Here is a 56088-nt window from a genome sequence, read left to right on the forward strand (position 1 = left end):
CCAGGCGCCGGTGTTCGAGAAGATGCTGGTGGACGCAGGCATCCACGTGACCAAGTTCTGGTTCTCCGTGACCCGCCAGGAACAGCGGACACGTTTCGCGATCCGCCAGATCGACCCCGTCCGTCGCTGGAAACTCTCGCCCATGGACCTCGCGTCACTGGATCGTTGGGAAGACTACACAGAGGCCAAGGAAAAGACGTTCCTGCACACCGATTCCGACCATGCGCCCTGGATCACCGTCAAATCCAACGACAAGAAGCGCGCCCGCATCAACGCCATGCGCTTCTTCCTCAACCAGTTCGACTACGCGGATAAGGACACCTCGGTCGTTTACGACGCCGATCCGCTCATCCTCCGCCGCGGCCGGGACGCCGTAGGCGACTAAACAGGACCCGACGTCGGCACTCACCCGAGTGCCGACGTCGGGCGTTCCGCATTTTCCTGAAAGTTCCGTTACATTCTTCTCACTGCTGGACATTAACTGGTTATGAGGGTGCAGGCGGAGCAAGGAGATCGCGTGGAGATGGCCCGGGAGAAGCACTTCCTGGCAGTCCATGCTGCCAGCCACGACAAGGTGTACCGCTATCTCCGCAGGCGCTGTGAAGGGGCGTCGACGGCCGAAGATCTGTGTGCGGAAGTCTTCCGGATCGCTTGGGAAAGATCGCAGCAGGACCAGGATTTGTCTGTGCTGATGATGTTCGGGATCGCCCGGAACGTCCTTCGAAATCATCAGCGCTCCGCGATGCGCTCGCAGAACCTCGCCCAACGGTTGGAGGGAGAACGGCCGCGGCCGGTGGATTCCGACGACGGCGCGGTGCAGGAGGCTTTGGAGCAGCTTAAGCCGGACGAGCGCGAAGTCCTCCTGCTGACCTACTGGGACGGGTTCACCTCCGCCGAGATTGCGGCCCTGCTCAACCTTCCTGCGACAGCCGTCAGGATGCGCCTGCACAGGGCACGGAAACAACTGGGCGCATTGCTTGGAACAGATCGAGCCGCAGAGGATGTGCAGCGATGAGCAACAGGGAGATGTCACCCGGGGAACGCTTGGCCGCAACGGACCCGGCTCTGGCGGTCAGTGAAGAGGAGCTGGCACGGAGCCGGGAAAAAAGCCTGGCGGTCGTGGGTACTGAGCGCAGCCAACCTGCGGTGGGTGGTCCCATCGACGTATTCAACAGACGGCCCCGTAAACGGTCCCGGCCGGTGGCGGGGTTTGGCTTGGTGGGGGCGGTGGCCGCAATTGCTGTCGGCTTCTTCGTGGCAGGCTCAATGGGTTTCCCAATGCCGGAGCAGGCGACGCCGGCCATTTCGCAACCTGCAACTTTGGAGTCGGGCGCCCCGTTGCCTGAAATTACAGGGATGCGGATGCCGACGTTCGGCAACCACATCGTCACGGGCAGCAACGGTCACAAGGCCGCCGTGGCCAACGACCCGGAAGCAGACTTCCACATGGATGCGGCCAATGGGGGAAAGCTGGGCCTGAACGGCGCTGGGTGCATTGTCGGCACCTATCCCGACGGCAGCGAGGGTGCGCTCATCTTCCCCGCAGGAACACAGGTCACTGGGACGGGGGTGATCCTGCCCGACGGGACCACCATCACCATTGGACAGGACTTCGCCTTCGGCGGCGGCCTCTCGCCCACCGACGTGGACCCTGGCGAATGCGCCCCCAGAGGGTCGGCCTTCCTGGTTCAGAGTTGGAAGCCGGGTCCGTAAATTTTTCATACCTCCCGGACCGAGGCAACCCCCGACGTCGGCACTCAAGTTGAGTGCCGACGTCGTACTCCCTAGTCGGTGGCTTCTTCCTCCACGGGGTCCTTCAGCAGCAGTGCCGTGCCTTGGAACGGGCGGAGTTCGAGGAAGAAGCTGCAGAGGTCATCGACCTGGCTGATGTCCTCGCCGCTGAACAGGTCGTGGACAGCCGCGCCCGGAACAAGGTGTGAGGACTGAATGCTGCCCGCGATGTCCTGGTCCGAGAAGTTCAGGACCGTGACTTGCAGTGCATCGTCAGCGAGCTGGTTCACCAGGACCAGCAATCCCTTGTTCGACACGTCCGGCACGTCCAGGAGTGTGCTGGTGGCAATCCCCGACTCTTCCCGAACCGCGAGGATCTGCTGGAGCCGCCGCGCATAGGAGTTGGAGTCCTTCAGCTGCTCGGGAAGTGGACCGTAGAGGCTCCGGGCCCGAGGCATCCCCGCCAGCGAGGTTGTAGCGTCCGGGCTGGTGCCCATCAGGTCGTGGGCGCCACGGTTAATCCAACGGGTATCGCCCTGCGAGGTCAGCTCGCCCACTGTCTGGCGGTCCAGCGCCGTGACACCGGTGAGATCCCAGCCGGACAAAGCGAAAACGCCCGGTTGAAGTGCGTTGTACATGGACAGGAGCACGTGCGCGTCCAGCACCTGCGATTCCTGCTCGGGAGTGATGGCATCCGGGTCTTTGACGCCCAACGCCGCCATCAGGAAACTTACCGTGGTGCAGGCTATGCCGTTCGTGGTGAAGACGGCGTTGTAGGGCCCGTTCTCACCCGTGAGGCGTTCACGCATGGTTGTCTGGACCTTGTCGGCAACCTCCGCGCCCGTCAGCTCTTCGCCGCCGAGCTCGAAGATGTCGTCCCGGTGCCCGGCCGCGAAGTGAAGCAGCTCGTAGGTGAGTTCGTCGTGGTTCTGGAGTGCGTGGACCAATGAGGCCTGGTCCACGCCGATCTCCATAGCCAGCTTGAGCGTAAGGCGGAGGAACTCGGTGTCGCCGGTGACCAGCGCGTAGTGGTAGGCGGGCCTGGTGATGAAGTCGTAGGAGAGGTCCGGGCCGGACTCAGACTGGGACTTGATGTCATCAATGGTGAGGTTGAGCTCCTGGAAGGAGAACCCGCCCACCTTGCGGATCATCGAGCCGATCAGCTGGTTGGCTGCCTCCGACAACGGGTGTCCTTCGGACCAACCCGGCTCTTCCTCCGCGCTCTTCTCAACGCCAAGGAAGCCGTTGGCGTCAAGGCGCAGGGCACCGGTGCCGAGGTCCAGCAACGAGTGCAGGGCATCGCCCACCACCAGGCGCATGCCGGCGAAGGTGGGGTCCAGCCAGTTGATGGAGGGCTGGCCGGACTTGAAGTAGTGGAGGTAGACCCAGCGGCGCTTCTTGCCTGTGGTGTCAATGATCGGCTTGGTGGCACTCCAGTTGGTTTCCTTGACCCCGGGTTCGTAGAAAATCACGCGCTGGAGCCGGCCGATGATATAACCCGCCTCTTGGAGGGCCTTCTCCGCCTCGGGGCTGATGTTGACAGAGTCCTGGTTCTCCGGGACGTCCGGCAACAGGTGCCAGTCTTCTTCGGGGATATCCACCATGTGATAGATGCCGGGGTAGTCCCGGAAGTTCATCTCTGCCAGCCGGAAGTCGGCGCCCTTGCCTGTGTGGCCGGGAACGATGTCGTCAATGACCGTGCCGCCGTGGTCCACGGCGACCTCACACATCTGTCGGAACTCCTCCTCGGTGCCGAAAGCGGGATCGATCGCCATGGAGATCCGGTCAAAGTGCCCGTCAACACTGGGTGTTTGCGACCAGCCGCTGATGCCGCCGGCCAACTTCACAGGCCCTGTGTGCAGTCCGCGGATGCCGATTTCCCGGAAGGCATCCCACAGTTCCGGGTCACCGAGTGCCGACAGGAAGGACTGACCGTCCTTGGTGATGAAGGACAGCGGATACGCCGTGAACCAGACGGGCGCGCGCTCCACAGCTGCCCGGGGATTGGGCCTGGCATACGAGTTCTGCCACATGCTGGCCTGCCCGGAAAGCTGCCGTGCCATGGTGTTGGCGTCCCCCAGCATCGACTGGTTGCGCAGCCAATCCACATACGTTTTGTTAAGGCCGTCGAATTCCAGCGACGGACGGGCCGCGAAGAACTGCCGACGCCGGGCAATGGGCCTCAGCGCCTTGGGGCGGGCGGGGTAGAACTGCTCGTCGAAGGTGATCTCGGGCTCAGGTGATTCGGTAACCGCTTCCTGTACTTCTTCCTGCGTTCCGTTGTGATCAGAGCCGACTTCTGCCGCGCTCTCGTTGACTACAGGCTCCCGCACAGCATTCTCCTTTACGCGGTCGCCGCTCCAGCGCCGACCTTCCGAGGGGGTCATTCAAGAGGTCACGTACCCGGGCGTACCCGGCGTAATCATGCTAAGCATCCTTGGCAGCTGTTTGTCGACCTCGGGGAGAAGTGAGTCGTTCCGGTTGAGGCTCGACGGCGGACGGCGACCACAGGATCCAGCCCGGACTTTGGAGTTACTCCTGCAACCGTGGTTCACATTCGAACGGCCCACGCACCCTTCAATTTCCGGGATTGCTGGCGCATACTTTCGGGCATGGCTGACCCCCGCGTTGACAGCTACATCGAATCCCTGCCGGAATGGCAGCAGGCAATCTGCCAAGCAGTCAGGGAGTTGGTGCTCGCCGCAGATCCGGACGTCCAGGAAACCATCAAACGCACCGTCCAGCCGTATTTCGTCCTGGACGGCAATATCTGCGCCCTCCTCGCGGCCAAGGACCACGTCAACGTATTCCTTTATGACGGTGGCATTGTCCCGGACCCCCAAGGCATCATCACGGCCGGACACAACAACAAAACGGCCCGCACCGTCTCCTACCGCGAGGGTGAGGCAGTGAACGTCCAGGCACTTGGTGACATGTTCAGGGCCATCATCGCCAATAACCGTGCCGGTGGCTGGCGAAAGATCAAAGCCATCCGGCCGCCCGAAGCCACGCAATAGCGTCCGACTACGAACTGGATCGTGGCACGTTCAGTTCCTCCTGGGATCACCGACCCGAATCGTTCAAGCCGCCGCCCACATCACCCCGCTCCCGTCCCGTTGAACGTGAGGCCGAGCAACGCGTTTTCGGTGACTTCGGGCAGTGCGGGGTGGATCCAGTATTGCTTGGCGGCGAAATCGCGCACGTCGAGGTCGAAGGCCAGGACGGTGATCATCTGTTGGATGAGGGTGGACGCCTGGGGCCCCATGTAGTGGGCGCCGAGGAGTTTGCCGGTGTCGCGGTCGGCGATGAGTTTGCAGATCCCGATGGTGTCTTCCAAAGCCCACCCGTATGCGACGTCTCCGTAGTCCTGGATTTTGACGGTCACGTTGTAGCCGTTTTCGTGGGCTTGGGCTTCGGTCATGCCCACGGTGGCGATTTGCGGGTTGGTGAACGTGGCCGAGGGAACATGGTCGTGCGGCATTTTTCGGAGGTTGTCCGGGTTCAGTAGATTGTGGCGCACGGAGCGCATCTCAGCGTTGGCGACGTGCTTGAGCATGTACGGGGAGGAGACGTCACCAAGGGCCCAGACACCTGGCGCGGAGGTTGACCGGCCGTATTCGTCCACCTTGATGCGGCCATTCCCGGTCATCTCGATCCCGCCAGCGGCCAGGTTCAGTAGGTCCCCGTTGGGGATGCGCCCCGTGGCAACCAGCAGGACCTCCCCCGTCGCTGAGGTGCCGTCGTCGAGCCTGACTGTTATGCCGTGGTCTGTCTGCTCGGCACCTATGGTGGTCCGGCCAGGCCGGATGTCGAAGCGTTTGGCGGCCAGGGCGTTGAACCGGTCGTGGAGGTCGTGGTCCAGATGCCGCAGGAGCGTCGAGCGGGGAATGATGGTGACGTCGCTGCCGAGGGCGTCGAACACGTGGCCGAACTCCATGGCGATGTAGCCCCCGCCAATGATCACCAAGGACTTGGGCAACTCCGGCAGCCGCATGATGTCCTCGTTGGTGTAATACCGCACGCCTGAAGCCGCGATGGCATCGGGAATCATGGGCCTGGAGCCGGCGGCGATGACTATCTGGTCACCTGAGATGGTTTCTTGGTGGGCGCCGTCGCCTATACGCAGAGTACGTTCTCCGACGAAGACGGCGTGGTGGTCGTAGACGTCGATGTTGGGACTCCGCGGGCCACGGCGGTAATCCTCGCCTGAAGCGGCAATGGGGTCTATCCGCTTTTCAAAGATCCGGTTGACTATGCCCGGCCAATCCACGGAGTTGACCTGGGCGTCGAGGCCCAGTTGCTTGGAGTCAGCAATGTCCAGTGCGGTGTCGGCAGTGTGAACGTACATCTTCGACGGGATGCAGCCGACATTCAGGCAGGTGCCGCCGAACGTCCCTTCTTCGATGATCGCGATCGACCGGTCTTCGAACTCCGGTCCGGGAATCGAGTTCCCGGACCCGGTGCCGATGATGATCAGATCGTAGTGCCGGTCCACGGCGATGTCGCTGGCAGCGGTGTCCATTTGGTGATCCTCACTCTGGGCTTCTTTCCACCCTAGTGAACCGATGGCGAATGGACCGGGGGATCGCGCGCCAAGATCCGGTCACGTACAGTGAACACCCACGCCCCACCCAGCGCAGGAGAACCATGAAAATCGTCGTCATCGGTGGCAGTGGCCACATCGGCTCGTTCCTCGTTCCCAGGCTGGTGCGCGGGGGACACGAAGTGGTCAACGTCAGCCGCGGCACCAGTACGCCCTACACGGATTTCCCCGAGTGGCAGCACGTCCACCAGGTCACCGCGGACCGTGCGCAGGAGGACCGGGAGGGCACTTTTGGTGACCGGGTCGCGGACTTGAGTGCCGACGTCGTGGTTGACCTGCTGTGTTTCACGCTCGAATCCGCCACCGCCCTGGTGAACCGTCTTCGGGGCGAGGCGGGGCATCTGCTGCATTGCGGGTCCATTTGGCGTTACGGCGCGAGCCGGAAGCTGCCCATCTCAGAGGGCTCGCACTCCACCGCGGAGCCGCTGGATGAATACGGTATCCAAAAACGCGACATCGCACGGATGCTGAAGGAAGAAACGGCCGACGGCGGTTTGGTCACCACGTCCCTGCACCCCGGACATATCGTAGGGCCGGGCTGGCATCCGGTTGGCCCGCTGGGGAATTTCGATCCCTCGGTGTGGGAAAAGATCTCCGCCGGACAGCCCCTCCAGATTCCGGGTGGGGGCACGGAGCTGATGCACCATGTGCATGCAGACGACCTCGCCCAGGCGTTTGAAAAGGCCATCGACCGGCGTGAGGCGGCGGCCGGGGAGGACTTCAACATCGTTGCTCCATCCGCCCTGACTGTTCGCGGCTACCTGGAGATTGCGGCGTCGTGGTTCGGTCAGGAGCCACGCTCGGACATGGTCAGTTGGGACGACTTCCGGGGGACGACGACGCCGGAACACGCGGACACCAGCTGGGCCCACCTCTCCCGCAACCACTGCGTCAGCATCGAAAAGGCCAAGGCACTGCTGGGCTATGCGCCAAGTTATGAACCGGAACAGGCTGTCCGAGAGTCCGTGCAATGGCTCATCAGGAACAACAAGCTGCACGTTGAGAGCCCAATCATGGCCTAAACCCGCCCACGCCCATGTACAACCCGTGCCCCAACCCCGAAGCTTAAGTAGCAAAAGGGGGAGCTGCATGGCTAAGACACCACGCCTCAACGTGACCGACAGCTGGCTGGATCACGCGTTCTTCGTCCTGGGCGGTGCGGCGACTGTTTGGCTTGCTTTCCTGTTGGTGGGCGAAAGCTTCCAGCTGGGGTGGGGCCAGATCTGGTTCTACATCCTCTTCTGGGCGTTCCTTGCGTACTTGCTCTTGCCGCGGCTGCACCGCATCCTCACCACGATCTACGTTCCCGGCTATTTCATTGGGCGCGCCAGGACCAGCGACGGACTGCTGGGCGATCCCGTGAACGTAGCGTTATTGGGCGCCGAACCCCAGATCCACGCCATCATGCGGGCCGCCGGCTGGACGAAGGCGCACGACGTCACGCTGCAGAGCAGCCGCCGCATCATCAGTTCGACGATCTTCCGGCAGAGCTACACCGAAGCCCCGGTGAGCCCCCTCTACCTGTTCGACCGCCAGCAGGACTTCGCCTACCAGCAGGAAGTGGACAACAATCCGGGCAAACGTCACCACGTCCGGTTCTGGCGCTGCCCCGAAGGGTGGCTCCTCCCGGGAGGGCACAAAGTGGAATGGCTCGCCGCCGGAACCTACGACCGCAGCGTCGGCTTCTCGCTCTTCACGCTGCAGATCACGCACAAGATCGAGCAGAACACCGACGTGGAACGGGACCATATTGTCTCGACAGTTTCGGCTGCGTCGCCGGCCGTTGAGGTGCAGGTCATCGAGGACTTTTCCACGGGTTACCACTCGCGCAACGGCGGCGGCGATTCGATTTCCACGGACGGCGACCTTCCCATTGTCGACGCCCGCAACGTCCGGGCTCCCACCGATCAGCTGCCTCGTCAGACGGACAGCCGCGACAGGCGTCCTGCGCCAACCATGGTGGGCGCAGCATTGGTTGTAGCGAGGTCATTGTCAGCCTTCGTGCTGGCCTTCATCCTGCTGGCCTCGGGCGGTGACGTTGACGGCATCACTTTTGATGACGGTTCAACAGACCCACAAACCACGACGGCGGCACTGGTCACCGTGGCGGTTGTGGTGCTGCTCTTCGGACTCGGCGAAGTATTCCTTGCGTGGCGGATCTTCCTGGGCAGCAATGGTGCCCGTGTGATTGCGATGGGCCTGAGCTCGATCTCCATCCTGGCCCAAGCGGTCGACTACTCCACGGGGAGCGCCAACCTCACGCTCGAAGCCGGCCTGTCCGGTCTGGCAACGGACATCCTGGTGCTCCTGGCGTTATCCAGCCAACGGGCCCGCGTGTACGCCAAACGGCAGCGGGTTCCAGCGGTCCCGGCGTCCGTCGTTGGGCGGCGCGTGCCTTCCTGACGGTGAGTGCCGCCGTCGGACGTTGCTGCCCCGCTACGGCGTTGCTGGGCAACGACGGAAAAGCGGGGCAGCAACGAAGAAACGCTAAGCCGTACTTGGTGGCCGATTCGGTCACCAAGTAATGTCAATAGACTGGCTGGGCCCGCCATGTCCACCATGCCGGGTCCGAACACTGAATTGGGGACCCACGTTTTGACTGCAGAAAATCCGAAAATCACCGTTGTTGTGCCTACCTACAATGAGCGGGAGAACTTGCCCGTTCTTGTTGCCCAGCTCGATGCACTTGGGATCACGAATCTCAATGTCCTGGTGGTGGATGACAATTCTCCTGATGGCACCGGGGCAGTGGCTGACCAACTGGCATCGGATTCCACGGGCAGCGTGTCCGTCCTGCACCGTAAAGAAAAAGATGGGCTGGGCAGGGCTTATGTCGCGGGAATGACCAAGGCCTTGGCCGAGAACTCGGACATTGTCATCCAAATGGACGCAGACCTCTCCCACCCCGTCTCGGCCATCCCCACGATGCTTCACCGGATCCGCACCGCCGGCGCCGCGCTGGTCATCGGCTCGCGCTATGTCGCTGGCGGGTCTACGGCGGCGGAATGGCCGTGGCACCGCAAGGCACTCTCGGCTTGGGCCAACTTTTATGTGGGTGCGATCCTGGGCTTGAAGGTCAAGGACGCAACGGCGGGCTTCAAAGCCTGGACGGGTGATGCCTTGAGCCGGATTGACGTCGCAACCGTTCGCAGCGACGGCTACTCATTCCAGGTAGAGATGAACCACCGGGCCGTCCGTCAAGGACTGAAGATCGCCGAGGTACCTATCCACTTTGAAGAACGCGTGGAAGGTGCTTCCAAGATGAACCTCCGCGAGCAGTTGGAGTCCGCGCTCACGCCGTGGAAGCTTCGCTTTCAAAGGTAGGGCGGCCGGCGCTAAGGTGAGTGCCGCCGTCGGACGTTGCTGCCCCGCTGGTCCGTTGCTGGGCAACGACGGAACAGCGGGGCAGCGACGGAGAAGGGCTAGGCGGTGACGGCCAGGGCGTCGATCTCAACCAGCATGACCTCGTGCGGCAGGTCCACGAACACCGTGGTGCGGCTCGGCAGCTGGCCGGAGGGGACGTTCTCGCGGATGAACTCGCCGTAGACCTCGTTCATGGCGGCGAAATCGTCGCGGGTGGTGAGGTAGACGCGGAACATGAGGACGTCTTCAACGGAGGATCCGCCGGCTTCGAGGATGGCCTTGACGTTGTCCAGGGTGCGACGGGTCTGCACACGGACGTCCCCTTCGCCGATGTACTGGTTGGTGGCGGGGTCCATGGGGCCCTGGCCGGAAACCTGGAACATGCCGCCCTTCTTGATGCCCTGCGAGAATACGTGCGCCGGGGCGGGGGCGTTTTCGGTCAGTACTACGGTCTTTTCACTCATGCTGAGTTCCTTTCGTGGCTGATCCAGCCGAGGTCGTTGGAGATGGCCTCGGTGCTGGCTTTGAGGTCGGGCAGCAGCTCAAGCAGGCCTTCATAGCTGAGCATCACTACCGGTACCGAACAAGATGCTGCGGCTACGACGGCTCCGCTGGCATCGCGGATGGGGGCCGCGATGCAGTGCACGAACGCTTCGTGCTCGGCGTTGTCGTGGGCCCAGCCCTGTTCCTTGACCCGCTCGAGTTCGGCCAGCAAGGCCTCCGGCGAAGTCAAAGTGTTCTCGGTAACTTTGATGTAGTCCAGCCCTGCCGCGATCTTTTCCTGCCGGCTGCGCGGCATGTCGGCGAGGAGGACTTTGGACACGGCGGCCGAGTGCAGCGATGCAGTCAGGCCGATGCGCGAGTACATGCGGACGGGGTGGTGCGACTCGAACTTGTCGATGTACACCACCTCGCTCCCTTCGAAGGCGGCGAGGTGCACAGTGTGCCCCGTTTTTCCGTTGAGCTCGGCCAGGTGCGGGTGCGCTACCTGGCGGATGTCCCGTTGTTCCAGTGCCAGCGAGGACAGTTCGAACAGCTTGGAGCCGAGCATGAAGCGCTGGTCCTCGTCGCGGACCACGAAGCGCTTCTCTTCCATGGCGTGCAGGAGCCGCATCACGGTGGTTTTGTGCACGGCGGCCTTGGACGCGAGTTCGTCCAGGGTTGCGGGTTTGGCGGCGAGTTCGCCGAGCAGGTCGATGGCCCGCATGAGGCTCTGGCTCAAGGTGTCACGCTCCGTTTGCTGAATTGTCCGTCTTCAACATGGATAGCAGCCCAAGCGTCATCCGAAGAATCGAGGATGGCTGCGAGCTGGGCGGCGTCGGGGAGCGGGCCGCGGTCGCCGTGGACGGTCAGGGTGCAGGCGGCGGCAACGTGGCCCCTGCGCAGGCTCTCCTTTTGGCCGAGTCCGAACAGCATGCCGCTGAGGTATCCGGCGGCGAACGAGTCGCCGGCCCCTACGGGCTCGACGACGGCAACGGACAAGGCGGGCACCTCTTCCCGGGTGCCGCCTGGCTCAGTGTCCGAACGGGTGAGCGCGATGGCACTGATGGCCTCGTTCTTGATGACCAACACGTCCGGATCCGGCATCATGTGGCGGAGTTCGGCTTCGTCGGTGGTGCCGAAGGCATGCTCGGCCTCGTCCTTGCCCACGAGCACGACGTCGGCGAGGTTCGCCAGGCGCTGCAGGACGGAGTGGTCCTGGCCGGCCCACAGGGCGGAACGCCAGTTGACGTCGAAGCTGATGGTCCGCCCGTTCCGGGGTGCGGTCAGGACGGCTTCCAGCAGCGAGAGGCATTCGGGGGATAGGGCCGCGGTGATCCCGCTCAAATGAATAAGCGCTGCGTTCTCCAGCAGTGAGGACACGTCAGGGTTGGAGAGCGTGTCGCGTCCCATCGCTGAGGCCGCAGATCCTTGCCGGTAGTACAAAACCGAACTGCCGCCGTCGGACGCCGAGTCCTGGGCAGGCACTTTGACGTACAAGCCGGTGGGGCGCACGGGGTCAATCTCGACGCCGGAAACCCCGACGTAGTGGTCGCGGAGTTCGTCCAGGATGCGGGTGCCGAAGCCATCGTGGCCCACACGGCTGACCCAATGCGTGTCCAGGCCCATGGCTGCCAGGCCCATGGCGACGTTGGATTCGGCGCCACCAATCCCGAAGTGCAGTTCGCTTGCCAGGTGCAGCGGAACGGCATTGACAGGGGTAAGCATGGCCATGGTTTCGCCAACGCATACAGCTGAAAGCATCGTTCTCCCGCACTTGTTTGTGCCGCCAGGCGGCCTTGACTCTCGATCCGCCACCATGTTAGACATATCACCATCAGCTTTGCAACCAGCGTTGCAAAATACGCAACGCACGAACAAGCGGTCACCATCCCGCAGCCGCACTAACGCAGCACCGCGAAGGGAACGAAACGCGTGAACACCTCCGAAGCCATCTCGGCCTCCGCCGTGGCATCCTTGGCCGAACGCCGCCTCGACTGGCGCCACAAAGCCGTGCCGGCAAGCGAAAACGGGACCACCCACGCCGATTTCCTCGCCGCCAAGCACACACTGGCAGACCTCCAGACCCCGCTGCTGACACTCGATGCCGACGCGCTCACGGCCAACGCTGACCGCCTCGCGAACTGGTGCGCCGAAAAGGGCGTGCTGCTCGCCCCGCACGGAAAGACCACCATGGCCCCGCAGCTCTGGGCCGAGCAGCTGAACCGAGGCGCATGGGGCATCACACTGGCCAACTTCGCGCAGCTCCGCGTCGCCCGTGAGTTCGGTGTCCGGAACCTGCAACTCGCCAACAGCCTCACGGACCCACGGGCCATCGAGTGGGTCGCTGCCCAGGGCTCCACGATCTTGTCCTGGATCGACTCCCTGGGAACTGTCGACGTCATCAACCGGACCCTGGCCGGTAGCGATTCCGTGCTGGATGTCCTGGTGGAACTCGGCGCTCACGGCGGCAGGACCGGGGCCCGCGGTGTGGACGCTGCCATGGAGGTGGCCCGCGCCATTGCTGCCTCGCCCAACCTGCGCCTGGTGGGGGTCAGCGGCTACGAAGGCTCGCTCGCGCACACAGCGGACGACGCCGGACTGGCCGCCGTTCGCGGGTACCTCGCCCAGATGCGGCTGCTTCACGAGAACCTGCTCGCAGACGGGTTGTACGGCAGCGATTCCGTGATCCTCACGGCCGGCGGGAGCGCGTACTTCGACGACGTGGTGGCGGTCCTGTCCCCGTGCATCAGCGAGGGCTCGCCGTCCGCAGGCAAGCGCGTGGACCTCATGATCCGCAGCGGTGCCTACATCATCCACGACGACGGCTTCTACCGCGGAATCTCCCCGTTCTCCCGCGAAGGTGGTCAGCCGTTTACGGCCGGAATGCACGGTTGGGCGCGCGTCGTATCCCAGACAGAACCCGGCCTGGCCATCCTGGATGCCGGCAAGCGGGACCTCCCCTTCGATGAGGGCCTGCCCGAGCCGCAGCTCATCGGACCCGTGCTTGGCGGCGCCATGGAACCCCTGGTTGACGCAGAAATCACCTCGGTCAACGATCAGCACTCCTTCATGACCTTTGATCCCAAAACCACCACCGTGCGTCCCGGCGACGTGGTGTGCCTGGGCCTGTCCCACCCGTGCACCGCGTTCGACAAATGGACCATCATCCCGGTCCTCGCGGGCGCTGCATCCGCAGACAGCACAGGTGACCAAACCGTCGTCGACCTTATCCACACCTTCTTCTAGGACGCCATGAAGACCCTGATCAGCAATGCCACGTTGGTGGACGGCAGCGGAGCCGGCCGCCGCCCTGCCGACGTCTTGTTGGACGGTCCGGTGATTGCCAGGATCGCCGACGCCGGAAGCCTCACCGCAGCGGAAGCGGACCGTGTCATCGATGCCATGGGACTGGTCCTCAGCCCCGGTTTCATCGACATGCACGCGCACTCGGACCTGCAATTGCTGGTCAACAGGGAGCACTACGCCAAGCTCAGCCAAGGCGTCACCACGGAACTCCTCGGCCAGGACGGGTTGTCCTACGCGCCGGTGGACGACGCCACGCTGGCAGGTGTCCGGGAGAAGATCGCCGGTTGGAACGACAACCCGGCAGGCTTTGACTGGAACTGGCGAAGCGTGGGGGAGTACCTCGACCGGCTCGACGCAGAAGAAGACGGTGGCCGCATCGCCACCAACGCCGCCTACCTGGTACCTCAAGGAACCGTCCGGGCCATGGTGATGGGCTTCGCCGAGGGTGATCCCACGCCGGAGCAACAGCAGCAGATGCAGGACCTCATCCGCACGGCGATGCAGGAAGGTGCCGTGGGCATGAGCTCCGGGCTGACCTACACCCCGGGCATGTACGCGCAGACCGAAGAACTAGCCGGCCTGTGCCGGACAGTAGGTGAGCTGGGAGGCTTCTACGCACCGCACCACCGCTCCTATGGCAAAGGCGCCCTGGAAGCGTACGCCGAGATGATTGCCCTCAGCCGGGACACGGGCTGCGCACTCCACCTGTCCCACGCCACCATGAACTTCGCGGAGAACAAGGGCCGCGCCGGCGAACTGCTTGAACTGATCGATGAGGCCCTCGACCAAGGCGTGGACATCACCCTGGACACCTACCCGTACCTCCCGGGTGCCACCACACTGAGCGCCATCCTGCCCAGTTGGGCGTCCTCCGGCGGGACCGATGCCACCTTGGCCCGGCTGGCCGACCCGGAAACCCGTGCGCGTGTCCGGGAAGCCGTGGAGATCTACGGATCCGACGGCTGCCACGGCGTGGTTGCCGAGTGGGACACCCTGGAAATCAGCGGCGTCCAGAACCCGGCGCTCGCAGGCTTCGTGGGCCAGACCATCAGGGACATCGCAACGGCAACGGGGCAGGAGCCTTTCGACGTCTTCGTGCACATCCTCATGGAAGACCGCCTGGGCACCGGCATCCTGCAACATGTGGGCCACGAAGAAAACGTGCAGGCAATCATGAAGCATCGCACCCACACCGGCGGCAGCGACGGCCTCCTGGTCGGTGCCAAGCCGCATCCGCGTGCCTGGGGTACGTTCCCCCGCTACCTCGGCCATTACTCCCGCGACCTGGGGCTGCTGGGGCTCGAGGAAATGGTCCATCACCTCAGTGGCCGGCCTGCCGCACGACTCAAGCTCCACAACAGGGGACTTGTCCGCGAAGGCTACGCGGCCGACGTCGTGCTCTTTGACCCGGAAACAATCCGGGACGAAGCCACTTTCGAGAACCCCCGCCAAGCCGCCAGCGGCATCCAGTACGTCTTCGTGAACGGCGCGGCCGCGATCGACGGCGGCCAGCCTACCGGTGCCCGCGCCGGACGAGCCCTCCGCCGCCACAGCGACGGCCTCACCCGAGAAGGACAGCTATGACCCCCGAACAGTTCCTCCAGCAGCTTGAATCAGATCGCACCCTTGCCGTGGTTCGCGCACCCTCCATCACGGACGCTGCGGACCTCTGCAGGGCACTGGCCGACGGCGGCATCCGCAGTGTTGAGCTGACCTTCACCACCCCCGATGCGCTCAAGCATGTCAAGCGCGCGGCGGAAACCGCGGCGGATCACGGTGCCGCCGTCGGAATCGGAACGGTGATGACCGCCGACCAGGCCCGTGCAGCGATCGACGCCGGCGCGCAGTTCCTGGTGACGCCGGGCCTGAGGCCCGAGGTCGCCGCCGTCGCCGCGGCTGCGGGAATCCCGTTCAGCCTCGGCGCCATGACCCCCACCGAGGTGGCGCAGGCCCTGGATCTGGGTTCTGCCGCCGTCAAGATTTTCCCCGCCCGGCAGCTCGGACCGGCGTATTTGAAGGACTTGCAGGGCCCCTACCCCGGGATCCGCCTGCTGCCTTCGGGGGGCATCGATGCCTCCAACGCCAAGAGCTACCTCGACGCCGGTGCTGCCGCAGTCTGCTGCGGCACCAGCGTAGTCCCGCCCGCGGCAGTTGCCGCAGGCGACTGGGCAGACATCGCGGCACGTGCCGCCGCCTTCACCGGCACCCTCAAGTAGGACTCACCCAGAAAGATACGCCCATGAATGAATTCCTTGAATGGCTGCGGCACGACACCGCCGGCCTGCTGCTCCTGGCGGGCGCAGGCATCGCCCTTCTGCTGTTCCTGATCATCAAGGTCAAGCTCGAGCCGTTCATCGCCCTGGTGGGAACGGGTGTGATCGTGGCCTTGGTTGGCGGGATCTCCGTGGAGGCACTGGTCGGTTCGGCCACCAAGAGCAGTGACGCCCTGATTGAAAAGGGTTTCGCGGGCATCCTCGGCCACATCACAGTGATCATTGGCCTGGGTACCGTCCTTGGTGCCATCCTGGAACGGTCCGGCGGTGCAGAGGTGCTGCTGGCGAGGCTCGTGAAGATCTTCGGCGAAAAGGGCACCCCGCTGGCCATGGGCATCACCGGCTTCGTGTTGGGCATCCCGGTGTTCTTCGATATCGGCATCTTCGTCCTGGCGCCTCTGGTGTACGTCGCGGCTATCCGCGGCGGAAAGTCCTTGGCCCTGTACGCGCTGCCGTTGCTGGCAGGGTTGTCAGTGACGCACGCTTTCCTGCCCCCGCACCCCGGTCCTGTGGCCGCTGCCGGGTTGTTCCACGTTGACCTTGGTTGGATCATCCTCATGGGCCTGATCTGCGGTATCCCTGCCTGGTTCGCCTCCGGTATTTTGTGGGGCACCTACATCGGCAAGCGCGTCATGGTAAACGTGCCCGAGGACCGGATCGTTGCCGAATCGGACACCGCCAAGGGCGACGAACCGTCCATCGGCCTGGTCCTGCTTGCCATCGGCTTGCCCATGATCCTCATCCTCGGCGGCACGTTCGGCAACATCTTCGCTCCCGCCGGTGTTTTCCGGGACATCCTGCAGTTCTTCGGCAACCCGGCCATCGCTCTCACCGTCGCCGTGCTCCTGGCCATGTGGTTGTTGGGCATTCGCCGCGGCATGACCTCCGCCGAGCTCAGCGAAATTACGGGCTCGTCGCTGCGGCCCGTGGGCATGATCCTGCTGGTTGTTGGCGCCGGTGCGTTCTTCGGAGCGGTGCTGTCGGCCACCGGTGTGGGCAAGGCCGTGGCGGATTCGCTGTCCCAGGCCGGCCTGCCGATCATCCTCTCTGCCTTCGTGATCAGTGCAGGGATGCGTATCGCACAGGGTTCGGCAACGGTGGCGATCGTGACCACGGGCGGTATCCTGGCGCCCAGCCTGGCCACCGGCTACTCGCAGCCGCAGCTCGCGCTGATCGTGGTGGCCATCTCTTCCGGCTCCATCATCGCCAGCCACGTGAACGACGGCGGGTTCTGGATCATTTCCAAGTACTTCAACATGTCCGTCAAGGACACCTTGAAAACGTGGACCGTGCTGGAGACCGTGCTGTCCATTGTGGGCTTCGGGATGGCGGCATTGCTGTACACCTTCGTGAGGTGACCTTTCCTCACCCAAGGTGGGTGCCGGCGTCGTGCTCTTCATCCTGCGAGCCGCGCCGGCCCCACCAACTTTGAGACCAAAACGGCCCCGACACACCTGCTCAAGGGTGTGTCGGGGCCGTTTCTGCGTCAAAGAAGGCGGTGGCCGCACGGGCAGAAAACCCGGGTTTAAACAAAAGAGCTCCGGAGTGCGTTATTGGGGGATACGCACTCCGGAGCAGCCTTTGAGCAGGGGCTTTCACCGACCTGCAGTAATTACTCTACGTTGCCCGGGACCCCATTGCCACCACCTCGAATAACTACTTTCGCTTTAGTTTCAACGGCGCCCTTCCGGCCTCTTTTTCTGCGGCACGATCAGCACCGGGCGGCGCTGGTGGTGGCTGAGCCAAGCGGCCACAGAACCGTTGAGGGCCTCGGAAATGCGGTGCCCCAAACCAGGCTCCGGGGTGCCCACAATGATCATCGACGCTTTGATGTCCTCCGCGAGCCGACCAAGGGCACGGGCCGGATCACCGGCAAGAAGACGCAGGGTCCAGTCTGCGGTGCCACCGTCAAGCGCGTCGCCGATGACCTTGCCCAAGTCCCCGCGAACCGCCTCGACGTCGGCCTGGTCCTTCTCGGGGTGCAACGACATCCGGTGCGCGTCACGGGCCGGATCCCACTCGACGAGGTAGCTGGCCTCGTCCACGTACGCACAGACAAGCGGCACGCCGAGCTGTTCGGCCAAGGTCCGTGCCGTCTGGAGGACCTCCACATGCTGGTCCGGCAGCACTCCCACCACCAAGGGAATCGGTCCGCTGAAATCTTCCGCAGCCATACCCTCATTGTTGCGCCGCAGCGTGGCGTTGAACAGGTCACCCGGCCGCCGTTGGCTCTTGTAGACACTGTTTGCCCGGGCCTACGGTTAATTCTAGGAGGGTGGTCTGCGATGGAAATTTACATGTGGTGGCTTGATCTGCACCTGGACAGCAAGGAGTGGCTGCGCGAGAACCTGCGCGCCGACGAACTCCCCTTGCAGGTGCTGCAGCACATTGCCGAGGCGGGCGGCCCGCATCCGGACAAGGTGAGCGGAGTGCTCACCGACGCCGATTGGACGTTCATCCAGACGCAGTCGGAGTTCGTGGACTAGCCTTCCGGGCGCCATCCAAGTGCCGGGGCGAGCGTGCCTGCAATATCGGTGAGGATCTGGACATAGTCCTCGTGGTCGAAGCTGAATGGCAGGGCAAACGCGACTTCGTCGACTTCCTGGAAGCCGGCGTGCGCGTACAGCTGCTCGGCGATCTGCTCACTGGTGCCTATGAGGTCCTTCGCGAACAGCATGCCCTTGGGCCCTTGCGGCGCACTGGTGCGGGGTGTGCGCTCATCGACGTAGCGCTGGTATTTCTCCCGCTGCGTTGCGGATGCCGAATCGGTGGGGATCACCACCAGGCCCTGCGAGACCCGCGCCGGCTTGTGCCCCTGTGCCGCGGCGGCCTCACGGTAGGAGCGGATCTGCTTTTGCTGGACGCGGGCGAAGTCCGGCTCTTCATCGGGGGAGGGAAAGACCACGCTGCTGGAGAGCAAATTGAAGCCGTTTTCGCCGGCCCACAAGGCCGATTTCAGGCTGGCCGCTCCGTACCAAAGACGGTCCCGCAGCCCGGGGGAGTGCGGCTCCACCCGGTTGGAGAACTCCTCCACCACACCCTGCTTACCGGAGAACTCCCGGACCTTTTCCCCTGCGATCAGCCGGGCCAGCCGTTCGACGCGGGCATAGCTGAAGTCTTCGACGTCCGCAGAGTCGGGGTAGAGCTCATGCTTTACGGTGTCGTAGTTCATGGGTTCGCCCACGCTCAGCCCCGGATTGATGCGCCCGCCCGCCAGGATGTCCACAGTGGCCAGGTCTTCAGCGAGCCGCAACGGGTTCTCCCACCCCAGCGGAGTGACGGCGGTGCCGAGCTCAATCCTGGAAGTGCGCTGGCTGGCCGCAGCCATCACTGCGACGGGCGACGAGATGCCGAACTGCAGGTGGCGGTGCCGCAGCCAGGCACTGTCGAAGCCCAATTTCTCGCCCAGCTCGATGATGTCCAGCGTGGACTGGTGACCTGCAGCCGGGTCCGCTGGATCGAACAGTCCGATGGTGAGGAATCCCAGCTTTTTCAACGGGCGTTCAGGGGCGGGCATGGGGCTCTCCTTAGCTGTCGGTCAGCGGTTATTGCCCACCTTATGCGGTGGACAGTACGACGACGGCGGGAGGTTACCTTGTGTGATGCCGCAAGCTAGGGGCAGTTCACCGCTGCTTGGGGGACCGGAATGACCAGGTGGGTGCCAGTGTCGGATGTCAGCGGTGATCGCTGCTCCGGAACCTCCACGCGGGCAGGCTGTTGCGCTGCCCGCAGGCGGTGCAGTGCCACCGCTGAGATGAGGAACCACGCCACGTTGGTGGCTACCGACGGCCAGGCTCCGTGCAGCGTGCCATTGATGATGAAAGCGCATGATCCGAAGAGGTTCGCGGTCTGGAAGCTGATGCCCGGCTTCAACCAACCCATGGACACCGACAGGTACGAACCGAGCATCGCGGCAGCGCCAGCCCAACCGGTCATTTCCCACAGCAGTTCCATCGGATTCCTTTCAGGATGAAGCGCCCGGCTGGGGTTGCCGGTGGCGTAATTTCTAGGATTTGGGGCTGCCCTGGTTCATCCTTCGTTGGACTGAACAGCAGCTCTGAGATAGATATTGCTGGAGATTCTTCTTTAGATCAATTGCATTCCGCTGAATCCCGTATTTAGGATTTCTTAACATGGAAATGGACCCGCGTCGGCTGCTTGTCCTCCTTGCTGTTGCGCGCACTGGAGGCGTTCTTGCCGCTGCCGATGAACTGCGGATCACGCCGTCCGCAGTGTCCCAGCAACTCAGCAAACTTGAGAGCGAAGCAGGGCAGGCATTGGTCATGCGAACCCCCAAAGGCTCGGTCCTGACTCCAGCTGGACTGGCGGTGGCAGAAGCCGGCGAAGAGATCGAACGCGCGCTCAATGTTGCCCGGGCACGGATGCAAGGGGAAGCCCAGGTGGCGGGCGTGGTGCGCATCGGCGGATTCACCAGTTTCATGCGCACTGTGGTGATTCCACGCTTGCCCGAGTGGCGCAGCCAGTACCCCGAATTGCAGATCAGGATCGTGGAAGACAGTTTTCCAGCCCTCATGCGCCTGTTCAGGCAACGGCAGCTCGACGCGGTGGTCATCGAGCAGGATTCGGCGGCCGCCGTCCAGCACCCGCTTGCTGCCGGAATGGTCGAGGAGCCGTTGCTCGATGAGCCGTGGAAGTTGGTGGTGCCGGCCGGATCCTTGCTGGCCACGGACAGCATCGACCTCAGCCGGCTGCATCTGCCGTGGCTTGGGGTGGAGCCGTCCGCAGCCAACGATGCCGTGCTGGGGCGTCTTCGCCACACCACCGGGGCGCGTATTGAGACGGTCCATCAGTACCAGGACACACTCACCGCATTCGCACTGGTGGCCGCCGGCGAGGGTGTCGCGATTGTTCCCACTTTGGCACTGACCGGCGTGGTCCAGGACAACGTGGACATCCTGGATGTCCCTGGTTTGGGTACCCGGCACATTGCCTTGCGCAGGTTCGACCGGCGAAGGGCAACGAGTTTGCCCCTGGACACCGTTGCTCGACTTCTCCGGGAATCAGCGGCCGCTTTCGATACCCGGGCCGGCTCATAAAAGCGGGTCCCGCCGCGAGGTGATGCGGCGGGACCCGGTTGTTGCTTTTGCTGCTGCGGTTAGTTCAAGGCAGGAGTGTCAGCAGGGATGACTCCCGATCCGTAGAGGTCAGTGGCCAGGTCCTGGAGAGCGCGCAAGGCGACGCGTTGCGTGAACGGGCCGTAGGAGACGCGGGCAACGCCGAGCTCCTGCAATTCGTTCGCCGGAAGGGCTCCCGGTGCGCCAATCACGGAGAGCTTTCCGTGTCCCAGGCCTTCAACCAGGGGCTCGATGGTTTCACGGTTCAGTGCGCCCGGCACGAAAACCAAAGCAGCACCGGCGTCGAGGAACGCCCGGCCGCGCGCGATGGCGTCGTCGAGGCTGTCCTTGATGGGGCGGTCGCCGCCGCGGACGATCGCGTCAGTGCGTGCGTTCAGCTGGAAGGCGATGCCCTCCTCCTCGGCGGCCTTGATGATCGCCTGAACCCGGGCAACGGCGTCGTCGAAGGGGCGCAGCCGGTCCTCGACGTTCGCGCCGACAACACCAATGGCGATGGCCCGGCGGATGGTCTCGGCAGGGTCCTCGTATCCGTCGTCCAGGTCAGCTGTGACGGGAAGGTCCACGGCTTTGACGATCCGCTCCACCCCGCTGAGCGCCACATCCAGCGGCATGGTCCCATCGGCGTAGCCGTAGGCGGCGGCAATGGAATGGCCGGCCGTCGCGATGGCTTTGGTCTCCGGAAGGGCTGCAACTGTGGAGGCACTGATGGCATCCCACACATTGACAACACTGAGGATTTCCGGAGCCTCGTGCAGGGCCTTCAACTGCTGCGCACGTGAGTTGGTGGTTGGTTCTGTCATGGGTTTCCTCCGTCGTGGGCTGGGAATCTTGCCACGTTCAGCCTAGGCCTATGGCGTGGCGGTTTCTCCTTGGCCGGCTTTTCCGGCGTTACGATGTGCTTGCTGGGAAACACGAGTCGAGTAAACGGCCGTCGATTTGCATCATGGGTCTCGCATATCCATTCCATGATCAATCCCTTACGACGGCGGCTTACCCGACTTTTCTTTTGAGGGCGCAGTTGCAGGAGCGATCCGGAACGGGAACCCGCTCATGCCGCTGCTCGCCCTCAGCGTCAGGAGGTCCTTGATGAACAGCACCCCAAACCCCTTTGTCCGCTGCACTGTCATAGCGTCCCTAAGCCTGTGTCTTGTGGCAACGGGCTGTAACGCCGGCTCCAGCCCGTCCCCGCAAGCTTCTTCACCATCTCAAGCAACCAGCCAGGAAGTCCCCACCCCTTCCCCGAGCACGCCAAGCCCAAACGAAAGCGCTGCTGCCGACACCGGCACCAGTAAGTCTCCTGAGCCGAGTACTTGGCCTGACGTGGTTGCCCAAGTGCAGTCGGGCGTGGGGCAGTTGACCGTCACTACGTGCGACGCCGGTTACACGGGTACGGGGTTCCTTGTGGGCCCGGACCTGGTGGTCACAGCAGCCCACGTTGTCCGTGACGCATCCGCGATCAGCATCGCCTTCGGCCGGAGCTCCGTAGATGCCACGGTTCTCGGCAAGAACGACGTGGCGGACATCGCCGTCGTCAAAACGCGGACCCCTGTGGAAGGCCACCAGTTTCAACTCCGAAGCAGCGAGCCCCCAGTTGGGAGCGATGTGGCGGCACTCGGATTTCCCCTGGGTCATCCGTTCACCTTGACCAGGGGAACGGTGAGCGCGCTCGACGTCGAGCAACACATCGGTGACCGCACTCTCCCGAACCTTATCCAGACAGACGCGGCCATCAATCATGGCAACAGTGGAGGGCCGCTCATCACCCAGGACGGGGAGGTTTCCGGTGTAGTGGTCACCATTGAGCCCGAAGGCTACGGCAGGGCAGAAGGAATCGCCTATGCAGTAACAGCGCCCCGTGTTTCCGCAGCGGTCAACGAATGGAAATCCCGGTCCACACCAGTGGCCTTCGACGAATGCGGAAATGCGCCGGCACCGGGTTCCGGGTTCTTCCCCTTCACTGTCTCGGCGAATCACGATCAGGCCCGCAGCGTAGGGCAGAGCTTGATTCTTCACGGGCAAGGCATTAACCAAGGTGCTTACGCCGCGGCCTTCAAGATTCTCACCCCCGAACTCCAGGCCACCTTTGGAGACTCGGTCAAGTGGAGCGAAGGGCTGGGTTCGTCCTACTGGACCAAGGCCGAGCTTTACAACGTCACCAATACACAGTCCCCGGATGACCTGACCGCCAACGTAGTCCTTCAGACCATCCAGGACACGGCCCATGGCAGGAACGCCCAGACCTGCTCGAATTGGCGGATCCAGTACGCGATGCATTGGGACGGCTCCCTCTGGCGCATAGCCGGAACCTCACTGCCGTTCGGGGAGCCGGCTGCCTGCTAGGGCGGCGAGCGGCGCGCATCCATGGGTGCGTCCTGCTCACCAGAGCCGATGCCTACGGTGTTGCCTTGTCCTCCGCCGATCTAGCGTCCAAAGGATCGGCTCCCACTACCCGGTTCCTGCCTTGGGCTTTGGCGCTGTACAGGGCGGCGTCCGCCACGTTGATCATGAACGCCAGGTCCGGAGCGCCCGCTCCCGTGGAGGTAACGCCGTAGCTGACCGTCGGGAAGGGCAGGCCATCAGTGCCGTCCATCCCGGCCAGGCGCTCGCTGATATCCGAGGCGATGGCCTCGGCCCGTTGTTGCGAGGCTCCAGGCAGGAAAAGGATGAACTCCTCCCCGCCGTAGCGTCCAATGAGGTCCGTTGACCTGACGGCGGCTGAGCTGGCCTTGGCGAAGGCGCGGAGGGCGGCGTCCCCCGCCGAATGTCCATATTCGTCGTTGACGGCCTTGAAGTTGTCCAGGTCGGCCAGGATGAGGGCGGCGCCGCGGTCCTGTGAAGAGCGCGCAAGTTCCCGGGCAGCTAAATCCAGGAAGGCACCCCTGTTGAGCAGTCCCGTCAAATGGTCCCGTTCCGCGCGCTCGCGTAGGCGCCGGATGAGTTGTCTGTTGCTCAGGGTATTCATGGTGGATGACACCGCGACCAGCAGCATTAGGTGCACCAAGGCTGCAGGAGCGTAACCGAAATATGTCTGGAACAGCCAGCTTTCAGCACCGTACAAAATGTAAGTAAGGGTGCGCAGCAGGTAATAGGCGGCCGTCAGCCCAGCCATGATGGACAGAAACCTGGTGATTCTGGACCGGGCTGATTTTGTGAACCACAGTTCAATTGCGGCAAAAGCGATTCCGGCGGTGGTCATCGCCAGGTAAGCCATCCCGCCGGACCACACGCTTGAAGCTGGGTCATCCAGAATGGAGGCCGCTCCCGCCAGCAGGGGTCCCGGCAGCAGCTGCCATAATGCGGCCTTTCGGTCGCGGAGGGTGCGCGCTCCCGCCCAGACGCAGAAGGCGCCCGCCACCACCAGGAACTTACCCGCAGGGCTGGCCCACCACTGGAAAGGCGTGCCGTTCAACAGGAAAGCGCCGTTTCCCACGAAAAACAGGAAGAGGGCCGCCCGCCACCAGTCGGCGTAGGGGGTGCGTTTCCGTTGCGACGTAAGGCACGAGATGACAATCAGTGCCAAAGTCACCAAACCAAGGACGATTCGGACGGCGAAGGGGTCCAGGACGATGGTTCCCTCTTGCAATGCAAGCGAATTCATAAACGCCGTCCCGCTACCGGTCAGTAACCAAGGAGCTCCCAGTCGGAATTCTCATTGGCCGCCATATCCGTGATTCATCTAATCCCCCAAGATTGTTGCTGCGACCGAATTCGGCCGCAAAGACATTAGTCAAGCATGTTTTTCCCCAACAGTGAATAGCCCGGCGTGCCTCTCTGTAGTTCCGCTGCCTGGAGAGGCACCCTCCCTTCAAAAAACCATTGCCCTCCCCATCCAGCGGATGGTTGCATGGGTTCATGGCTACCCCAGAGAGTTACCTCTTAGCGATCGGGACCAAGAAGGGCCTGTGGCTGGCAACCAGCACGGACCGCAAGGAATGGTCCCTTTCCGGTCCACATTTCCTGATGAGTGAGATACCAAGCATCGGAATTGACACCCGGGACGGCAAAACACGGATCATGGTGGGGGTGCGCTCCGAACATTGGGGTCCCACCGTTGTCCATTCCGACGACCTTGGCGCCACATGGACCGAGCCCGAACAAGGTGCCATCAAATTCCCCGAAGATACTGATGCGGCCCTGGAACGCATTTGGCAGATCCACCCCGACGCCGACTCCCGGCCAGGCGTTGTGTGGGCCGGTTGCGAGCCGATTTCGCTGTGGAAATCGACCGACGGCGGCCAGCACTTCGAACTGAACCGCGGACTGTGGGAACACCCCCACCGCAGTGAGTGGGGCGCAGGCTACGGTGGCGCGGCGGCACACTCGATCGTGGTGGACCCGAGCGGCGAGAAGGTCCACGTAGCCATGAGCACGGGTGGCGTTTACAGATCGCTCGACGGCGGTGCGTCCTGGGAGCCCCGGAACAAGGGGATATCGGCCTACTTCATGCCCGACCCCAACCCCGAGTTCGGCCAGTGCGTCCACAAGATCGCTGCGGACGCCGCCGTCGACGGTCGTCTTTACGCGCAGAATCATCACGGCGTGTACCGCACTGATGATGACGGCGAAAACTGGAATTCCATTGCCGAAGGCCTGCCCGCGGACTTCGGGTTCGTGATGCTGACGCATCCCCGGCGTGAGGGTACGGCGTGGGTGATTCCCCTCAAAGCCGACGGCGAACGGATTCCACCGGACAGCAAGCTCAGCGTGCACAGGACGGACGACGCGGGCGATACGTGGACAGAACTCCACACCGGACTCCCGGACCACGAGTACAACGCCGTGCTCCGCGACGCCGCAGCAGTCGACACGGCTGAGCCCGTTGGCGTGTATTTCGGCACCCGCGGCGGCACCGTCTACGCCAGTGCCGACGAGGGCGAAACCTTTACTGAAGTGGCCGCTCACCTGCCGGACGTGCTCAGCGTGCGTGCCGCCGTCGTGGTTGGAAACCCGTCAGGGACGGAAGCCCCGCTGGCTGCCGCGGAAGCAACAGTGCTGGCGGAGGCCGCAGTCATTGTGGATGCGGCCGCCGAGACGGCTGTGTCTCCCGAAGACCAACCCGACGCCCCGGTACCTGGTTAGGTCGGCTGTGGCTGACTTTACGGTCCTGTTGCCTGGCGTCCTGCAGCCGCTCGTCGGCGGACAGTCCTATCTGACTGCGTCCGCCGACGGGGCTGTGACCGTGGGACAGTTGCTGGACTCAGTCACCGGAGAGTATCCGGTGCTGGCCAGGCGATTGCGTGATGAGACGGGGGCGCTTCGCCGTTTCGTGAATATTTACGTGAACGGGGATGAAGTCCGGCGTCTGAAGGGGCTTGATACGGAGGTTGCGGCTGGCCAGGAGGTCTTGATTATCCAGTCCGTGGCCGGCGGCTGAGGAGCGTTGGGGTCCAGCCCTGTTCAGGCGACGCGCCAAACGCTGCATTCATCGGTATTGATTGCTTTTCTCATGCCTGAAGCGTGATCCATGATCCAAACGACACCGATTCCCGGTGCTGTTTCCTGGACCCGTCCGCGGCGGATGACCACGTCATCGTAGGCGGGGCCGACCGACAGGCGGGCTTCGATCTCGTCTCCGCGGTGGAGCTGGCTGATCGCGCGTATACGTGTTGTGTGAGTTGGGACTTCCTTCAGCATGGTGTCCTCCTGGCTGGAGCTGGGCGCCTGCACTTGCCGGCTATTCCAGTCTGGCGCGGCAATGTTGCCACCGTATTTCCGCGTGGTTAGGGTCCGGTTAGCTTTCCGGGGTGGTTGCGTTTCGCGCGCTTCGAGCTCTGTGGTTTCTGGCGGGCAGCTCGTCGACCGCGAGGCGATCTGTGGGGGGCGGCAGCGTAAGGGCGGCGTTCAGGCGCGAGCCCCTGTGTTCAGGCACGTGCCCCGGTGCTGCCCTGGCCGGTTCCGGGTGCGAGGGGGATCCGGATGCAGAAACACGCCCCGCTCCCCGGGATCGTTGGTTCCACGTTAATGCGCAGTCCCATGCGTTCGGCGAGGCGGGCAGCGATCGAGAGGCCAAGTCCGCTACCGGTGGGGCGCTGCCCGCGGTAGCGGCTGGAGAGGATGCCGCGTTCGAAAGCAACGGCAGCGTCATCCGTTGTCAGGCCCGGCCCGCTGTCTTGTACCTCGATTGCAATTGTCCCCGGCCCCTTGAACGGAAGCGGCGTTGTCCCGGCCGGGCTGGTTGGCTCGATTCTTGCGCGGAGGCTGATGGGGCCGCCGGGCGGGCTGACGCGCAGCGCGTTGCCCAGGAGACCGTCGATGATTTGGCGAAGCCGTTCGGGGTCGGCGGTGGCCACGAGCGGTCCGGCGGCGTCCTTCTCGGGGAGCTCGACGGCTATTTCCACCCCGCTCTGGGCTGCCGCCGCCTGCCAGGTTCGCTGCACCTGGTGCAGGAGCGCGCCGATGTCGACAGGGTGGACGTCCATGGTGAAGTCGTCCGCCTCAAGCCTGGCCAGGGCGAGGAGGTCGCGGACGAATCGGTCCAGCCGGTCCGTCTCGGTGGTGAGCGTCCGTCCGATCCCTGAAATTTCCTCAGGTTTGATAAGTCCGTCTTCGAGGGCTTCGGCGTATCCGCGTAAAGCGGTCAGCGGAGTTCGGATCTCGTGGGAGATGGACAGCAGGAACTCACGCTGCCTGGCTTCACTGGCGAGGAGGGCCCGGTCCAGGGTGTTAATCGCTTCGCCGACGTCATGGACTTCAGTCACTCCGTCAGGGTCCAGGGGCACAGTCCGCTCACCGGCTGCTATCCGCCGTGCTGCAGCAGCGGTCTTGGCCAGCGGATTGGCGATCCGGCGGGCCAACAACGTTCCGGCGAGCACCGCGATCACCACCCCAGCGGCCAGTGCCAGGAGCGTTCGCTGGAGAAGCTGGGCTGATGCGGCGTTGATCTCATCCAGGGACCGTGACAAAACGATGCCCCCGCCTCGTGAAAGCGGACGTGCCTCGACGAGGAACTGGACACCGCCCTTGGAGACCATGCGGGATACCTTCTGCCCGGTCAGGACGGGCCGGATGTCTGTGGCATCCAGCAGCTCACTGGCTGGCCCGTTGATGGTCCCGACGCTGGTGATAGCCGATAACTCGTAGCTGTCCGGCCCCAGGAGGTGCCGCTCGCGCAAGTCCAACGCCTGGGACGCAACGGGTGCTGCGGCGAAAGCGTCGGCCTGTCGGGTCAGCTGTTGTTTGGCCTGGTCGACGGCCGCGGATCGGATCAACGGAAACGCGATGCTGGCCGTCACGAGCACCGCCAGCACGGCGACGGCGGTGGTGACGATGGTGATGCGACCTGCCAGTGACAGCAGCCACGGTGCTGCCCGGCCCGCGGGTGTCTGTACCTCCGTGGAGGTCTGGTTGCGGTTGCTCATGGGCGTTCGACGGCGGAGTATCCCACGCCGCGCAGAGTCCGGATCGGGTTCCGGTCACCGAGTTTGGAGCGCAGCTGGGCGATGTGTACGTCTACCGTGCGACCACCGGTGTAGCTTGCCTGGCCCCAGACGGAGGAGAGCAGTTGTTCACGACTGAACACCCGGCCAGGGCTGGCCATGAGGAAGGCCAGGACGTCGAATTCCTTGGCTGTCAGCTCCACTGCGGAACCGTCCACGCTGATAGTGCGATGTTCCGGGTCAAGGGTTACCGCACCTACGCGCAGGATCCTGGCGTACTGGGGGCCGGTGCTGCGTCGTAGGACTGTTTTGATGCGGGTGACCAATTCGCGGGGAGAAAAAGGCTTGGTGAGGTAGTCATCAGCGCCCAGCTCCAGCCCAAGGAGCATGTCCACTTCTTCATCCCGGGCGGTGACGAAAATGATAGGTGTCCAGTCGTTTCGGGCTCGCAGGCGGCGGCACACCTCAATACCGTCGATTCCGGGCAGCCCTACATCGAGAACGACGGCGACAGGACGCAGGTCCCGGACGCGGTCCAGGCCGGCTTCACCAGTGGTTTCTACATGCACACCGAAACCTGCCCGACTTAGATACAGTCGCTGCACATCGGCGATGGCCCGTTCGTCTTCGACGATCAGCACCAAGCCGCGGGAAGGCCCCTGATCCGAGGCCACTGGTTGTTCCATGCTTCCATTGAAACGCGCCGAAGGCCCGGTAAGGGGGTACCCCGGGCAGACTTTACCGTGCGCTTACATTCCCTGAACCCCGACCGGACATGGACCGACCAGAGTGGAGACGTCAGCAACGGACAGTGGCACCCACGGACTGTGCCCGGCACCCAAGGAGAAATACATGAACAGCATGCCAGCACCAAATGGCCGGTCAGGCCGGACGAAGATGATCCGCGGAGCCGCCGCAGCCGGAGCGGTCCTTCTGGGAGGACTTGCCATAGGAACGACCACCGCGGCGGCGGCCACGCCGTCCCCGGCTCCCACGGCCAGCGCACCGGCCACCGCAGGAGCCCAGGGCACAGCACCTGGCGCCCACAAATTTGGCCGAGCGCTGAGAACCGAGCTTCGGGTCGGTATCAAGGCCGAGACCGGGTTCGGGGACAAAGCGCACGAAGTGGCGTACATCCTGATCCACCACGACAAGGCATTCAGCAAACTGCCCGAAACGCTTCAGTCCGACCTGAAGACGCTCGAGGCCGCCCCGGCTGCCGAACGTGACAGCGACGCGCAAAAGATCAAGGACACAGCGCTGAACGGCGGCTACGGCGACAAGGTCCAAAAGATCGCCAAGGCCATACAAACAAAGCTGACAGCTCCTAAGTCGTGAGACCTTCTCCTCGCCCGGGCTGGCGCTGCGCGGAATTCGGACTAGATTTTCGTCCATGAATACGCAGGTCACCCTTTTCGTGATCGTGAAGGCCGGTGCGCTGTGATGCGGTGGCGATCGTGAGCGGAGACCGTTAACGGCTGGAGCGCAATTCGCGCGGCCGGCCGTCCCGGCAACGGACTACTGGTTCGTGCGGCTTCGCAGAAGGCACTGCCGGTAGTCAACGTGTTTGAAGAGGCGGCTTACTGGACAGCGAGCAGGGATCTCGCGGGGGAACGCCTCAGCGGCGAGCGTGTTTATCGTCTTCATTTCCCGGCGGGCCAGCTTCCCCCGAATGATGCCTTCTGGTCGCTTACTGCGACAGACACCGTGGGGTATCAGGTCAACACCACTACCGGGCGGGCAAGCGTAAACGGCCACTCTGGCCTGCTGGCGAACGCGGACGGCTCAATCGACATTCTGCTCCAATCAAATCCACCACCGTCAGCGGGGCTGAACTGGGTGGCGACACCTCGCGGTCTGTTTCGGCTCATGCTCCGCGTCTATTCACCCGGAGCCGCTATCGTTAGCGGTCGATACGAGCCTCCCCCGGTTTTGCGGGTGCCGTCCACGCCGGTGCCGTCATGAATCGCCTCATCCTGAAGTACGGCGCTGGCCGCGGATCACAGTCAGCGGGTTCAAACGAATAATTGTCCGGCGAGGGCTGGGCGGCGGACCGATCCCGGTGAACACGCTGTACGCCGTCCCTGAGAGAGCATCTGAGTCCGCCTTGGCAGGGAGCGTCAACGCTACCGGCACAGATGAACTCCTTTACTTTGGTGGCTGGTTGGATGTCAGTGCCGGACCACAAGTGCTGCACGTGCCCGAGATGAGGCAGCGCTATTACAGTGTCCAGTTCACGGACGCGGCCAGTGGCTCGAACTTTGCCTACGTGGGCAAACGCACTACCGGAACGGCCACCGGCGACTTCTTACTCTGCGCAGCCAAATGGCCCGGCGATACCCACCAGGCATGACCCGGATCGACCTGCCCCACAACTCGGCGCTGCTCATCGGCCGGGTCTTCGCAGCCAACGACGAGGACCGCAACACAGCCTACGAACTCGCGAAACAGATCCGGCTCACACCGGCAAATAGGCCTTGAGCCGCCATACCCCATCCCGCGGGCCCCACGCGGGTCCAAGGATTGTCCCGGATCTCCCCCACCGGAGACCCTCAAAGCCCCCCACCCGAAGCTACAAAGACTCGCCGACGTTACGCGCGCATGTGCGCAGGGTACTGTCGAGCCGCCTGTAACCTGACTGTGGTTCTTGAGACTCACAGGAACCACAGGCTCCGTTCCCCAGGAGATTCAATGGGAGTTTTGCGGCGATCCATCGCGTTGTCCACAGGTCTAATGGTTTTTGCCACTGGTCTGTTTTTCGTTCAGGCTCCGGCCACGGCCGTGCCGGTTCCGGGGCCGGACAATCCGAATGTCCGGTTCGTGGAGGGGACGCCACACTCGGACCATACTTTCGAAGGACCCGACGCTTCGCCGTCGGACACCGCGCCGGACAACACGGTGGCGGCCACCGGGCCCAGCGGCGACATCCGAGTGCGGTTGGTGACGGCAAAGCTTGCAGACAACGGCAACCCCGTTTCCATGGCCGGTGCCGAGAATGCCGTGGTGTCCACCAGTAATTACTGGAAGGCCATGACGAACAACAAGCTCTCCATGACCGTCAACAGCAGGGTGGAGGGCTTCCAGTCGAAGGCCCGCTCAGCGGACAGCTACGGCACCATCATTTCCACGATCACCAGCGAGCTTCAATGGTCGGCCAGTCCGTACACCGCCCTGGTCATCTTCATCCCCACGTCCACGCTGTCCGGCAACGCGTTGGGGGCCGGGTACAGCAGCGGAGCCTACAGTGGTCGGGTTCTCATGCCGCAGCTCAGCAACTTCTCGAACAACGTGATGAGCCACGAGTTCGGTCATGTCATCGGCCTGATGCACGCAGACGCACTGCAGTGCGGCAGCGGCGCATCCGACGTCGGCGTTAACAGCGACGGACGTTTTACGGACCCCTCCTGCTACATCCGCGAGTACGGCGACACCACCGACCTCATGGGCGCAGCGCAGTACGCCCAACCCGTAGTCAGTTCAACGTTTTGGGATTATGCGCGGCTGGGACGCGGCGACGAAATCCGTGACGTCGGAGTGGCCACAGGCGTCAAGAGCTACACGCTGAAGCCCTGGGGCGGCACCGACGCGCAGCGTGCCATCAAGTTCACCGACCCCATCAGCAAAGAGGTCTATTACCTGGAGTTGAGGGAACCAGCCGGCTACGACAGCTATTTGGGCGACGCCGGCAGGCCGCAGGGCAACATGGGCGTAAAGGTTGTCCAGCGGGGCGGTGCCACCATTGCCTCGTCGCTGATCCTGATGCCGTCAACGGTGCCCTTTACCGAGCCTTACTACGCCAAGAACCACGCATGGCAGGCGGGCAGCACGTTCACGACATACACCGGGACCCAGGTGACCATTAATGCGGTCAGTAAGACATCGGCGTCGGTGACCATCAACGCTGACGTCAACTTGAAAACGCGCATCAGCTTCTCTGCTGGCGATTTTGACGGCGACAAGCTGGCCGACGTCGTTTCCCGCGAAGCGGACGGGTCACTGGTCCTCTTCGCGGGCCTCCCCGGCAACCGCCTTGAGGATCCAGTGCGGATCGGCACCGGCTGGGACATTTTCAACTCGGTGTTCGGCACTTCCGATTTCAACGGTGACGGTTTCGCGGACATCATGGCGCGCGCCAGCGATGGCACGCTTTGGCTTTATCCGGGCAACGGAAAGGGTGGCTTCCTGCCGCGGGCGCAGATCGGTGTCGGCTGGCAGGGCTTCACGAAGTTGGTTGCTCCGGGCGATTTCAATGGTGACGGCTGGAGCGACGTCATCGCCGCCGACAGCGAAGGCCTGCTCTGGCTATATCCAGGCAACGGCTCGGGTGGTTTCCTTCCGCCCATTCGGATCGGTCAAGGGTGGGACGTCTTCACCAGCCTCGCCCCGGCCGGTACCTTCGGCGGCGGTTCGGCAGGGCTCCTCGCCCGCTCCGCTGATGGAACGCTCTTTTCCTACCCGGGGGATGGCAAGGGCGCTTTCCTGCCGCGTTCCGCCGTCGGGAGCGGTTGGAACCTGGCAGGCGACATCATGGGCGGGCAGGACTTTACGGGTGACAGGATCGCAGATGTCCTCGGCAATGGTTCCGCGATGACCCTCTATCCAGGCGACGGCTCCGGCTTCGCCGACCGCCTGACCATCGGCACCGGTTGGAACCAATTCAGCCAGGTGTGGGAGGCAGGCGACTTCGACGGCGATGGGGTTGCGGACATTCTTGCCCGCGCCACCAATGGTGTGTTGTGGCTGTATCCCGGGAACGGTTCGGGTGGCTTCCTGCCGCGCGTGCAGGTGGGATCCGGCTGGAACGTCTTCACTTCCGTGGTCAGTGCAGGAGATTTCGACGGCGATGCCCACCCTGATCTTGTTGCACGGGCGTCGGACGGTTCACTGTGGCTGTATCCGACCGACGGCAAAGCCCAGTTCCTGGCCCGGAGGCAGATCGGCGAGGGCTGGCAAGGGTTCACGCAGTTGCTGGCACCTGGGGACTTCACGGGTGATGGCCGCGCGGACATTGTGGGGCAGACTGCCGACGGCGTTTTGTGGGTGTACCCCGGGAACGGTGCCGGCGGATTCCTTGCCCGCAAGCAGATCGGCACGGGCTGGGACATGTTCAACCTGGTCTTGCAGGCCGGCGACTTCAACGGCGACGGCAAGGAAGACCTCCTTGGACGTGCCCCGGATGGTGGACTGTGGCTTTATCCGGGCAATGGCTCGGGCGGGTTCCTCGCGCGTTCGTACCTGGGATCCGGATGGAACATGTTCTCCAACATCGCGGCCTTGGGCAACGGATTCACAGGCACTGGGGACCCGTCCGTGGTGGGCGTAGCCAGCGACGGGACCTTGCTGCTCTACTCCGGTACCGGTGCGGGCCAGTTCAAGCCGGTCTCGCTGAACCCGCGGTAGTTCCCTGTGGGTGTCCCGGGGTTGCGCTCCTTCCCGGTTACCGTTCTCGCCGCCAGTGTTCGGACAGCAAAATGCCCGGAATGTCGAGGGACATTCCGGGCACTTCGTGGGCTGGTGGCCACTAAGTGGGCAGGAACGTTGCGAGCTACTTGCGCAGCCCGAGTTCCGCGGTGGGAACCTTGGCTGATTCGCGGGCCGTCATCGCGGAGACTGCTGCGATGGCACAAATCACTGCGGTGAAGATGGAGATCTGGACCCATCCGCCGGGCTTGGTCCCGCCAAGTGCAGTCACGATCGCCGGAGCGAATCCTGCCATGAGGAAGCCGAGCTGGGTGCCGATGGCCAGGCCCGAGAAGCGGACCTTCGTGCTGAACATTTCCCCGTAGAAGGAAGGCCATACGGCGTTCGCTGCTGCGTATCCGAAGGCGAAGTAGACCACGGAGACCAGGAACATGAGTGGAACATTGCCGCCTTCGAGGGTCAGCAGGAACACCGGGGTCATGATGGCGCTGGCGATGGCTCCGTAGATGAAGACGGGCTTCCGGCCGATCTTGTCCGCGAGCTTACCGAACAATGGTTGGGTTCCGAGGGCTACGACGTTGGCCGCAACAACCAACCACAGCGTGATGGTGCTGTTGACGTGCGCCACATCCTGGGCGTACTTGATGGCGAGGGTGCCGAACACGGTGCTGACGGCGGCGATGAAGGCGCAGCAAACGACCCGGAGGACATCGCGCCAGTGCAGGCGAAGGAGGTCGGCGACGGGAAGCTTGGAGATCTGGTTGTTCTTCTTGGCCTCCGCGAATGCCGGCGGCTCGTGAAGGGTGCGGCGGATGAAGAAGGCCACAATGACCACCACGGCGCTGAGCCAGAAGGGGATGCGCCAGCCGATGCCGTACTTGATCTCGTCCGGCAATGCCACCACGGGAATGAAGACGAGGGCCGCAAGGATCTGGCCGCCCTGCGTACCGGTCAGGGTCCACGACGTGAAGAACGCGCGGCGGTTGTCCGGAGCGTGCTCAAGGGTCATCGATGATGCGCCGGCCTGCTCACCTGCGGCCGAAAGACCCTGGGCAAGGCGGGCGAGGACCAGCAGCACGGGTGCCCACCAGCCGATGGTCTTGAAGTCCGGGAGGCAGCCGATGACGAACGTTGCCGCACCCATGAGCACCAGGGTGAACATGAGGACTTTTTGGCGGCCGATCCTGTCGCCGAAGTGGCCAAGGATGATGGCGCCGATGGGGCGGGCGACGTAGGCGAAGCCAAAGGTCGCGAAGGACATGATGGATGCGTTGGCATCAGCGTCCGGGAAGAAGACGTGCGGGAAAATCAGTGCTGCCGCCGAGCCGAAGATGAAGAAATCGTAGTATTCGACGGCGCTGCCCAGGAAGCTGGCGAGGGCTGCTTTGCGGGGTGTTCCGGTGATGGTTTCAGTGCCTGGCGTCGCTGACGGCATTGTTTGGCTCATTGGGTGTTCCTTCTGTGACGACGATGTCGCGGATCTAGCGTCTGTGGGAGACCAGAGCGAGGTGCGGCCAGATCATCCCTCAAAGTAACCACATGGTGAGAGCTACTTGTGCAATACAGCAATAGTGGCTGTGAGTGCGGTCACTTGTCAACAGATGTCCCCACCATCTAGAAATAGCTCTCACCATGTGAGAGCATCGAACCATGAGTGTGAAAGACGACACAAAGACCGACATGGTCGGCAAGGCCCTGAGCCTGTTGGTATTGCTTGGCGAAGAACCACGTGGGGCCAGTGCAGCGGACTTGGCGAGGAGTGCGGGCCTCCCGTTCAGCACTACCTACCGCCTGCTGGGATCCCTGACCCGCGACGGTTTCGTCGATTACGAACCCGACGGAAGGCGGTATCACCTGGGCCTGCGGGTATTCCAGCTGGGCCAGCGGGTATCGAACCACCACGGCTTCGCGGCCACAGCCTTGCCGGTCCTCCAGCGGGTCACCGAGCGCACCCATGAGGCCACCATCCTGTCCGTCCGGGATGGAAACCATCACCTGACGGTGAACAAGGTGGACGGACCCAAGACGTTCCGCGTCACCAGCGACCCCGGCCACCTGGGAGCGTTGCATACAACCTCAGTGGGCAAGGCGATTGTGGCTTTCGAGGAGGAAATCGAGCGCAAGCGACTCCTGGAGGAGCTTCCGTTGGAGGCGCTCACGGAGCACTCCATCACAGATCGTGACGCATTCCGCGCTGAGATCGAGCAGGTGCGCCGCCAGGGCTACGCAGTGATGGACGAGGAAAACGAAATCGGCATGCGCGCCGTCGCCGTTCCCGTCCTCAATTCCCAGGGCCACGCTTTCGCGTCCTTGGCCACGGCCGTGCCGGTCTTCCGGCTCACCATGGAGGAGCTCATCGCGCACGTCCCCACATTGCAAGAGGCCGCGGCCGAACTCGCGGCCCGCCTGCCGAGGCGCTGATCCCTCGTTGTGAGGCCAGCTTTGCGCGCTAAATCCCAGGAATACCACGCAGAGCGGGCCCCACAACGCGAACCGTAACTAGTGTTTGTTCGCGATAAGAACAAGCGTGCGGAATATGAACATCTGTAGTAACGTAAATAACACCCGGCACGCGGCGCCCAGAAAACGCCACTTGTCCGCGGTGCTGAAGTTAGAAGGAGCTTGAGGATGAGCAACCGAGCCGAATCCGTTCTGGTGGGCCTGATAGGCGAAGGCGTCATGCCCTCGCTCACTCCGCCCATGCATGAACGCGAAGCCGATGTGCAGGGCCTTCGCTTGCTGTACCGCCCCGTCGACCTGCTTGAACTCGCATTGCCGGCCACCGCCGTCGGGGATCTCCTGACCGCCGCCCAGCGCATGGGCTTCAACGGCTTGAACATCACGCACCCCTGCAAGCAGCTGGTGATGAAGCACCTCGACGAAATTTCCGACGACGCCGCGCGCCTGGGTGCCGTCAATACGGTCCTGGTTCAGGACGGCCGGTTCATCGGACACAACACGGACTTCTCCGGCTTTGGCTCGGCGCTCGCCGACGGACTTCCGGACGCGAAACTCAACCGCGTCGTCCAGTTGGGCGCTGGCGGCGCCGGGTCCGCCGTCGCCTACGCACTGCTTACGGCAGGCGTCAAGGAACTGGACCTGGTGGACATGGATGCGGACCGGGCGGCTGAGCGCGCCGCGGAACTCGGCGAGCTCTTTCCGGAAGCGAGCGTCACGCCGCGCACGCCGGACGAACTCCCACAGCTCATGCCCAGCGCTGACGGCTTGGTTCACTGCACGCCCATTGGCATGGCCGCCCACCCGGGCCTGCCGTTGGACATCGAACTCCTGGAGCCGCGGCACTGGGTTGCGGACATCGTGTATCGCCCCATCGAAACGCAGCTGGTCCGCGAGGCCCGGGCCAAGGGCTGCGCCGTCCTCGACGGCGGTCGCATGGCGGTCGGTCAGGCCGCAGACGCCTTCCAACTCATCACGGGACGCGTTGCGGACCGTGAGCGGATGCGGGCCCACTTCCTGGAGCTGATCGCCTTGGAAGACACCGCTGCCACCCTCAACGTGGGCACCCTGGCAAAGGCTTCCCGCTGATGCGCACCGGAATCGCCACCGTCTGCCTGTCCGGCACGCTGAAAGAGAAGATGCAGGCCTGCGCCATTGCGGGCTTTGACGGCATCGAGATCTTCGAGCAGGACCTGGTCACCTCATCCCTCAGCCCGGAGGAAGTCCGGAAGATGGCCGCCGATCTCGGCTTGGGCCTTGACCTCTACCAGCCGTTCCGGGATTTCGACGGCGTCACTCCGGACCTGCTGAAGGCCAACCTCAAGCGTGCAGAGGCAAAGTTCAACCTGATGGAACGCCTTGGCATGGACACCATCCTGGTGTGCTCCAACGTGGCCACGGCAACCATTGACGACGACCAGCTGCGGGCTGAACAGCTCGCCGAACTCGCGGCGCTGGCCGGGGACCACGGCGTGAAGGTTGCCTACGAAGCCTTGGCCTGGGGCAAGTACGTCAACGACTACGAGCACGCTTACCGCCTGGTTGAGATGGTGGACCACCCCAACCTCGGCACCTGCCTGGACTCGTTCCACATCCTTTCCCGCGACTGGGACACCGCGCCCATCGAGGACATCGATGCGGAAAAAATCTTCTTCGTCCAGGTGGCCGATGCCCCCAAGCTCTCCATGGATGTCCTCTCCTGGAGCCGGCACTACCGGGTTTTCCCCGGGGAGGGACAGTTCGAGCTCGCCAAGTTCATGGGCCACGTTGTCCGGGCAGGCTACACGGGCCCGGTTTCCCTTGAAGTGTTCAACGACGTGTTCCGCCAGTCCGACGTTGAGCGGACCGCAGTGGATGCCATGCGCTCGCTGATCTGGCTGGAGGAGCAGAGCGCCAAGTGGCTCGCGAGCACCCCAACAGCAGCGGCACCGGAAGGCAAAGCCGCCACCCGCCGTCGTTATCCCATGGAACTTGCCACGCTGCCCAAGGTGAACGAACCCGCCGGCTTCAACTTCGCCGAGGTCAAGGCTGACGACACCGCGCAGCTCGAGAAGCTCCTGGGCCAACTCGGATTCGAGTTCGAGGGCCGCCACCGCACCAAGGACGTCCAGCTCTGGACCATGGGCCAGGCGCGCGTGATCATCAACGAACAAGCACCGCACCATGCGGAACCGGCTATCGCCGCTTTGGGGTTCGACGTCGATTCGCCAGTGCTTGCCTCCGCTCGCGCCCAGCAACTCAAGGCCCCTGTGGTGGCCCGCAAGGTCCAGGCCGACGAAGAGGTGTTCCAGGGCATCTCAGCGCCGGACTCCACCGAGATCTTCCTCTGCCAAGGCAGCCCGGACGGGACCGCCGCATGGACGCACGAATTTGGTGAGGGGCTGGAGCACGCCGGCGCCGGCCAAACAGCGGTCATCGACCACGTGAACCTGGCCCAGCCGTGGCAGCACTTCGATGAGGCTGTCCTCTTCTACACCAGTGCGTTGGCCTTGGAACCGCAGCCCTTCGCCGAGGTTCCGAGCCCCAGCGGCCTGGTCCGCTCCCAAGTCATGCAGACTGGCAACAAAGCCGTGCGGCTGGTGCTGAACCTCGCGCCGGCGCAGCAGGCCGAAAAGGCACGCAAAACGTACCAGGAACACATCGCCTTCGCCGTGGACGACCTCGTGGCAACAGCCCGGTCCGCCCGCGATCGGGGGTTGGAGTTCCTGCAGATTCCGGCCAACTACTACGAGGACCTGGATGCCCGGTTCGATCTTGAACCCGGATTCCTGGCCACCCTCAAGGAACTGAACCTCCTGTATGACCGGGACGCCAGCGGCGAATTCCTCCACTTCTACACCGCCACAGTGGGCAGTGTGTTCTTCGAAATGGTGGAGCGGCGCGGCAACTACGACGGCTACGGTGCGCCCAACGCCCCGGTGCGCCACGCCGTCCAATACGACTCGCTCCACCGGGCATAGCCGCCCGGACTAAACCGAAACCACAAATGAAAGGAGCCGGCTGTGCCGCAAGACCACACCGCACAAGCTCTCGAAACCGAGGAACTCGTGCCGCCAGCTGAGCCACACGCCGCGCACGACACCAAGAAGGTGGAAACCCAGGCAGATCTCAGTGCTGAGATCCAGGCCATCGGCAACCGCTACGCCCAGGCCGTCAAGGACGGCAAGGGGCCCGAAACCATGCCCCGGCTGGACTACGCCCCGTACCGCAGCAGCATCCTGCGCCACCCCACCAAGAGCCTGCACCACGCGGACCCGGAGACCATCGAGCTCTACTCGCCGGCGTTCGGCCACCAAGATGTTCACGCGCTGGAATCGGACCTGACCATCCAGCACAACGGCGAGCCCCAGGGTGAGCGCATCATCGTTGCCGGCCGTGTCCTCGATGGCGACGGACGCCCGGTTGCCGGGCAACTCGTGGAAATCTGGCAGGCCAACGCCTCAGGCCGCTACATCCACAAGCGCGACCAGCACCCCGCCCCGCTGGACCCGAACTTCACCGGCGTCGGGCGTTGCATCACGGGGGCGGACGGTTCCTACAGCTTCACCACCATCAAGCCCGGCGCGTACCCGTGGAAGAACCACCTGAACGCCTGGCGCCCGGCCCACATCCACTTCTCCATGTTCGGATCGGAGTTCACCCAGCGCATCGTCACCCAGATGTACTTCCCGGGTGACCAGCTCTTTCCGTTGGACCCCATCTACCAGTCGATCGTGGACCAGGACGCCCGCGACCGCCTCGTCGCCCAGTACGACCATGAGCTGACCAGCCCCGAGTGGGCCCTCGGCTACAAGTGGGACATCATCCTGACCGGGTCCAAGCGGACCTGGACGGAAAACGAAGCATACGGCGACGCCGGGGACGAGGAGTAAGCGCATGAGCAAGCTGGCACCCACACCGGGCCAAACCGTAGGCCCGTTCTACGGCTACGCCCTTCCCTTTAATAAGGACAACGAACTCCTGGCACCTGGCAGCCCGGGCAGCATCCGGCTTCAAGGAACTGTCTATGACGGCGCCGGCAACACCATCCCGGACGCCATCCTGGAAATCTGGCAGCCCGACTCCGAGGGCAACATCGTCCAGCGCACCGGCTCCCTGGTCCGCGACGGCTACACGTTCACCGGCTGGGGCCGCGGGGCCGTGGGCAACTCCGGCGTGTACACGTTCACCACGGTCAACCCCGGGCCGCTTAAGGCTGGAGCTGCACCGTTCATCTCCGTGGCGGTCTTTGCCCGCGGCCTCATGAACCGGCTCTTCACCCGCGTGTACCTGCCGGAAAATGAGGAAGCGCTGGCCAACGATCCGCTGCTGAGCTCCCTCGATCCCGAACGCCGCAAGACCCTGATCGCGCGCCGCGACCCCGACGGCGGCCTCACCTGGGACATCCGCCTGCAGGGCGGCGACGAAACCGTGTTCCTGGACTTCCAGCAGGACGGCTCGCTGGATCTGGCTTCCGGGGATCAGGCAACCCCATGACCGACGGCGACTTCGGCCTCCTCAGCCCCGTTTCGGCGTCGTCCGCTGTCACGGCCTTGACGGGTGACCGTGCCGTGATCGCGGCAATCCTCGACGTCGAAGCGGCTTGGACGGCTGTCCTCGAGGACGCCGGGCTGGCCCCGCAAGGGTCCGCCGCTGTGGTGGCCGAAGCCGCCGACGCCAGTCACTTCGACCTCGCCCTCATCGCCCAACGCGCGCAGGGTGGTGGAAACCCGGTCATTCCATTACTCGGAGAACTCCGTGCCCGCGTCAAAGCCCTGGACATCACGGGTGGTGGCGCCGCCAAAGCCGTCCACACCTCGCTGACCAGCCAGGACGTCCTGGACACCGCCCTCATGGTGCTCGCCAGCCGCACCGTCTCTGCGTTGCTGGCTGATGTCAGAGCAACGACGACGGCGCTGGCCACCTTGGCAGAACAGCATGCGGACACGCTGTGCGTCGGGAGGAGCCTGACGCAGCATGCCCTCCCGTACACGTTCGGGCTCAAGGCAGCACAGTGGTTCCAAGGGGTTGCCGCAGCTTCACGGCGACTGGAATCGTTGGAGTTGCCGGTCCAGTTCGGCGGTGCCGGCGGAACACTTGCCTCCGGGGCAAAGCTGACAGCGGGTTCCGGCACAACGGCGTTCGCTCTCGCGGATGCGCTGGCTGCCCGGCTCGGTCTGGCACCTGCTCCGGCTCCTTGGCACACCAACCGCCTGCCTATCACGTCGTTGGGAGACGGGCTCGCCGCCCTGATCGACTCCTTCGGCAAGATCGCCGCGGACCTGTTGTTCCTCAGCCGCCCCGAAGTAGCCGAACTCGGCGAACCTTTGGCTGCCGGGCGCGGCGTTTCCTCGGCCATGCCGCAGAAGCAGAACCCTGTGCTGTCGGTGCTGGTACGCAGTGCGGCGTTGCAGGCCCCCGGCCTCGCGTCGCAGCTGCACCTCGCAGCGGCCACCTTCAACGACGAACGCCCGGACGGCGCCTGGCATAGTGAATGGCCGGCCTTGCGCCAGTTGTTGGCACTGGCTGCCGGTGCGGCCGGCCACGTCCGCGAACTCACGGAAGGCCTGCGCGTTTTCCCTGACGCCATGCGCCGGAACTTGGGGATTTCGGGTCCGCTGCTGCTCAGCGAAGGTGTGGCGGCCGCCGTCGCCCCTCTCCTGGGCGAGGACGGGAAGCAAAAGCTGCAGGCCGTCGTCGACGAAACCCTCACCGTACCTGCCGCAGAGCAGGCGGACACCTACCGCAAGCTGCTTCGTGAGGCCGTACCGTCGGACAAGCTCTCCGACGCTGAGCTGGAGGCGCTCCTGGACCCCGCGAGCTACCTCGGCGAGGCACGCGAGATCAGCCGCCGGATCCTCGCCGCCTACTCCCATGACACTTCCACGAAAGGAGCCACCCGTGGCTAAGCCGACAGTCAAGGCAGTGCTGCTGTCTCCGCAGCGGGAACTCGGAGCCAAGCCGCTCCTGGTGGTTGGCCCGTCGCTGGGCACGTCCACCGTGCTCTGGACGGAAACCGCAGCCCTTCTCGGCGATGAGTACGACGTCATCGGCTGGGACCTCCCCGGCCACGGCATCTCGCCGACCACCAGCGAAGGGTTTGATGTCGCGGAACTCGCGGACGCCGTCGTCGATCTTGTCGATTCGGTGGCCCCGGGCGCGAGGTTCCATTACGCTGGCGTCTCGCTGGGTGGGGCCACCGGGCTGCAGCTCGGCATCAAGCACGGCCACCGGCTCCGCAGCCTGTCCGTCCAGTGCTCCGGACCCAAGCTCGGCACGCCCGAGGGGTGGCTGGAACGCGCGGAAACTGTCCGCAAGCTGGGCACGCCGGTGATGATCCAGGGTTCTGCTGAGCGTTGGTTCGGCCCAGGATTCATGGACCGCCAGCCGGAGATCAGCAGCCGGCTCCTGCACGCCCTCCGCGATGCCGACCGCTTCAGCTACTCATTCTGTTGCGAAGCCCTGGCTGCTTTCGATGTCCGCGAGCAGCTCGGGAGCATCACGGTCCCCACGCAGGCGATCGCCGGCGTCGAGGATACTGTGGCGCCGCCGTCCATGGCGGAAGAGACCGTTGCCGGGATCCGGGCGGGTGGCGGTTTCGCCGTTGGGGAAGCGCTCGACGGCGTGGGGCACCTTGCGCCAGCGGAGGCACCGGCCGTGGTGGCCGGGCTGATGCGGACCTTCATGAAGGAGAACGGACTGTGAATTCTGTAAACCCCGAGGGCGTCGGCGCAGCGCGGAACGGTGCCGTCCAACCGGATGCCACCGCCCAGGACATTTACGACGCCGGCATGGTTGTCCGGCGCGAAGTGCTGGGCGATACGCACGTGGACCGGGCGAACGCCAACAAGGACTCCTTCACCGAGGACTACCAGGACATGATCACCAGGATCGCGTGGGGTGGCATCTGGACGCGGCCCGGCCTGAGCCGGCAGATGCGTTCCGCGGTCACCCTCACGGCCCTGGTGGCGCACGGTCACTGGGAGGAGCTCGCCATGCATGTCCGGGCGGCCCTCAACAACGGACTCAGCAGGGACGAGATCAAGGAAATCCTGCTGCAGACGGCGATTTATTGCAGTGTGCCGTCGGCCAATTCAGCGTTCAAGACGGCCCAAAAGGTGTTCGCCGAGATCGACGCCGCCAACTAGCCCGACAACCCAGCCACGGGACGAGCTCATGTCCCGCTGATGCCTCATAACGAGGCTGACCGTCCCCGAGTTGGGGAGATAGAGAGAGAAACCCATGAACCAGGCATTTGTGTACGACGCCGTGCGCACGCCCTTCGGCAAGTTCGGCTCCGGCCTTGCCGCTGTCCGTCCCGACGACCTGGCCGCCCATGTGGTCCGCGAGTCCGTGAAGCGGGCGCCGGGGCTGGATGTTGAGCGGATCGACGAGGTGGTGTTCGGCAACGCCAACGGTGCCGGCGAGGAAAACCGCAATGTGGCCCGCATGGCCACGCTGCTCGCTGGCCTGCCGGTCTCAATTCCCGGGACCACCGTCAACCGCCTGTGTGGTTCGTCGTTGGACGCGGCAATCATTGCGTCCCGGCAGATCAACGCAGGCGACGCCGAGCTGATGCTGGTGGGCGGCGCCGAATCCATGTCCCGCGCGCCGTGGGTGCTGCCCAAGACCTCCAAGCCCTACCCCGCCGGCGACATGACCCTGGCTTCGACCACGCTGGGATGGCGACTGGTGAACCCTGCCATGAACAAGGACTGGACCATCTCCCTGGGCGAGGCCACCGAACGGCTGCGCGAGAAGTACGGGATCACCCGGGAGCGCCAGGATGCTTTTGCGGCGGACTCGCACAACCTGGCTGATGCTGCATGGAACGAAGGGTTCTACGACAACCTTGTGTCTGCCGTTCCGGGCACGGATCTTGTACGCGACGAAGGCATCCGCGCAGGTTCCTCCGCGGAGAAGCTGGCCGGCTTGAAGACAGTATTCCGGCCTGAGTCTGACGGGCCCGACGGCGGCACGGTCACCGCCGGGAACGCCTCGCCTTTGTCGGACGGTGCGTCGGCGGCGTGGATCGGTTCCGAGGCTGCCTCCTCGATCCTCGGCCTGGAACCGTTGGCCCGCATCGCAGGCCGCGGTGCGCACGGCAACGATCCCCAGTTCTTCGGGTACGCCCCGGTGGAGGCAGCCAACAAGGCGCTCGCGAAGGCGGGCATCGGCTGGGACCAGGTTGGCGCCGTCGAACTTAACGAAGCGTTTGCCGCGCAGTCGCTGGCGTGCGTTGATGCGTGGGGGATCGACCCCTCAATCGTGAACCGGCATGGTGGTGCGATCGCCATGGGCCACCCGCTCGGTGCTTCCGGCACTCGCATCCTGGGCACGCTGGCCCGGTCCTTGCAGGCTTCCGGGCAGCGCTGGGGTGTGGCGGCGATCTGCATCGGTGTGGGTCAAGGCCTGGCCGTGGTGCTGGAAAACGTAACCTCTGGTGTTTCGGAAGGAGTCTAAGGGCCATGTTGAATTTCATTGACACTGTTGGCGAGGCCGTGGCCGGGATCAAGGACGGTTCCACGGTGATGATCGGCGGGTTCGGCAATGCCGGGCAGCCGTTCGAGCTGATCGATGCGCTCATGGATTGTGGCGCGAAGGACCTGACCGTGGTGAACAACAACGCCGGCCAGGGTGACCAAGGCCTGGCGCTGCTGATCAAGGAAGGGCGGGTCCGGAAAATGATTTGCTCGTTCCCGCGGCAGTCCGATTCCTGGCACTTCGACGCGAAATACCACGCCGGGGAGATTGAGCTGGAGCTTGTTCCGCAGGGCAACCTGGCCGAACGCATCCGTGCTGCCGGGGCCGGTATCGGCGGCTTCTTCACCCCCACCGGGTACGGCACCACGCTGGCAGAGGGCAAGGAAACCCGGTTCCTCGACGGGAAATGGCAGGTATTCGAGACGCCCATCCATGCTGACGTCGCACTGATCAAGGCACTCAAGGCAGACGGCAAGGGCAACCTCGTGTACCGCAAGACCGCCCGGAACTTCGGGCCCATCATGGCCGCCGCCGCAAAGCACACGATTGTTCAGGTTTCGGAGATCGTGCCCACGGGTTCCTTGGATCCGGAGAACGTAGTGACCCCGGGGATTTACGTGAATTCGGTTGTTCGCGTTGGTGCCGTTTCTGAAGGAAAGGTGGCCTGAGCATGGGCACGCAGACAAGCATCCAGACGTCCGAGAAGCCCTTGGGACGCGATGAACTCGCCCAGCTGGTTGCCCGTGACATCGCCCCGGGTTCCTTCGTGAACCTGGGCATCGGCCAGCCAACCCTGGTGTCGAACTACCTCACCGAGGAACAGAACATCACCCTCCACACGGAGAACGGGATGCTCGGAATGGGCCCGGCTGCTGAGGGGGACGAGATCGACGGTGACCTGATCAACGCCGGCAAGATCCCCGTCACCGAACTCCCCGGCGCCTCTTACTTCCACCACGCTGACTCGTTCGCGATCATGCGCGGCGGTCACCTGGACATCTGTGTCCTCGGCGCCTTCCAGGTCTCGGCCACGGGAGATCTCGCGAACTGGCACACCGGCGCCCCGGACGCGATCCCCGCCGTCGGAGGTGCCATGGACCTGGCCACCGGAGCCAAGGACGTCTTCGTGATGATGACCTTGCTGACGCGCGAAGGCGTGTCCAAGCTCGTGGAACAGTGCACCTACCCGCTGACCGGCGTCGGCTGCGTGACCCGCGTGTACACGGACAAAGCGGTGTTCCTCACTGGCCCCGAAGGCGTCACAGTCCGTGAAACATTTGGCTGCACGTTCGAGGAAATCCAGGAACTGGTTCCCCTGCCGCTGAAGGCTGCATAGTAGGCCCCGCAAGTCGCACCGCTCCCGTTGCGGGGCCCGCTCTGCAGGGTATTTCGCGCGTGAACCCCGCAGAGCAGGCCCCGCAACGCACCCTAGGATTGGTAACCATGACCGATTCCGCAGTAACCCCGCAGGCCAGCGACCAGTATGTCCAGTCATTGGCCCGCGGGCTCGCCGTGATCCGGGCCTTTGACGCGAACAACCCGGTGATGACGCTGAGCGAAGTCGCTGCCCGGACGGACCTGACCCGTGCAACGGCCCGCAGGTTCCTGCACACCCTGGTTGAACTGGGCTACGTCCGCACCGACGGCAAGACCTTCGCGCTCACGGCCAAGGTGCTGCAGCTGGGCTACTCGTACTTGTCGGCCCTGTCGCTGCCGCAACTCGTCCAGCCGCACCTTGAGGAACTGAGCCTGAAGCTGGGGGAGTCCACCTCGGCCGCGGTTCTGGACGGTCCGGATATCTTCTATGTGGCCCGCGTTGCTACGCGCCGGATCATGAACGTCGGGATCACGGTCGGCACCCGCTTCCCCGCCTACGCCACATCCATGGGTCGCGTCCTGCTCGCCGGATTGCCGCAAGCCAAGCTTGAGGCCTACCTTTCGACGGCGGAACTCACCCCTCTCACACCGCGGACCGTCGCCAGTGTGCCTGACTTGAGGGCCGCCGTCGAGCGTGTCCGTACGCAAGGCTGGTGCCTGCTCGATCAGGAGCTCGAACTCGGGCTGATGTCCATCGCGGCGCCCGTGTTCAATCACAACAACGGCGACAACGTCGCTGCCATCAACGTGTCATTGCAAGCCCAGGCGGTTGCAGCGCAGCCGGACCCGGAGAAGTACCTTGAATCCGTGCGGCAGGAAGTCGTGGCCGCGGCCAACGCCATCTCACAGGACGTCTCCGCGAAGCACTGAAGCTACTTCCGGATCGCCGCCAACCGCGTTTCCAGGATCCGCCGAATCATCGAGTCGGGCACAGGATTGTCCGCGGAAAACCGCAGTGTGCCGGGAGACCAGGAATATCCACCTAGCTCCTCCGACATTGTCGGCAGGATCTGCCCGCTGAACGGGTACAGAGCCAGGTGCTTCTTCGTCTCGAGCACGCTCACGAACCCCTTCCCATCGACCAGCAGCGCGGGCATGCCGTAGCTGACTCCTTCTTCGGCGTCGGGGGCCAACTCGCGGGCGATCCCAACGATCCGTTCCAGGATGGCGCGGTTGTCGGCGTTAACACTCTCCAGGTATTCAGTGACGGTTCCCATAGGGACATGGTTCACCCAAGAAGACCCGGATGCCACACTTATGCCATGAGCCCACTCGTCAGTGGTACGTGGAGTCCAGTCGACCAAGACCGCGCCAGGGGTAAAGCCGCCCGGGAGGCCTTGCCGCGGAGTGCCCAGGGAAAGTTCTCGACGCCGGACCGCAGCCCGGTATCGATTCTTGAGGAGCAGCACGCCTCCCGATTGCCGCACCTTGTTCCCGTGCGGGTTGGGCGAATGCTGCAGACGCCCTTCGCCTTCTTCAGGGGAGCCGCCGCCGTGATGGCCGGTGACCTGTCCACGGAGGCGACTTCCGGGCACCAAGTGGTGGCTTGCGGCGACGCCCATTTGGCCAACTTCGGTTTGTACGCGTCTCCCGAGCGCCGCTTGGTGTTCGACCTCAACGACTTCGACGAGGTCTTCCCGGCGCCATGGGAATGGGACGTCAAGAGGCTCACCGCGAGTATCTGGCTGAGCGGACGCAACAGCGGCCACTCTGAGGAACAATGCCAAACGGCTGCTGAAGCTTCGGCGAGGGGGTACCGGGTGGCAATGCGGAGGTTGTTCGAGGGTACGGCAGCAGAGAGGTACTACTTCCACGTCGATATGGACGTGCTCATGGCAACCATGTCGTCCGGGAGGCTTTCCAGGAAAAACATCCTGGAGAAGGACGTCGAGAAGGCCAAGAGGCGGACCTCCGAACAGGTTCTGGCCAAGATGACTACGGAGACGGTCCAGGGGGAGCGGAGGATCGTCGACCAGTGGCCGTTGGTCTACCACCCTGAAACTACGACGCTGGATCGGGTGAGCGCACTTTTTGACCAGTATCGGGATTCGTTGCGCGCCGATACTGCAGTGCTGGTAAGCCAATACCGGCTGGTGGACGTAGCGTTGCGGGTGGTCGGAGTGGGTAGCGTCGGAACCCGTTGCTGGGTGATCCTGATGCTGGGCCCATCGGAGGAGCCCTTGTTCCTGCAAGCAAAAGAGGTGCAGCGCTCCGTGCTGGAGAGTCACGGAGGCTCCCGACCATCCTCAGATGTTGTCCGGTTGCTGACCAGCTTCGGCCAAGGCTACCGAACCGTGGCCGGCCAGAGGATCATGCAGGCACAATCCGATCCGTTCCTCGGATGGGTGGGCGACGCGGTGGAGGCCGATGGTCAGCCTCGGGACTACTTCGTCCGTCAATTCCGCGACATGAAGGGGTCCTTCGCCGTGGATCAGTTGGGCCCGGGGGCACTGGCCGACTATGCCCAGCTGTGCGGGGGTGTGCTCGCCCGCGCCCACTCCCAGACTCCCGGCACCGCATTCATCGCGGGCTACCTCGGCCGCTCAGAGCTGTTCGAAAAAGCAATGGGGGGATGGGCGAGACACTACGCTGACCAGACCGAGAAGGACCATGCGGAGTTGGCACGCGCAGTCCGCGCGGGCCGCCTCGGTGCCGAAAACGGCATCTGAACCCGCACGTCCCACAGACTTGGCCTACCGGGCTTAGCGTTCCGGAATCACCGCGATGCCCTGGATTTCGATCAAGGCCTCTTTCTGCCACAGCCGCGTGACGCCGATACCGGCCATGGCCGGGTACTGCGAGCCCGCCATCTCACGCCAGATGCGTCCGATTTCGCGGCCGTTGGCCATGTAGTCGTCCACGTCCGTGAGGTAGATGGTCACGTTGACCAGGTCCTCAGGCTGACCGCCGGCCTCGCGCAGGGTAGTCAGCACGTTGGTGAATGCCTGCGTGAACTGTTCCACGATGCCGCCGGGAACGATGTTCATGTTCTTGTCCAGCGCGGTTTGTCCGCCCAGGAACACGGTGTTGCCGGCCAGAATGCCGTGCGCAAAGCCCGATGGCTTGGGCAGGGACTCCGGGTTGATCGTCTGGTGGCTCATGCTGTTCCTCCTCGTAATGGCAACTGCAAAAACTTTTGGAAAGCCTCTGTGCAGATCATTTCTGCCGTGCTACGTTGAGCATATGTGACGATCGTAAAAAAGTCGACACATCGAAAAATCTCGAAGGGAACCAGCAATGAAACTTGCCACCTTGCGCACGGCAAACGGAGGTACGACGGCGGCACTCGCCACGGGCGCCGACTCTTACCTGGCGCTTCCGGCCGGCGATGTGGGCGCACTCCTGGGCCAGGCCAACTGGCGGGCCGTGGTGGAAGCTGCGGACGGAGCGGCCATCAGCAACCCGGATTTCGCACCGCTGTTGCCAAACGCCGGCAAAGTGATCTGCTGCGGCCTGAACTACGGTGACCACATCCAGGAGATGGGCCGTGAACTCCCCCAGTACCCCACCCTGTTCGCCAAGTACGCGGACACCCTGGTGGGCGCCAACGACGCTGTAGAAGTCCAGGGCAGCGGCCGCGTCGACTGGGAAGCCGAGCTCGCCGTCGTCGTTGGTTCTGAGCTGTTCCACGCCGATGAGGACCAAGCCCGGCAGGGCATCGCAGGATATACGGTGGCGAACGACGTCTCCATGCGCGACTGGCAGAACCGGACGCTGCAGTGGTTCCAAGGCAAGGCGTGGGACCGTACGACTCCCGTTGGCCCGGTCATGGTCACAGCGGACGAAGCCGGAGAGCATTTCCAGGTCCGCGGCTACGTCAACGGGGAACTGGTGCAGGACGGCAACACCAGCACGCTGGTCTTTGGCCCCGCACAGCTGCTCTCCTACATTTCACAGTTCACCATCCTGCGTCCCGGTGACCTGGTGCTCACGGGAACGCCCGGGGGAGTGGGTATGGGGATGACTCCGCCGCGGTTCCTGGCGGACGGTGACACCCTGGTGACCGAAATCGATGGAATCGGCCGGTTGGAGAACCAGTTCCGGATCCACGCACACGCTGAAGCAACCGTCTAACAACAAAGGAGAAATCCCATGAGCCAGACCACCACCGAATACCGCCTCGAAGGCGACAACTCCATCTACGCCCAGCCCGACGGCAAGGTAGTACCGGTCGTTACCCGCGCCGGTGCCGAGGACACCAACACCGCACAGTCAGGCGACTGCATCCGGGTTTCCGGCGTCAGCATCCAGCACACCCCGGCAACCAAGATCTGGTTCGGCCAGGTATCCAACACCCCCGGGTACCGCTCCCTCCCGCACCACCACGGCGAGGCTGAGACCGGCGGCTACGTCCTCCGCGGCCACGGCCGCATCTATTTCGGCGAGAACTACTCCGAGTTCATCGACATGAAGGCCGGCGACTGGGTGTTCGTGCCGCCGTTCATGCCCCACGTCGAAGCCAACATGTCCGTCACCGAAGAACTCGTGTGGTTGACGGCTCGCACGCCGGAAAACCTCGTGGTCAACCTCGAGGACGTCCCGGACGAGACCCTCGCCGACTACCGCCGGGCATAAGCAATGATCACTGGAACCCTGACGTCGGAGACGTTCCTTAAGGCCGTGGAGCTCACGCCCGTGGCCGCAGAGGTCTTCGACGAAGCGTATGAAGCAACCACCCAGTACGTGCCGTGGCCAAAAGCCTATGGTGGAGACATGGTGGCGCAGGCTGCGGCTGCGATGATGCGCTCGGTGGATGCTGACAGGCAACTCCACTCGATGCACAGCTACTTCATGCGCCCGGTGGATATCGGCTCCAGCGTCCGGTACGAGGTGGAGCGCTTGCGCGATGGGCGCGGGTACTCCACCAGGACAGTGCGCGGCTTCCAGAACGGCAAACCGGTCTACGCCGCCATGGGTTCCTTCCAGGTTCCCGAGGACGGTCCGGACTTCCAGCCCCAGGCTCCTGCCGCCGTCGAGCCTGAATCGCTGCGGACAGCAGCGGAGGCGCTGGACGGCGTGGACGGCAAGGCAGCTGAGTACTGGTCCACGGGCCGCAGCTTCGATATGAGGCATATTCCCGGTCCGGTATATATCGAGCTGGAAGGCGGCTCTGTACCTCAGCAGGCCATTTGGGTGAAGGCCTTCGATGCCCTGCCTGACGACGCCGACCTCCACCGGACGGCTCTTGCCTACGTGTGCGATTACACCATCCTGGAGCCCCTGCTCCGGGTCAACGGACTCAATTGGTCCAGCCCCGGACTCGCTACCGCGTCCCTGGACCACTCCATGTGGTTCCACCGGGACGGCCGCGCCGACGACTGGGTTCTCTACGCCCAGGACGCGATCTCCGGCCAGAGCAACAGGGGCCTCGCCATGGGCCGCTTCTTCGACCGGGAAGGAAGGCTCCTTGCCACGGTTGCCCAAGAGGGCATGATCCGGGCCGGCGCCTAGCAACTTCCCACCTCCCCAACCATCGCTTCAACGACGCACCACTGAAAGGAACGGCCATGAGCATGACGCCATCGGCCCACGTGGACACGTTCACCCGCGACCACCTGCCGCCCGCCGACACCTGGCCGGCGCTTGAATTCACCCTCCCCGAACTCCAATACCCCGAGCGGCTCAACGCTGCGGCCGTTCTGATCGACGACGCTGTCGATCAGTTTGGCCCGGACCGTCCCGCCCTGTGGACGCCGGAAGGAACTGTCTGGACCTACGGTCAGCTCCAGACCCGCTCCAACCAGGTTGCCCAGGTCCTCACGGAAGACCTCGGCGTCCTTCCCGGCAACCGTGTGCTGCTGCGTGGCCCCAACAACCCCTGGATCGTGGCGGCCTGGCTGGGTGTCCTGAAAGCAGGCGCGGTAGTGGTCACCACCATGCCCATGCTGCGTTCCACTGAGGTCTCCACGCTCATCCAGCTCACCAAGCCGGTGGTGGCTATTTCCGACCACCGGTTCGTGGACGAGCTCGCGATCGCCGCCGGGGATGACGTCACCGTCCTGACGTACGGAGCCGGCAACGGGTTCGACGACGACGGCGACCTCGCCTCCCGTTGCGGGCATAAGAGTGGGAAGTTCACGGCTGTGGACACTGCTGCGGACGACGTTGCCCTGTTGGGTCCGACGTCCGGCACCACGGGTGTGCCGAAGGTGACCATGCACTTTCACCGGGACATCCTGGCCAATGCGGACACCTTTGCCCGCTATATCCTGCAGCCCACTGCCGAGGACGTCTTTGCAGGGTCGCCCCCGTTGGCCTTCACCTTTGGGCTGGGCGGACTGGTGGTGTTCCCGCTTCGGTTTGGTGCATCGTCGCTCCTGACCGAGAAGGCAGGGCCCGTGGAATTGGCTGAGCATGCCTCAAAGGCCGGGGCCACCATCCTGTTCACCGCCCCCACCGCCTATCGGGCCATTCTCAAGGAGAAGCGCGGGGACCTCCTGCGCAGCCTGCGGATTGCCGTTTCGGCCGGTGAGCACCTGTCCAAGGAAACCTGGGAAGCCGTACACCAGGCCACCGGGCTGCGTTTGGTCAATGGAATCGGTGCAACTGAGATGCTGCACGTTTTCATTTCCGCTGCCGGTGACGACATCCGCCCCGGGACCACGGGCCGTGCAGTACCGGGGTTCCGGGCGACCATCCTGGACAACGACGGCAACGAGGTTGGCCCGGGCAGCGTCGGACGGCTGGCGGTGATTGGTCCTACGGGATGCCGCTACCTGGACGATCCCCGGCAGGCGAACTACGTGGTGAACGGCTGGAACGTCACGGGTGACACGTTCGCCATGGACGCCGACGGGTACTTCACCTACCAGGCACGTTCGGACAACATGATCGTGTCCTCCGGCTACAACATCGGAGCTCCGGAAGTCGAAACCGCCATCGACCAGCACCCGGACGTGGTGGAAAACGCGGTCATCGGAATTCCGGATGAGGAGCGCGGCAGCATCGTCTGCGCGTTTGTGGTCCTCCGCGACGGCGTCGAAGGAGACGCCGCCAAGCGCAAGGAAATCCAGGACTTCGTCAAGCAGACCATCGCCCCGTACAAGTACCCGCGCGATGTCCGTTTCGTCACCGAACTCCCGCGCAATCCCAGCGGAAAACTTCAGCACTTCAAGCTCCGCGACGGCCTCCTGAAGCCGGATGCTGCGGCAAACGCTGACAAGAACGTACAACTTACCCCTGCCGGCCAGAGCCAGGCCTGAGAAGGAGCAACACCATGAAAATCGCAATCGTTGGAGGCGGCCCGGGCGGCCTGTACTTCGCAGCACTGATGAAGCAGCTGGATCCGTCCCACGACATCACCCTTTGGGAGCGCAACGCTGCCAGCGACACCTTCGGATTCGGCGTCGTGTTTTCCGATGAGACCCTGGGCGGCATCGGCAACGCCGATCCTGTGGTGGCTGAATACATGAGCCGTCGGTTTGCCCGCTGGTCGGACATCGACATCCACTTCGGTGGCGAGACGATCACCGTTGGCGGCCAGGGCTTCGCTGCCATGAGCCGCAAGGAACTCCTGGAGCTGCTGCAGCGCCGCTGCATCGAACTCAACGTGGACGTTCGGTTCAGCACGGTGGCTCCGCCGGTGGAAGAGCTCGAAGCCAACTACGATCTGGTCCTTGCGGCCGACGGCATCAACTCGCAGATCCGCGCCAAGTACGCCGACGCGTTCCAGCCGGATCTGGACCCCCGCAGCAACAAGTTCATGTGGCTCGGCACCAACCAGGTCTTTGAAGCCTTCAAGTTCTTCGTGAAGGAAACCGAGTGGGGCGTCATGCAGATCCATGGCTACCCGTACTCGGATGAGGGCTCCACCTTCATCGTGGAGATGCACCAGGATGTTTGGCACGCCGCCGGCTTTGACGAGACCGCCAACGAGGTCTTCCCTCCCGGTGTTTCCGACGAAAAGTCGATTGCCAAGATCCGCGAAATCTTCGCCGAAGAGCTGGACGGGTACGACGTCCTGACCAACAACTCCAAGTGGATCAACTTCACTACGGTCCGGAACCAGAGCTGGCGCAAAGACAATGTGGTGCTCCTGGGCGATGCCGCCCACACGGCACACTTCTCCATCGGCTCCGGCACCAAGCTGGCCATGGAAGATTCCCTCGCGTTGGCGGCCTGCCTGCACGAGCACCCCACGGTGCAGGAAGCCTTGGAAGCCTACGAAACCGAACGTCGGCCCGTGGTGGCATCCACGCAGCGCGCAGCCCAGGCATCCCTGGAGTGGTTCGAGCGCATCGGCCAGTACAAGGACCAGGACCCCACCCAGTTCGCGTTCAACCTGCTCACCCGCAGCCGCCGCATCACCCAGGAAAACCTGCGCCTCCGCGATCCCGAATTCGCCGACGCCGTGGACCGCGACTTTGCCGAGTCCCAGGGGCTCACCGAGGTGGCTCCGGCCATGTTCCAGCCCTTCCGTATCGGGGAACTGGAGCTGAAGAACCGCATTGTGGTCTCCCCGATGGACATGTATTCAGCCACGGACGGCGTTCCCGGTGACTTCCACAAGGTCCACCTGGGCTCCAAGGCCCTGGGTGGTGCCGGGCTGGTCATGACCGAGATGGTCTGCGTCTCGGAAACCGGCCGGATCACCCCCGGTTGCACCGGCCTCTACACGGATGCCCAGCGCGATAGCTGGAAGGAGATCGTTGACTTCGTCCACGGCCGTTCCACCGCCAAGATCGGCGCGCAGTTGGGTCACTCCGGCCGCAAGGGCTCCACCAAGCTCATGTGGGAGGGCATCGACCAGCCGCTTGAGTCCGGCAACTGGACCGCCGTCGGCCCTTCTGCCTTGCCGTACAGCGCCGAAAACCAGACGCCTGTGGAACTGGACCGTGCTGGGATGGACGCCATCAAGGCCGAGTTCGTCGCTTCTGCCGTCCGTGCCGAGGAGGCCGGCTTCGACCTCCTTGAAATCCACGCAGCCCACGGCTACCTGCTCTCCTCCTTCCTTTCGCCGGTGTCCAACCAGCGGACCGACGAATACGGCGGCAGCCTGGAGAACAGGCTGCGGTTCCCCTTGGAAGTGTTCGACGCCGTTCGCGCGGTGTGGCCTGCCGGCAAGCCGATGACGGTACGCATCTCCGCGACCGACTGGATCGAGGGCGGCAACACCTCCGATGATTCCGTGGCGATCGCGAAGGCGTTCGTTGAGCACGGCGCCGCGGGCCTGGATGTCTCCACCGGCCAGGTCGCCAAGGAAGAGAAGCCCGCGTTCGGTCGCAGCTACCAGACCCCGTTCGCCGACCGCATCCGTCAGGAAGTCGCCGCTCCGGCAGGCGTGGCAGTGATCGCCGTCGGCGCCATCTCCAGCTACGACGACGTCAACTCCATCCTCCTCGCCGGCCGTGCGGACCTCATCGCGCTCGGCCGTACGCATCTCTACGATCCCCAGTGGACCCTGCACGCTGCGGCTGAACAGGAATACCAGGGCCCGGGCGCCCAGTGGATTCCGCAGTTCCGCGCCGGACGCCGCAAGCCGCCGAGCTCACGCACCGACGCCGTCCGTCCGCGTCTGTCGCTGCTCAAGGAAGTGGACATTGAAGAGGCCACCACGCACCTTCGTTGGACTCCCCGGTCCGACGCAGCATCGGTCCTGGTGAAGTAGTCATGGCAACCGCACCCGTCAATGACTGGAATGTACCCACCAAAACAACCGGCCTGGTGTTGTTTTGCTGCTGGATCGCGATCCTCGCAGAGGGATACGACGTCGGAGTCCTCGGCGCAGTGCTCCCGGCCCTGGCTGAGTACAAGGAATGGAACCTCTCGCCGCTGGCACTGGGCGGATTGGGTTCATATGCCCTGATCGGCATGCTTATTGGAGCGCTCTTCATCGGCACCCTGAGTGACCTGGTGGGCCGCAAGAGGATGCTGTTGGCCTCCATGGTCATCTTCACGCTCACCCAGGCAGGCGCAGCGTGGGCACCTACGCCGGAACTGTTCGGCCTGTTCCGCCTGATCGGCGGCTTGGGTATGGGCGGTGTCATCCCCGTGGCGGCGGCATTGACCATCGAGTACTCGGCCCCGAACAAGCGATCCTTCAACTACGGGCTCATGTACTCCGGGTACTCCCTGGGCATCGTAGTGGCGGCCCTTGCTGCCTTGTTCGTGCTCCCGATCGGTGGGTGGCGTGCAGTGAT

The 56088-nt window shown here is 63.8% G+C and carries 55 protein-coding genes and 1 pseudogene (2 of these 56 cut by a window edge); 39 read left to right on the top strand and 17 right to left on the bottom strand.

Annotated elements, in window-relative coordinates; all coding sequences use genetic code 11:
* From ppk2 to QRM57_RS16780, 3 genes are all read left to right on the top strand, one after another.
* Positions 1 to 385 carry the end of a polyphosphate kinase 2 gene (ppk2, locus tag QRM57_RS16770; RefSeq protein ID WP_284987388.1) on the top strand. It extends 551 nt beyond the left edge of the window, so 385 of the gene's 936 nt are visible here — the last part of the coding sequence; the start codon falls outside the window, past its left edge; the stop codon is at positions 383 to 385.
* Between the two features lie 138 nt (positions 386 to 523).
* Entirely contained in the window at positions 524 to 1015 is a 492-nt protein-coding gene (locus QRM57_RS16775) for an RNA polymerase sigma factor (RefSeq protein WP_284987471.1), read from the top strand.
* Entirely contained in the window at positions 1012 to 1713 is a 702-nt protein-coding gene (locus tag QRM57_RS16780) for a hypothetical protein (RefSeq protein WP_284987389.1), read from the top strand. Before QRM57_RS16775 ends, QRM57_RS16780 begins: the two co-directional genes overlap by 4 nt.
* 71 nt (positions 1714 to 1784) lie before the next feature.
* Here QRM57_RS16780 and treS read toward each other — a convergent pair whose 3' ends face one another.
* Complete coding sequence (gene treS / locus QRM57_RS16785; RefSeq protein ID WP_502868661.1) at positions 1785 to 4064, bottom strand: maltose alpha-D-glucosyltransferase; 2280 nt, start codon at positions 4062 to 4064, stop codon at positions 1785 to 1787.
* Positions 4065 to 4343: 279 nt separating this feature from the next.
* Between treS and QRM57_RS16790 the strand changes: the two genes are divergently transcribed.
* Positions 4344 to 4748, top strand: a complete 405-nt coding sequence (locus QRM57_RS16790) for a DUF1801 domain-containing protein (protein ID WP_284987390.1) — start codon at positions 4344 to 4346, stop codon at positions 4746 to 4748.
* An 80-nt stretch (positions 4749 to 4828) separates the two neighbouring features.
* On the opposite strand, the gene mtr is transcribed toward QRM57_RS16790, so the two are convergent.
* A complete protein-coding gene (gene mtr / locus QRM57_RS16795; protein WP_284987391.1) occupies positions 4829 to 6253 on the bottom strand; it encodes a mycothione reductase in 1425 nt (474 codons plus the stop codon).
* Positions 6254 to 6378: 125 nt separating this feature from the next.
* Here mtr and QRM57_RS16800 point away from each other — a divergent pair, with 125 nt between their 5' ends.
* From QRM57_RS16800 to QRM57_RS16810, 3 genes are all read left to right on the top strand, one after another.
* Entirely contained in the window at positions 6379 to 7356 is a 978-nt protein-coding gene (locus QRM57_RS16800; protein ID WP_284987392.1) for an NAD-dependent epimerase/dehydratase family protein, read from the top strand.
* A gap of 67 nt (positions 7357 to 7423) precedes the next feature.
* Positions 7424 to 8737: an LssY C-terminal domain-containing protein gene (locus QRM57_RS16805; protein WP_284987393.1), complete on the top strand. Its 1314-nt coding sequence runs from the start codon at positions 7424 to 7426 to the stop codon at positions 8735 to 8737.
* A gap of 156 nt (positions 8738 to 8893) precedes the next feature.
* Positions 8894 to 9658, top strand: a complete 765-nt coding sequence (locus tag QRM57_RS16810; protein WP_284987473.1) for a polyprenol monophosphomannose synthase — start codon at positions 8894 to 8896, stop codon at positions 9656 to 9658.
* Between the two features lie 98 nt (positions 9659 to 9756).
* On the opposite strand, the gene QRM57_RS16815 is transcribed toward QRM57_RS16810, so the two are convergent.
* Genes QRM57_RS16815 through QRM57_RS16825 form a run of 3 tightly spaced genes read right to left on the bottom strand, consistent with a single transcriptional unit; the run spans position 9757 to position 11941 of the window.
* A complete protein-coding gene (locus QRM57_RS16815; protein ID WP_211710100.1) occupies positions 9757 to 10161 on the bottom strand; it encodes a RidA family protein in 405 nt (134 codons plus the stop codon).
* Positions 10158 to 10919 carry an IclR family transcriptional regulator gene (locus QRM57_RS16820; RefSeq protein ID WP_284987394.1) on the bottom strand — a complete coding sequence of 254 codons (762 nt, stop codon included), beginning with the start codon at positions 10917 to 10919 and terminating at the stop codon, positions 10158 to 10160. The genes QRM57_RS16815 and QRM57_RS16820 overlap by 4 nt, the downstream gene beginning before the upstream one ends.
* A complete protein-coding gene (locus QRM57_RS16825; protein WP_284987395.1) occupies positions 10916 to 11941 on the bottom strand; it encodes a sugar kinase in 1026 nt (341 codons plus the stop codon). Before QRM57_RS16825 ends, QRM57_RS16820 begins: the two co-directional genes overlap by 4 nt.
* Before the next feature lie 171 nt (positions 11942 to 12112).
* Between QRM57_RS16825 and QRM57_RS16830 the strand changes: the two genes are divergently transcribed.
* The 4 genes from QRM57_RS16830 to QRM57_RS16845 are packed head-to-tail and all read left to right on the top strand — an operon-like array spanning position 12113 to position 17117.
* Positions 12113 to 13426 (top strand): alanine racemase, encoded by a 1314-nt coding sequence (locus QRM57_RS16830; RefSeq protein ID WP_284987396.1) that lies wholly within the window; start codon positions 12113 to 12115, stop codon positions 13424 to 13426.
* 6 nt (positions 13427 to 13432) lie between these two features.
* Positions 13433 to 15070 (top strand): N-acyl-D-amino-acid deacylase family protein, encoded by a 1638-nt coding sequence (locus tag QRM57_RS16835; RefSeq protein WP_284987397.1) that lies wholly within the window; start codon positions 13433 to 13435, stop codon positions 15068 to 15070.
* Positions 15067 to 15702, top strand: a complete 636-nt coding sequence (locus QRM57_RS16840) for a bifunctional 4-hydroxy-2-oxoglutarate aldolase/2-dehydro-3-deoxy-phosphogluconate aldolase (RefSeq protein WP_257369831.1) — start codon at positions 15067 to 15069, stop codon at positions 15700 to 15702. Before QRM57_RS16835 ends, QRM57_RS16840 begins: the two co-directional genes overlap by 4 nt.
* Before the next feature lie 23 nt (positions 15703 to 15725).
* Entirely contained in the window at positions 15726 to 17117 is a 1392-nt protein-coding gene (locus tag QRM57_RS16845) for a GntP family permease (protein WP_284987398.1), read from the top strand.
* Between the two features lie 315 nt (positions 17118 to 17432).
* On the opposite strand, the gene QRM57_RS16850 is transcribed toward QRM57_RS16845, so the two are convergent.
* Positions 17433 to 17933, bottom strand: a complete 501-nt coding sequence (locus QRM57_RS16850) for a universal stress protein (protein WP_284987399.1) — start codon at positions 17931 to 17933, stop codon at positions 17433 to 17435.
* A gap of 111 nt (positions 17934 to 18044) precedes the next feature.
* On the opposite strand from QRM57_RS16850, the gene QRM57_RS16855 reads away from it, so the two are divergent.
* On the top strand, positions 18045 to 18245 hold the full coding sequence (locus tag QRM57_RS16855) for a hypothetical protein (RefSeq protein WP_235518290.1): 201 nt from the start codon (positions 18045 to 18047) through the stop codon (positions 18243 to 18245).
* On the opposite strand, the gene QRM57_RS16860 is transcribed toward QRM57_RS16855, so the two are convergent.
* Both QRM57_RS16860 and QRM57_RS16865 read right to left on the bottom strand, forming a co-directional pair.
* Complete coding sequence (locus QRM57_RS16860; RefSeq protein WP_284987400.1) at positions 18242 to 19276, bottom strand: LLM class flavin-dependent oxidoreductase; 1035 nt, start codon at positions 19274 to 19276, stop codon at positions 18242 to 18244. The two genes, QRM57_RS16855 and QRM57_RS16860, sit on opposite strands and share 4 nt — an antisense overlap.
* A gap of 95 nt (positions 19277 to 19371) precedes the next feature.
* Positions 19372 to 19713 carry a CBU_0592 family membrane protein gene (locus QRM57_RS16865; RefSeq protein ID WP_284987401.1) on the bottom strand — a complete coding sequence of 114 codons (342 nt, stop codon included), beginning with the start codon at positions 19711 to 19713 and terminating at the stop codon, positions 19372 to 19374.
* 179 nt (positions 19714 to 19892) lie between these two features.
* Between QRM57_RS16865 and QRM57_RS16870 the strand changes: the two genes are divergently transcribed.
* Positions 19893 to 20816: a LysR family transcriptional regulator gene (locus QRM57_RS16870; protein WP_235518296.1), complete on the top strand. Its 924-nt coding sequence runs from the start codon at positions 19893 to 19895 to the stop codon at positions 20814 to 20816.
* Positions 20817 to 20875: 59 nt separating this feature from the next.
* Here the strand turns inward: QRM57_RS16870 and QRM57_RS16875 are convergent, their stop codons facing one another.
* Together QRM57_RS16875 and QRM57_RS16880 are read right to left on the bottom strand one after the other, a co-directional pair.
* Entirely contained in the window at positions 20876 to 21655 is a 780-nt protein-coding gene (locus QRM57_RS16875) for an isocitrate lyase/PEP mutase family protein (RefSeq protein ID WP_284987403.1), read from the bottom strand.
* A gap of 177 nt (positions 21656 to 21832) precedes the next feature.
* Entirely contained in the window at positions 21833 to 21976 is a 144-nt protein-coding gene (locus QRM57_RS16880; RefSeq protein WP_257369822.1) for a hypothetical protein, read from the bottom strand.
* Positions 21977 to 22199: 223 nt separating this feature from the next.
* Between QRM57_RS16880 and QRM57_RS16885 the strand changes: the two genes are divergently transcribed.
* Positions 22200 to 23195, top strand: coding sequence for a S1C family serine protease (locus QRM57_RS16885; protein WP_284987404.1), 996 nt, complete (start codon positions 22200 to 22202; stop codon positions 23193 to 23195).
* A 52-nt stretch (positions 23196 to 23247) separates the two neighbouring features.
* On the opposite strand, the gene QRM57_RS16890 is transcribed toward QRM57_RS16885, so the two are convergent.
* Positions 23248 to 24453 carry a GGDEF domain-containing protein gene (locus QRM57_RS16890; RefSeq protein WP_284987405.1) on the bottom strand — a complete coding sequence of 402 codons (1206 nt, stop codon included), beginning with the start codon at positions 24451 to 24453 and terminating at the stop codon, positions 23248 to 23250.
* Positions 24454 to 24707: 254 nt separating this feature from the next.
* Between QRM57_RS16890 and QRM57_RS16895 the strand changes: the two genes are divergently transcribed.
* Positions 24708 to 25934: a WD40/YVTN/BNR-like repeat-containing protein gene (locus QRM57_RS16895; protein WP_284987406.1), complete on the top strand. Its 1227-nt coding sequence runs from the start codon at positions 24708 to 24710 to the stop codon at positions 25932 to 25934.
* A 7-nt stretch (positions 25935 to 25941) separates the two neighbouring features.
* Positions 25942 to 26229 carry a MoaD/ThiS family protein gene (locus tag QRM57_RS16900; protein ID WP_211710084.1) on the top strand — a complete coding sequence of 96 codons (288 nt, stop codon included), beginning with the start codon at positions 25942 to 25944 and terminating at the stop codon, positions 26227 to 26229.
* Between the two features lie 23 nt (positions 26230 to 26252).
* Here the strand turns inward: QRM57_RS16900 and QRM57_RS16905 are convergent, their stop codons facing one another.
* From QRM57_RS16905 to QRM57_RS16915, 3 genes are all read right to left on the bottom strand, one after another.
* On the bottom strand, positions 26253 to 26489 hold the full coding sequence (locus QRM57_RS16905; protein WP_235518305.1) for a hypothetical protein: 237 nt from the start codon (positions 26487 to 26489) through the stop codon (positions 26253 to 26255).
* A gap of 227 nt (positions 26490 to 26716) precedes the next feature.
* Complete coding sequence (locus tag QRM57_RS16910) at positions 26717 to 28213, bottom strand: sensor histidine kinase (protein WP_284987407.1); 1497 nt, start codon at positions 28211 to 28213, stop codon at positions 26717 to 26719.
* Positions 28210 to 28917 (bottom strand): response regulator transcription factor, encoded by a 708-nt coding sequence (locus tag QRM57_RS16915; RefSeq protein WP_284987408.1) that lies wholly within the window; start codon positions 28915 to 28917, stop codon positions 28210 to 28212. The genes QRM57_RS16910 and QRM57_RS16915 overlap by 4 nt, the downstream gene beginning before the upstream one ends.
* Before the next feature lie 166 nt (positions 28918 to 29083).
* On the opposite strand from QRM57_RS16915, the gene QRM57_RS16920 reads away from it, so the two are divergent.
* From QRM57_RS16920 to QRM57_RS16935, 4 genes and pseudogenes are all read left to right on the top strand, one after another.
* Complete coding sequence (locus QRM57_RS16920; RefSeq protein WP_284987409.1) at positions 29084 to 29569, top strand: hypothetical protein; 486 nt, start codon at positions 29084 to 29086, stop codon at positions 29567 to 29569.
* Positions 29570 to 29794: 225 nt separating this feature from the next.
* Entirely contained in the window at positions 29795 to 30196 is a 402-nt protein-coding gene (locus tag QRM57_RS20990; RefSeq protein WP_350309853.1) for a DUF1214 domain-containing protein, read from the top strand.
* 97 nt (positions 30197 to 30293) lie between these two features.
* Positions 30294 to 30712, top strand: a pseudogene (locus tag QRM57_RS16925) (DUF1254 domain-containing protein).
* Between the two features lie 252 nt (positions 30713 to 30964).
* Positions 30965 to 33631 carry an FG-GAP repeat domain-containing protein gene (locus QRM57_RS16935; protein WP_284987412.1) on the top strand — a complete coding sequence of 889 codons (2667 nt, stop codon included), beginning with the start codon at positions 30965 to 30967 and terminating at the stop codon, positions 33629 to 33631.
* Between the two features lie 145 nt (positions 33632 to 33776).
* Here the strand turns inward: QRM57_RS16935 and QRM57_RS16940 are convergent, their stop codons facing one another.
* Positions 33777 to 35099, bottom strand: coding sequence for an MFS transporter (locus QRM57_RS16940; RefSeq protein WP_284987413.1), 1323 nt, complete (start codon positions 35097 to 35099; stop codon positions 33777 to 33779).
* 203 nt (positions 35100 to 35302) lie between these two features.
* Here QRM57_RS16940 and QRM57_RS16945 point away from each other — a divergent pair, with 203 nt between their 5' ends.
* The 12 genes from QRM57_RS16945 to QRM57_RS17000 all read left to right on the top strand — a co-directional run bounded on the left by QRM57_RS16945 (position 35303) and on the right by QRM57_RS17000 (position 46819).
* The gene (locus tag QRM57_RS16945) at positions 35303 to 36073 is read left to right on the top strand and encodes an IclR family transcriptional regulator (RefSeq protein ID WP_284987415.1); all 771 of its coding nucleotides are present in this window, start codon (positions 35303 to 35305) and stop codon (positions 36071 to 36073) included.
* A gap of 207 nt (positions 36074 to 36280) precedes the next feature.
* On the top strand, positions 36281 to 37198 hold the full coding sequence (locus tag QRM57_RS16950; RefSeq protein ID WP_284987416.1) for a shikimate dehydrogenase: 918 nt from the start codon (positions 36281 to 36283) through the stop codon (positions 37196 to 37198).
* A complete protein-coding gene (locus QRM57_RS16955) occupies positions 37198 to 39069 on the top strand; it encodes a bifunctional sugar phosphate isomerase/epimerase/4-hydroxyphenylpyruvate dioxygenase family protein (protein WP_284987417.1) in 1872 nt (623 codons plus the stop codon). The genes QRM57_RS16950 and QRM57_RS16955 overlap by 1 nt, the downstream gene beginning before the upstream one ends.
* 42 nt (positions 39070 to 39111) lie before the next feature.
* Positions 39112 to 39981 carry a protocatechuate 3,4-dioxygenase subunit beta gene (pcaH, locus tag QRM57_RS16960; RefSeq protein ID WP_235518331.1) on the top strand — a complete coding sequence of 290 codons (870 nt, stop codon included), beginning with the start codon at positions 39112 to 39114 and terminating at the stop codon, positions 39979 to 39981.
* 4 nt (positions 39982 to 39985) lie between these two features.
* Positions 39986 to 40585 (top strand): protocatechuate 3,4-dioxygenase subunit alpha, encoded by a 600-nt coding sequence (pcaG, locus tag QRM57_RS16965; protein ID WP_284987418.1) that lies wholly within the window; start codon positions 39986 to 39988, stop codon positions 40583 to 40585.
* Positions 40582 to 41997, top strand: coding sequence for a lyase family protein (locus tag QRM57_RS16970; RefSeq protein WP_284987419.1), 1416 nt, complete (start codon positions 40582 to 40584; stop codon positions 41995 to 41997). Before pcaG ends, QRM57_RS16970 begins: the two co-directional genes overlap by 4 nt.
* Entirely contained in the window at positions 41990 to 42793 is an 804-nt protein-coding gene (locus QRM57_RS16975; protein WP_284987421.1) for an alpha/beta fold hydrolase, read from the top strand. Before QRM57_RS16970 ends, QRM57_RS16975 begins: the two co-directional genes overlap by 8 nt.
* Positions 42790 to 43236, top strand: coding sequence for a 4-carboxymuconolactone decarboxylase (gene pcaC / locus QRM57_RS16980; RefSeq protein WP_284987422.1), 447 nt, complete (start codon positions 42790 to 42792; stop codon positions 43234 to 43236). The genes QRM57_RS16975 and pcaC overlap by 4 nt, the downstream gene beginning before the upstream one ends.
* Positions 43237 to 43330: 94 nt before the next feature.
* Positions 43331 to 44551 (top strand): thiolase family protein, encoded by a 1221-nt coding sequence (locus QRM57_RS16985; protein WP_257369787.1) that lies wholly within the window; start codon positions 43331 to 43333, stop codon positions 44549 to 44551.
* Between the two features lie 5 nt (positions 44552 to 44556).
* Positions 44557 to 45240 carry a 3-oxoacid CoA-transferase subunit A gene (locus QRM57_RS16990; RefSeq protein WP_257369786.1) on the top strand — a complete coding sequence of 228 codons (684 nt, stop codon included), beginning with the start codon at positions 44557 to 44559 and terminating at the stop codon, positions 45238 to 45240.
* 2 nt (positions 45241 to 45242) lie between these two features.
* Positions 45243 to 45908 (top strand): 3-oxoacid CoA-transferase subunit B, encoded by a 666-nt coding sequence (locus tag QRM57_RS16995; RefSeq protein ID WP_235518359.1) that lies wholly within the window; start codon positions 45243 to 45245, stop codon positions 45906 to 45908.
* Positions 45909 to 46015: 107 nt separating this feature from the next.
* The gene (locus QRM57_RS17000; RefSeq protein WP_284987423.1) at positions 46016 to 46819 is read left to right on the top strand and encodes an IclR family transcriptional regulator domain-containing protein; all 804 of its coding nucleotides are present in this window, start codon (positions 46016 to 46018) and stop codon (positions 46817 to 46819) included.
* A 2-nt stretch (positions 46820 to 46821) separates the two neighbouring features.
* On the opposite strand, the gene QRM57_RS17005 is transcribed toward QRM57_RS17000, so the two are convergent.
* Positions 46822 to 47166 carry an iron chaperone gene (locus QRM57_RS17005; protein WP_284987424.1) on the bottom strand — a complete coding sequence of 115 codons (345 nt, stop codon included), beginning with the start codon at positions 47164 to 47166 and terminating at the stop codon, positions 46822 to 46824.
* A gap of 45 nt (positions 47167 to 47211) precedes the next feature.
* On the opposite strand from QRM57_RS17005, the gene QRM57_RS17010 reads away from it, so the two are divergent.
* Positions 47212 to 48618 carry a DUF2252 domain-containing protein gene (locus QRM57_RS17010; protein WP_284987425.1) on the top strand — a complete coding sequence of 469 codons (1407 nt, stop codon included), beginning with the start codon at positions 47212 to 47214 and terminating at the stop codon, positions 48616 to 48618.
* Between the two features lie 33 nt (positions 48619 to 48651).
* On the opposite strand, the gene QRM57_RS17015 is transcribed toward QRM57_RS17010, so the two are convergent.
* Positions 48652 to 49050 carry a RidA family protein gene (locus QRM57_RS17015; protein ID WP_144648759.1) on the bottom strand — a complete coding sequence of 133 codons (399 nt, stop codon included), beginning with the start codon at positions 49048 to 49050 and terminating at the stop codon, positions 48652 to 48654.
* Between the two features lie 136 nt (positions 49051 to 49186).
* Between QRM57_RS17015 and QRM57_RS17020 the strand changes: the two genes are divergently transcribed.
* The 6 genes in view from QRM57_RS17020 to QRM57_RS17045 are tightly spaced (at most 56 nt apart) and all read left to right on the top strand, a layout consistent with a single transcriptional unit that may run on beyond the window.
* Positions 49187 to 50023, top strand: a complete 837-nt coding sequence (locus tag QRM57_RS17020; RefSeq protein WP_257369778.1) for a fumarylacetoacetate hydrolase family protein — start codon at positions 49187 to 49189, stop codon at positions 50021 to 50023.
* Positions 50024 to 50041: 18 nt separating this feature from the next.
* Positions 50042 to 50524 (top strand): cupin domain-containing protein, encoded by a 483-nt coding sequence (locus tag QRM57_RS17025; protein ID WP_284987427.1) that lies wholly within the window; start codon positions 50042 to 50044, stop codon positions 50522 to 50524.
* 3 nt (positions 50525 to 50527) lie between these two features.
* On the top strand, positions 50528 to 51400 hold the full coding sequence (locus tag QRM57_RS17030) for an acyl-CoA thioesterase (protein ID WP_284987428.1): 873 nt from the start codon (positions 50528 to 50530) through the stop codon (positions 51398 to 51400).
* Positions 51401 to 51456: 56 nt separating this feature from the next.
* Positions 51457 to 53151 carry an AMP-binding protein gene (locus QRM57_RS17035; protein ID WP_284987429.1) on the top strand — a complete coding sequence of 565 codons (1695 nt, stop codon included), beginning with the start codon at positions 51457 to 51459 and terminating at the stop codon, positions 53149 to 53151.
* Positions 53152 to 53165: 14 nt separating this feature from the next.
* On the top strand, positions 53166 to 55556 hold the full coding sequence (locus tag QRM57_RS17040) for a bifunctional salicylyl-CoA 5-hydroxylase/oxidoreductase (RefSeq protein ID WP_284987430.1): 2391 nt from the start codon (positions 53166 to 53168) through the stop codon (positions 55554 to 55556).
* A gap of 2 nt (positions 55557 to 55558) precedes the next feature.
* Positions 55559 to 56088 carry the beginning of an MFS transporter gene (locus QRM57_RS17045; RefSeq protein ID WP_284987431.1) on the top strand. Its footprint extends 829 nt past the window's final position, so the window shows 530 of its 1359 coding nt (coding positions 1–530); the start codon lies at positions 55559 to 55561; its stop codon lies beyond the right edge, outside the window.

This window comes from Arthrobacter sp. fls2-241-R2A-172, from assembly GCF_030208885.1.
Lineage (GTDB): Bacteria > Actinomycetota > Actinomycetes > Actinomycetales > Micrococcaceae > Arthrobacter.

Coding starts and splice junctions, on each gene's coding strand:
- QRM57_RS16775 (WP_284987471.1), top strand. CDS start 524: ATGGCCCGGGAGAAGCACTTCCTGGCAGTCCATGCTGCCAGCCACGAC.
- QRM57_RS16780 (WP_284987389.1), top strand. CDS start 1,012: ATGAGCAACAGGGAGATGTCACCCGGGGAACGCTTGGCCGCAACGGAC.
- QRM57_RS16790 (WP_284987390.1), top strand. CDS start 4,344: ATGGCTGACCCCCGCGTTGACAGCTACATCGAATCCCTGCCGGAATGG.
- mtr (WP_284987391.1), bottom strand. CDS start 6,253: ATGGACACCGCTGCCAGCGACATCGCCGTGGACCGGCACTACGATCTG.
- QRM57_RS16800 (WP_284987392.1), top strand. CDS start 6,379: ATGAAAATCGTCGTCATCGGTGGCAGTGGCCACATCGGCTCGTTCCTC.
- QRM57_RS16805 (WP_284987393.1), top strand. CDS start 7,424: ATGGCTAAGACACCACGCCTCAACGTGACCGACAGCTGGCTGGATCAC.
- QRM57_RS16810 (WP_284987473.1), top strand. CDS start 8,894: ATGCCGGGTCCGAACACTGAATTGGGGACCCACGTTTTGACTGCAGAA.
- QRM57_RS16815 (WP_211710100.1), bottom strand. CDS start 10,161: ATGAGTGAAAAGACCGTAGTACTGACCGAAAACGCCCCCGCCCCGGCG.
- QRM57_RS16825 (WP_284987395.1), bottom strand. CDS start 11,941: ATGCTTTCAGCTGTATGCGTTGGCGAAACCATGGCCATGCTTACCCCT.
- QRM57_RS16835 (WP_284987397.1), top strand. CDS start 13,433: ATGAAGACCCTGATCAGCAATGCCACGTTGGTGGACGGCAGCGGAGCC.
- QRM57_RS16840 (WP_257369831.1), top strand. CDS start 15,067: ATGACCCCCGAACAGTTCCTCCAGCAGCTTGAATCAGATCGCACCCTT.
- QRM57_RS16845 (WP_284987398.1), top strand. CDS start 15,726: ATGAATGAATTCCTTGAATGGCTGCGGCACGACACCGCCGGCCTGCTG.
- QRM57_RS16850 (WP_284987399.1), bottom strand. CDS start 17,933: ATGGCTGCGGAAGATTTCAGCGGACCGATTCCCTTGGTGGTGGGAGTG.
- QRM57_RS16855 (WP_235518290.1), top strand. CDS start 18,045: ATGGAAATTTACATGTGGTGGCTTGATCTGCACCTGGACAGCAAGGAG.
- QRM57_RS16860 (WP_284987400.1), bottom strand. CDS start 19,276: ATGCCCGCCCCTGAACGCCCGTTGAAAAAGCTGGGATTCCTCACCATC.
- QRM57_RS16865 (WP_284987401.1), bottom strand. CDS start 19,713: ATGGAACTGCTGTGGGAAATGACCGGTTGGGCTGGCGCTGCCGCGATG.
- QRM57_RS16870 (WP_235518296.1), top strand. CDS start 19,893: ATGGAAATGGACCCGCGTCGGCTGCTTGTCCTCCTTGCTGTTGCGCGC.
- QRM57_RS16875 (WP_284987403.1), bottom strand. CDS start 21,655: ATGACAGAACCAACCACCAACTCACGTGCGCAGCAGTTGAAGGCCCTG.
- QRM57_RS16890 (WP_284987405.1), bottom strand. CDS start 24,453: ATGAATTCGCTTGCATTGCAAGAGGGAACCATCGTCCTGGACCCCTTC.
- QRM57_RS16895 (WP_284987406.1), top strand. CDS start 24,708: ATGGCTACCCCAGAGAGTTACCTCTTAGCGATCGGGACCAAGAAGGGC.
- QRM57_RS16905 (WP_235518305.1), bottom strand. CDS start 26,489: ATGCTGAAGGAAGTCCCAACTCACACAACACGTATACGCGCGATCAGC.
- QRM57_RS16910 (WP_284987407.1), bottom strand. CDS start 28,213: ATGAGCAACCGCAACCAGACCTCCACGGAGGTACAGACACCCGCGGGC.
- QRM57_RS16915 (WP_284987408.1), bottom strand. CDS start 28,917: ATGGAACAACCAGTGGCCTCGGATCAGGGGCCTTCCCGCGGCTTGGTG.
- QRM57_RS16920 (WP_284987409.1), top strand. CDS start 29,084: ATGAACAGCATGCCAGCACCAAATGGCCGGTCAGGCCGGACGAAGATG.
- QRM57_RS16935 (WP_284987412.1), top strand. CDS start 30,965: ATGGTTTTTGCCACTGGTCTGTTTTTCGTTCAGGCTCCGGCCACGGCC.
- QRM57_RS16940 (WP_284987413.1), bottom strand. CDS start 35,099: ATGAGCCAAACAATGCCGTCAGCGACGCCAGGCACTGAAACCATCACC.
- QRM57_RS16945 (WP_284987415.1), top strand. CDS start 35,303: ATGAGTGTGAAAGACGACACAAAGACCGACATGGTCGGCAAGGCCCTG.
- QRM57_RS16950 (WP_284987416.1), top strand. CDS start 36,281: ATGAGCAACCGAGCCGAATCCGTTCTGGTGGGCCTGATAGGCGAAGGC.
- QRM57_RS16955 (WP_284987417.1), top strand. CDS start 37,198: ATGCGCACCGGAATCGCCACCGTCTGCCTGTCCGGCACGCTGAAAGAG.
- pcaG (WP_284987418.1), top strand. CDS start 39,986: ATGAGCAAGCTGGCACCCACACCGGGCCAAACCGTAGGCCCGTTCTAC.
- QRM57_RS16970 (WP_284987419.1), top strand. CDS start 40,582: ATGACCGACGGCGACTTCGGCCTCCTCAGCCCCGTTTCGGCGTCGTCC.
- QRM57_RS16985 (WP_257369787.1), top strand. CDS start 43,331: ATGAACCAGGCATTTGTGTACGACGCCGTGCGCACGCCCTTCGGCAAG.
- QRM57_RS16990 (WP_257369786.1), top strand. CDS start 44,557: ATGTTGAATTTCATTGACACTGTTGGCGAGGCCGTGGCCGGGATCAAG.
- QRM57_RS16995 (WP_235518359.1), top strand. CDS start 45,243: ATGGGCACGCAGACAAGCATCCAGACGTCCGAGAAGCCCTTGGGACGC.
- QRM57_RS17000 (WP_284987423.1), top strand. CDS start 46,016: ATGACCGATTCCGCAGTAACCCCGCAGGCCAGCGACCAGTATGTCCAG.
- QRM57_RS17005 (WP_284987424.1), bottom strand. CDS start 47,166: ATGGGAACCGTCACTGAATACCTGGAGAGTGTTAACGCCGACAACCGC.
- QRM57_RS17010 (WP_284987425.1), top strand. CDS start 47,212: ATGAGCCCACTCGTCAGTGGTACGTGGAGTCCAGTCGACCAAGACCGC.
- QRM57_RS17015 (WP_144648759.1), bottom strand. CDS start 49,050: ATGAGCCACCAGACGATCAACCCGGAGTCCCTGCCCAAGCCATCGGGC.
- QRM57_RS17020 (WP_257369778.1), top strand. CDS start 49,187: ATGAAACTTGCCACCTTGCGCACGGCAAACGGAGGTACGACGGCGGCA.
- QRM57_RS17025 (WP_284987427.1), top strand. CDS start 50,042: ATGAGCCAGACCACCACCGAATACCGCCTCGAAGGCGACAACTCCATC.
- QRM57_RS17030 (WP_284987428.1), top strand. CDS start 50,528: ATGATCACTGGAACCCTGACGTCGGAGACGTTCCTTAAGGCCGTGGAG.
- QRM57_RS17035 (WP_284987429.1), top strand. CDS start 51,457: ATGAGCATGACGCCATCGGCCCACGTGGACACGTTCACCCGCGACCAC.
- QRM57_RS17040 (WP_284987430.1), top strand. CDS start 53,166: ATGAAAATCGCAATCGTTGGAGGCGGCCCGGGCGGCCTGTACTTCGCA.